Here is a 57,671-nt window from a genome sequence, read left to right as displayed (position 1 = left end):
CTTTGTTAAACAACCTAAAGAATTTCCACAATCTCTTATCCTTTTCTTAGCTTTTTTATAAAAAAAGCTAGATAATTTCATCTGTCGATGAAATTATCTAGCTAGAACATTCTTCTCTTAATGATGATGTTTTCGAAACGTTTGATAACCAATTAAGCAAAATAAAATCCCCAATAAAATCATTCCAGTTACTGAAAATAAGCCTGCTAACATCTTTCGCATCCTCTCTGTTGCTAAACTTCCTTATTTGTAGTCACTATTTCTTGTTGTAAAATTGGTTGAAATAGACGACGTTCTGCTAATTTTCTTGCTAAAATTGCTTCACTTTTTTTCGTAAAGATACCTAAGTTATGGCGCTTGCCTTTCAAAGAGATATAAGCCAGCCATTTCCCAGAAGCGGTCTGGCTCACTCCTTTGTGTCCACTGCTATTATTTTTGGGGCGTTTACTTTGTAACTTCCCTGGAATTACGCCAGCAACTCTTTGTCGGTAATCCTTCTTTTTACGATGACCGCAACTTTTGGTATGGCCATTCAACAAATTTTCACAGCGAACCCAGCAAGATTGTCCGCACGAACACAGACAATACGCTTTCATTGTCTGTTGAATACTTTCGATCCGTACCACGACTAATTCATGATAGTTTTTTTTCAACATTGTTTGATAGCGATGGTGCGCACATTTCGTTCGATACCCACGAATTAGTTGTCTTCTTGAAGCTTCTGCATAGCTCCCACAAGAACAGCGACAGGCCCAAACAATTAGCCCTTCTTTTCTTTTTGCCGTTGGTGCTACTACTGTCAACTCACCAAACTTTTGACCAGTTAAGTCTTTATAGTTACCTGCTTGTCTCAATTGACTATCCTTCGTATTCTTGTTCTCGCCACATTTCGATTGGGTCTCTCTCATAGTGCTCATTTTTCTGAGTCTCTCCCTTTCTTAGTTCTCTGACCACCTCAGCAAATACTTGCCAATCTTTTGTTTCCGGCAAATGACGCCATGTCAATTGACGACACCGTACTTTCGAACTATAAAAATCGGACAAATACAAATCGGTTTCTAAGGTTAATTTGTGATCAATCATGACATCCATATAATTGAAAGAAGCAATAATTTTTGCAATAAAGCGGTTATAATCCTCCCCACCAGAAAAATCAACAAATACATGAATCGTTTTTTCAATTGCGCAAAAAGACCGATCATTTAACAAACAAAACATAAAATCATAGTATAGATGCACGCGTTCATACATTAAAAATCGTTTTTGATACAGCGACTCTGTCTTTTGTATAAAACCATCTAATGCGCGATGAATTTGAGGAAACCGCTCTTCAAAGAAACTGCTCTGCTTGGCGGGAATAAATGCAGCCACTGAAAAGTATAGGCGGTCCCAGCGATAACAAATCAACTTTAATTTTTCTTTTGTTTCCACCGTAATTCGCTTTTCAAAGAAAGGAATAACACTATTCATATGATCAATAAATTCGTCTAACATGGTTAACTTATCTGGAAAAACAATCGGACTATCAATGTATTCATTTAAACTTAAAAAAAGAAAAATATATGAAGTCTCTTTGCCAAAATCCTCTTTAAAAAGAGGGGTTTCGCTTGTATAAATTTTTTCAAACGCATGCTGTAAACAGCTAGGCACATGAACTTCCGTAAAAGAGTCCACTACATGATCAGAAAATACACGAAAACGTTGGATCGTTAAAAGAATAAATAGTTGTGCGCTTTGATTAAGACTAAACGTTCTTTGATACATCAGTTGTAAATCGTTTATAAATCGTTTAATGCCAGGACTATTTTCCATCAAAATGTTAGGCAGCCTTTCTTGATTACTTCCATAAAAATAATACAAGCATTGAAAACAAAAACTTCGGATATTTTTCTCTTCTCCAACCAAGCCTGTTGACTTTAATTTAATACGCCAATTAGCTAAAATCAGATTTAGCTTATACGAGAAGGCATAAATTTTGCTTTTGCTCATAAAATGAATTTGAGAAAATTCTTGAATCGTGTGCTTTTGATAGAGGCCCACATCAAGAAGCAACTTGGCCATTAGTGATTGATCAAAATAATATTTTCTTAAGGCTTGATAATCAATTTGCGATAATTTTTGCGCACTAATCAGTCCTTTAGCTGGAAAAAGAATTTGACTCCTTGAAGAAATCTGTGTACATTCATAATTTATTTGACGGCACAACGATTCTAACTTTTGAGTGGATAAATCAAAATATCCATAAAATTCTTCTTTTAATAATGGACCTTCACTATTCATAAAAGTTTGATAAATAAGTAATTTATCTCGGAATTCTTGGTCTAATAATTCATCTAACAAAGTAGTCACATTTTCAACTCCAAACTATCACGCCTTAAGTATCTATTTTTTTAACAAGACGTGAGTGTCAATCTTGCTTATTTTTTCCACAAATTTAAAAATGATTCTTTCAATATTTAGGAATCTTCATAGAAAAGTATTATTTTAACCAAAAAAAGCCCCCTTGCGTCACCAAGGAGGCTTTTTTTGTTATTTTTTTACTTTAAATTTAAAGAAAAGCTGATTTGTTTGACTAATTTTCTGTTTCTTTTCTAGCCTATTCGTCAAAAATGATTGAAACTTTTGGTTCGTCTTCTATACTATCTTCCTATAAAATTCTTACTCTTTTAAGTATCAGCTTCTGTCAATAAAAGTCCTCATTTGGCATTGCTAATCTGAATACAGTATGACTACTTGTTGCCGCTATTTTTTGCTGTTATTTTACTCTTTAATTGAAGCGCTAGAAACGCTGTCAACTGTTGGCTTTTCGGTCGCTGACTCTTCTTCATGGACTGATGCACTTGATACACTATCTGCCGTTTCTGGCGCTTCTTTTTTGGAGGCACCACTAACTGCATCGACGTTTTTTCCACCGACTAATTCTTGCCCAGTTTGTTTTAAATACCAATCAACAATTGGTTTAAAGTCTAAAATATACTCATTAATTCCCGCGTAATTTCCATTATCATCATACATCGCTTGATAATTATGCACTACATAGGTATCTGGTCCGTGCATTGGAACATGAACGCGAATAGCATCTGTTTTTCCTGACCGTAATTGTTGAATCACCCATTCTACATTTTTCAATGCTTTTGGCGGATGGCAATTCGCTAATGGATTACCAACTTGTCCTGGTTGCCGTTTAGCAAACATTTCTTCAGCAGCCATTTTTTTATTGTAATATAAAAATTGATTGTTACTGTCTGCATAAGTCAATTCCATTGGCATTGATTTTAAGAAATAATTTAGCTGATCTACGGTTAAAATGCCTCGATCTAATTTTACGTATGTGTCGCCTTCCACAGCCTGAACCGCTTCTGCTGCTTGTTCTACCCAATCATCTGCTGCCATATCAACCCCTTCGATCGTTGTTTCAATGGTTCCTTTTGCATGTAAATCTTCAGGTAAGTCTTTTGGCTTAGCCCCTTCTAATTTTGAAATCACATCAATGAATTCGACGAATTTTTGTAATGTGCTTTCTAAAAATTGACGTGTTCCCTCCGCAATTAAGTTGCCGTTTTCATCAAATGCTTCTTTAGCTTTTCCTAATAAAAACTCGTTTCCAGGCATCACGATTGCATTGACACCAGGTGCATCAAGAATTTGACGGAGATGTAATTGCGCACGTGAGGTTCCTTGATCATAATAAGAGCAACCAACAATCATTACTGGTTTATTTTCCAGCGGATGAATTTTGAAAGATAACCATTCTAACACACTTTTCAAACCGGCAGGAATGGTATGGTTATGTTCGGGCGTCGCAATAATTACGCCGTCTGCTTGTAAAATTTTGCGATTCATATTCTGAATCAAGACACTGTTCGTTTGATCCTTACTTTGATTAAACATTGGAATATCTTTAATTTCTAAAATTTCCAAGTCGAACATTTTATAAAACTCTTTGCCAATATATTGCAGTAGTAACCGATTATAAGAAGAATCAGCGTTTGATCCGACGATCCCAATTAATTTCATTTTATTCACTCCATTTCGTTAAATCGTTTCCCATGAGAAATTTTCTGCTTCTTTTTTATTTTGCGCATGCGCATGTTTCAGCTGTTCTGTAATTTCAATAAATACACAAAAATCTGCAAACAAACCAGCTAGTTTATCTATTTGTTCTGAATCTTTTAACGCATTGTTTTCATCAAAAGCTTGTAAGGAATGCGCTAATAGAAATTCAGAGCTTGGCATAATTCGTGCTTTCAATTCAGGAGCATCTAAAATTTGACGTAGATGCGCTTGTGCTCTAGAGGAACCTAACGTGCCATAGGATGCACCAGTAATCATAACTGGTTTATCAACAAACGGAAAAATCCCGTAAGATAACCAACTTAGGGCATTCATCAAAGAAGCCGGCACCGCATGGTCATATTCAGGCGTACTGATAATGACGCCATCTGCTGCTTCAATTTTTTCAGCAACCGTTTTAACTATTTCTGGCAAAACTTTGTCTTCTGGCTTGTTAAACATAGGAAAGTCAACAATTTCAACTAGTTCAATGTCAGCCTCCTGCGCAAAATAGTGTTGCATAAATTGCAAAAGTTGACGATTGGTTGATTGCTCTGAGTTCGTTCCTACTAAGCCGATAATTTTTTTCATAATGAGCTGTCCTTTCTTTTTCGGTTCTATGAATGGATAATGTGAAGAGTATCTGCTAACCCGCTGCTATATAAAATTTGCTGGTCTTGTGTAATGATGACTCCTTCAATTCCATCTAGTTGATTGAGGATTTCAAGCGCTGCTGGAATTGGATAACCAAATAAACGCGTTGTCCAAATCTCACCATCCACTGAAGCATCCGAGATAATTGTGAGGCTGGCCATTTCAGTTTCCAATGGGTAACCGGTTGTCGGATCCAACAGATGGTGATAGACTCGCCCAGCTTCGGTTAAACTTCTTTCATAAATGCCCGACGTCACAACCGATTGATTAGCCACTTCGACAAGTAAGCTGATTGTTTCTCTGGATTCTTGCGGATTGCGAATACCAATTCGCCATTTTTTGTTTTGATGCGTAGAGGGCCCCAACGTCACAATATTGCCGCCCAGATTAATCAAAGCAGACGTCACATGGACTTCTTTCAAATAGGTAATTAGTAAATCAGCGATATAGCCTTTTGCTAAAGCCCCCAGATCTAATTTCATTCCTTCTTCTTCCAAAAAAACCGTTTGTTTTAAGGGATTTAAGTGAATCTTTTCTGGATTAATTTTTTTCAAACAGGCTTTAATTTCCTCTTCTGACGGGACACGGGCATCTTTAAAACCGATTCGCCATGTTTGAACTAACGGGCCAATGGTAACATTCAAATGACTAGCTGGATCACAACTATGTTTTTTCCCTAATGCAATTAATTGATACAACTCTGGATGAACGCTAACTGATTTTTGCCCAGCTTGTTGATTGACAGCCATCAGTTCCGAAGTTGAATCATTTGCACTAAAGCGTTGTTCATAAGTGATCAATCGTCGATGCACTTCTTCTAGAATTTTTTCAGGTTCTTCATGGTCTACAAATACATCTATTACTGTGCCCATCAAATAAATAGTTTGACTTTGTTGCACCTCAAGACTTCCTCTCCACGAAAGATTGTGTTTTATTTCACATTTATTCACAAATGAATCATACGCCTTTATTTGATGTCAGTCAAGTCGTTTATATATTTTTTTATATAAAATAACGACCTTAAAATTTTCATTTAAGGTCGTAACGTGTCTTGAACTCTTTTAAAAAACGCTTTTTTTATTATATTTTGAAAATAAATATATAATTTTCTATATAAACTAATTTCCCTTAGATAAAATTGTTTCTTTCAATGTTTGAATTGCTTCCAACAAGATGCGATTTTTATTGATTTTTGCATACGCGCGGGCATCTTGTAGTAGTTCTAAAATTTGCTCTTGCGGCTTTTCTTCAGCTAAGGCATTTTTCGCAAGCTGGAAAGCTGCTCTTGCCAAGTAATACGTGACGTGATTATCAGAACAGATGGAAATCGCATACTCTAACAAAGCATCACTTGTTTCTAAATCGCCTTTTTCTGCATAAAAAACACCACAGTGAAAGACAACATTTAATACTCGCCAAGTATCTTCCATTGATTGAATAGTATAAAGATAAATTTCCTTGAAGACCTTATTGAAATAAAATTCGGCTTTCTCAATTTCGCCTTCTTTGGCATAGGCCATGCCAATTCCAGTAAAAGCTAACAAACGGTAAATATCGCTCGTGTATTTTTGCTCTTCAAACAGAAGTTTTTCAAAGGTAAATAAGCAATCCATCAACGAAGCATTTTGAAAAATCATGACAAAGCCTTGTAAATAATAATATTCTAATAACAGTTGGGAATCTTTGATTTCATCAAAAGGAATATTTTTTAAAATTGTTTGCAATTGATCATGTTCGCTGGTAATCAAGAAGAATTCTGCTTCTTCCATTTTTTCAAGAATTTCAGGTTGTTTAATCCCTACGCGCGGGAAGAGTTCCCCCAAAGGTAGCTCTAAACGATTACATAGTTGGATCAATATTTTTAAAGTTGGGACTTGACCATTCTTTTCAAAGCGACTAACCGTAACTTGCGTACAAATCCCTTTAGCTAATTCACTTTGCGACAAACCACGTGCTTTGCGTTTTTCTATAAACCGTTGTATATTCATTGCTTTTCCTCTCATTCTCATCTTCTCAAACTTACTATAATACAACTTACCTTAAAAATATATATAGAAAAAGAAAAATGTTTATAACAAAAAAGAACACAGACAACTCTTTCATTAAAAGTTTGTCTGAGCTCTATTAGAACCTGAATCACTAAACGTCAATTCAGCGTTATTTAATCAATCCGATACGTCATACTTGCTTTGTTTAGAGAGCAGCTCTTTTTTTAGCTTCTTTCACAAACGTATTCATGGCCTGATATAATTTTTCCTTGATTTCTTTGAGATTAGCTTGTTGTAATTCTTTATTGGCAACTAACTGTTGACCGTTCACCCAAACGGCTTCAACATTGCTAGCATTTGCTGAATAAACCAACGCTGAATAGGCATCAAAAATCGGAAACATATTAACTGATTGCGTTTCAATTAATGTTATATCCGCTTTTTTGCCCACTTCCAATGAGCCGACTTGCTCCGCCAAACCTAATGTTTTAGCGCCCTCCATCGTTGCCAGATAAACAATTTCTTTCGCAGGAAACAAGGAGCGATCTTGGTGTGCTGTCTTATGAAAATTCGCAACCATGCGCATTTGGGTGAATAAATCTAACGTATTCCCACTACTAGGTCCATCCGTGCCTAAACCGACAATAATCCCTTGATCAAGCATTTGCTTAATCGGCGCTACGCCTTTGGCTGATTTAGTATTCGCACCGATACAATGAGCGACACGCGCTTTTCCATTAGTAGCAGCTAAACTCGCAAGATCTTCATCTGTTGCCAAAATACAATGCGCTAAAATAAACGGCTCGCTCAAATAACCCAGTTCTTCTAAGAAAGCAATTGGTGTTTTTTGATAGGCTTTTTCAAACTCAGCCATTTCATAAGTCATTTCAGCAACGTGCATGGTCATAGGAACTTGGTATCGCCGACTAAGTTCAATAATTTTTGCTAACACTTCTGGTGAGTTGGTATTCGGTGCATGCGGCGCAAGCATAGGCGTAATCAACGGATGACCTTGCCACTTGCGAATAAAGGTTTCCGCGTAAAAAAGACCGCCTGAAGGTTCTGGACTATCACAAGTGGGCATATCAATGATCGTCTCTCCGAGCAAAGCACGAACACTCATTTTTTCACAACTTTTAGCAATTTCATCTTCAAAATAATACATATCACAAAAGCTCGTAATACCACTCAGTAACATTTCAGCAATTGCATAATCACTACTGCATCCTACTAATTCTTTTGTCATGAATTGTTCTAATGGAAAAAGAAAACGCCGGAGTCGATCTGGCACATCGTCTCCTAACGAACGAAACGGAATCATGCCTACATGGGTATGGGTGTTAATCATCCCAGGCATTAAAATTCCATTTTGGCCATCGATTACTTGATTTGCAGCCATTCGCTTTTCATCAAGTGTGGTCATTGGTGCTAATTCCACAATTGTGTCTTCTTCAATCACTAAATAGCCGGCTTTGATTTCTGAAAATTGCTCATCCATTGTTAGTATATGCACATTTTTAATGAGTGTTTTCATGCAAAAGAACTCCATCCTCTGGAAAAACTAATGGATAGAAACGTTGTGACTTCGTATCCATCATCCCAAAATCTGTCACTTTAATGGCTGGCGAGACAGGCAATGATAGTGTGGAAAAGGACATGATTTCATTCATATTTTGATAGCCTAACGCTTGCATAGCTTGTCGAACTTTTTGTAAAGAAGCGCCTAATTGTTCAATCGGTGCTTGCGATAAAATCCCACCAATTGGTAAAGGACAAGTTGCCATCACTTGCTGATCCGAAGCAACCAAATAGCCGCCTTGCATCGCTAATAATTCATTCTGCGCTAACAGAATATCCTCAATCGTATTACCCATCACCATTAAATTATGATGATCATGGGCCCAGGTTGTCGCAATGGCTCCTTTCTCGGAAAGGGGTTGATCCATTAAAGAAAAAGAAATATTACCATTTTTTCCGTAACGTTCCATCACAATTAATAAGGCACAGTTGGCTTTTTGCCATTGCAACAATCCATTTTCAACAGGAATTTCTTTTGTAATTCGCTCTGTAAATGTGCCAATTTCTTGTTTTTGAATCACATTACAACGAACTGTTTCTTTTGTTGTAGCCACCTTTAAAAGTAAATCTTCTTCTGTTAACTTTTTACATTGGATGGTTTGTTGATAAGTGGCTGGAAACTCTTCGATTTTTTCTGGGTAATGGAAGGGCTCGCCTTTTTCAAAAACAACCTTTCCAGATTTATAAACCGTAGTAATATCAAAACTTTCTAAGTCATTTAATAACAAAAAGTCAGCTTTTTTACCAGGTGCAATTTCGCCACGATCATGGAGACCCATTCGTTTGGCCGGCGTATAAGTTGCCATATAAATGGCTTTTTCGATAGGCAATCCTGCATGAACGGCTTTTTTGACATTTTCATTTAGATGACCTTTTAGCAAATCATCAGCCATCACGTCATCCGTGATAATACTTGCATAATTGTAGAAGTCATTGTCTACTATCACCTGAATGTTTTCAGGAGTGATTGATTTATTTTGAAATTGAATAAAGACGCCCGCTTCAATTTTTTCTTTTAACGTTTTAGGAAATTGATGGGTATGATCTGAAGTGATACCACTATATAGAAAATCTGCTAACTCTTGATCTTCGATTTTAGGGCAGTGGCCTTCTAAAGGCATAGTTGGTCGTTGTTTTTGGCACAAATCGATAATTTGACGAATTAAAGAATCTGGCTCATAGGAAATCCCTTTAAAATTCATGGCTTCCCCTAAACAAATCACTTTTGGTTCTTTGAGTAATTCTGCTACTTCTGCTAAGCCGATAATCCCACCAGTTGTTTCTAATTCGGGAGTGGTCGAAGGAACTGAAGAAGGAATTGCGTGAAAGATATCTAGTTCTGTTTCAGCGGCCATAAAAGCTTTTAAGCCTTCTAAGCCAAATACGTTAGCCATTTCATGGGCATCGGCAATCACCGTTGTCACACCGTAACGCACTACTGCTTTGGAAAAAATAGTAGGTGTCGTCATGGAACTTTCAATATGCATGTGTGCATCAATTAAGCCGGGAATCATCCATTGATTCTCGGCATTAATTGTTTTTTTGGACTGCAAATTGACGTTCTCTTCTTCATAAATGTAATAAAATTTATCATTTTTAATCGCAACATTTCGTTGAACGAATGTTTGAGTGACTGTTTGATACAGCCACACATTTTTTAGTAATACATCGACGTTCATTTTGTCCCTCTTTTCTAAAACTATTGATTCATCGTCCGATTCCATTGATCAATCCAATCCGCTAGTTGACTATTAATAAAATTAAAATCGACTGTTTTGGCACGTTCGGCAATGGCACCATATGTTTTATTTTTCGCTTCTTTTTCGCTTAACGTTACTTGTTGATTTGTAGGTCCTTCATTTAATGAAATCGCTTTGGCCTTTTGTGATTCTTCACTAATCCGTGCGTTAACAAATTTAAAGGCGGTTTCTTTGTTTTGTGCTTTTTTAGGAATATTGACTGTATTATAGTTGGCATACGTGCCGCTTTCTGGGACGACATACGTCACGTTTTCTGCTGCGCCTTGAATAATATCAACCGCAAAATCAGCAACCACAGCTGCTTCAATTTCACCAGATTGGAACATATTAGCTAAGTCTGACGATTTTGAATACGTTTTAACAACGTTTGGTTTTAATTCTTTCATCGCTTCAAAAGCGGCCTTCCCGTTATCTTTTGTAATATCTTGACCGGCATGTTCACTGGCAACGTATAACATTAAAGGACCTGCCGTCGTGGCAACGTCTGGAACAGAAATTTTACCTTTCAAATCAGCTGACCATAAGTCATCCCAGTTCTTAATTTCTTTGCCTAATTTTTCTTTGTTGTAAACAATCCCGATACTGTTTACAGCGATTGGTACGCCAGCACCACTTTCAAAAACCTCTTTTGCTCCTGGTGTTAACTGACTTAAATTAGGTACTTCTTTTTCTGTAATTTTTTCAAATAACCCTTCTTTTCCACCTTGTGCTGCATTTGCTTGTGCTAATTCAATGACATCAATTCCCGCATTGGGATTATTTTTTAATTTCGTAAAGCGGTCTGCGCTATTGCCTACTTCTAAGGTAACTTTCGCTTCATTCTCTTTTTCAAACGGAGCGATAATGTCTTTTTTGACAATATCTTCACTTAATCCGAAAGTTGAAACGACTAAAGCATTACTTCCACCTTTGCTCTCGCTTTTCGTAGTTGCTTCGCTGTTTCCACAAGCAGTCATTAATAACGTTGCAGCGACTAATGTCCCTAAAATTACGCGTTTTTTCATTTTTAAATCTTCCTCCAAAATGGTTTTTATTTTTCTAAAATAACTAATTTCTCAGCTGGAAAAGCCAAGTGAATGGTTTCGTTTGTTTCATATAACTGTTCACTTGTTCCATTAACCAGCAATGTACCTAACGCTGTTTCCACTTCATATTGATAGCTTTTCCCTAAAAATGTTCGGACAGCGACAGTACCTGCGACAGTATTAGTAGCAGGTTCTGAAACAATCTCAATGTCCTCTGGACGAATCGTTGCCACTGTCGTTGTAACATTTGGTTCAGGATTAGTCGTTTTCACTATTTGATTTGTTTGTGTCCGATAATGACCAGCTTCCATTTTTTCAACAGAGAAAAAGTTTTCAAAACCGATAAATTCAGCGACAAACTTAGTACGAGGCAAACGATAAATCGTTTCTGGTGAATCATATTGTTCAATCACGCCATTATTCATAATGGCCACTTTATCTGAAATAGAAAAACATTCTTCTTGGTCATGTGTGACAAAAACTGTCGTAATGCCTAATTGTTGTTGAATCCGTTTGATTTCAATCCGCATTGCCACTCGCAATTTTGCATCTAAATTACTCAACGGTTCATCTAGTAGTAATAGTTTAGGTTCAATAATCAGAGCACGTGCTAGCGCAACCCGCTGTCTTTGACCACCAGATAATTGTTTTGGATAACGGTCGCCCAAGCTTTCTAAACCACATACTTTTAGCATTTCCGTGACTTTTTGGTCCATGGTTTGTTTGCTTTCTTTGCGTAATTTCAGCCCAAAAGCGACATTTTCTGCAATCGTTAAATGGGGAAATAACGCATAGCTTTGAAAAACCATCCCGAAGTTTCTTTTATGGACAGGAACCTTTGTTAGTTCTTCTTGGTCAACGAAAAACTGTCCGTCGTTTGGCTTAATTAATCCAGCAATCACTCTTAGCGTAGTCGTTTTACCACAACCACTCGGTCCTAATAAAGAAACTAACTCTCCTTTTTCCATTGAAATATTTAAATCTTTTAAAATATCTTGTTTTCCGTCATAGCTGACGCGAATATCTTTTAAATCCACAAAAGTCAAAATTTTCTCCTCTTTCTATCTCGTGCTTCTTCCATGTTTTAGGCAATGGAAGCTAGTCCCAACGTTTTTTCAATTAAAAACATTAAGCCCATTGTTAGTAGCATCAACAATACAGAAATTGCTGAAACAGTTGGATCATAATTGTATTCCATATAACTTAATAAAGAAGTAGGCAGCATCGTCACACCGGGACCTGATAAAAACATCGATACAGGAACATTGTTAAACGAATTGACAAATGCTAACATAAAGGCTGCAAAAATTCCCGAAGACACATTGGGTAAAACAATTTGAATAAAAGCTCGCAATCTTGTACAACCTAATGTCCAAGCTACTTCTTCCATTGAATAATCTAGTTGTTCCATACTTGACCCAACCACTCGAATAATATAAGGCAAACTAATTAAAAAATGCCCCATTAATAATCCTTGAAAGACAGGCAAACCTAATTTAATAACAATATATTGAAATAACGTATACCCGACCACAATTCCTGGAATCACAGTTGGGGATAAGAAAAAGCTTTTAATAAAGTTGCGCCCGCGAACGGAATAACGAGCCAGCGCATAGGAAGCCGGAATCCCTACTATTAATGCTAAAACAGTCGCTAATACCCCAATCAACAAGCTTAACTTAAAACTGTCCATAAACGTTTCCGATTGTAAGGCTTTGGCGTACCAATCTAAAGTAAATCCTTTAATCGGAAATTGAATCGCTGCGGCTGTTCCAAAAGAAGTCACCACAATCAAACATAATGGTAAAAATAAAAACAGAAAAACTAGAATTGCAATAACAGATAGTCCTTTTTGCTTACGCATGATTTGCTTCTCTCCGATCTACTTTCTTAGCGACCATGTCTAGGCCTTTCATCACAATTAATGTTGTTAAAATCATAATAAATGCAAGAACACTCGCCGATTGCCAATCACCTAAAGTATTAGCCTTTTGATATAAGAAGGTCGACATCATCATTTTTTGGTTACCACCTAACAGCTGTGGCGTCGTATAAGCCGTTAAAGTTCCTGTAAACACTAATATACTTCCTACGATGGTGCCTGGAATTGATAAAGGTAAAACAATTTTCCGAAAAGCCGTCATTGGATTGGCGCCTAGCGTCTCAGCCGCTTCTAGCATTTCTCCTTCAATGTTTTCCATAACCCCAACTAAGGTCATAATCATTGTTGGTAAAAATAAATACACTGAACCGATAATAATTGCAAATTCTGTATACAATAAATTCAGCGGTTGCTCAATTAAGCCTGTTTTTAATAACAACGTATTCACTACACCGTTTTTTCCTAAAATGTTAATCCAAGCAAAACTTCGAATAACTGAATTGGTTAATAATGGAAACAAGGTCATAGCCATTAAAAAGCCACGCCATTTTTTGGAAACTCCAGCAATAAAGTATGCCGTTGGAATGCCCAACACGATTGAAATACCCGTCACAATTAACGAAACTCTTATCGTTCGCCAGAAAATTGAAACATTATAGTCATCTTTAAAAAAAGTAACATACTGATTTAGTGTCAAGCCATGATCAGTAAAAATGGTTGGCAAAATGCTAGTAATTAATGGAATCATTAAGAAAAATAATAATAGTACTAGCCCCGGCGCCACAATTAAATAAGGAACTTTCTTGTTCATTCGTACACTCCTCGTTCGTTTTTTCACTTCATCAGTATACGCAAGGAAAACGTATATTTCAACACATTTTCATCTTTTTGTTCGTTTTTAAACCCGAACGTTCGTATATTTTTTCGAAAAAGGTTATTAAAAAATAAAACACGAACATTAAACAAAAAAACACAAACAAGACTGTTTGTGTTTTTTGTCAACTTTTTTATTTATCACTTAATTTTCTTGGAACGTTTGATCCTTTTCCATCATTTTCACTATAATACCATCTTGATACACCTGATAATATCCGAACAATTCATTCTCTTTTGAGACACTATTCTTTTCAGATATAATTTGAACAACATAACTTCCTTTATTTGACTGCTTAAACGTATAATGAAACGCCGAGTCATTCGTTGGTATCCCTAAACCATTTTGTAAAAATTCAATCGCTTCCTGTTTAGTATAAGATTCTGCTTCTAATTGCGTTCCTAAATGCGGATTTTTTTGATCAACAAATTGTCTTGCTTTGTCATTATTAGCAGACTTTTCTATAACGACTTCCTGTTGCGAATTCCTACTTCCTGAACAGCCAGATAATACAAATAAAATCATCAACAACCCGAAACACTTACTCAAAGTTTTCTCCTCCTCTCCATTTTGATTAGTGATACTTGATGATTTCTTTTATATTTTAGCATGCTTGATATAACGAATTGTGCTCAAAAAAGACAGAATCAACAAGTAAAAATTGTCGACTCATCTTTCTCTACTAATATTAAACACTATCTGTCTCAATATTTTCGAATTCCCTGTAAATTACTGATAAATAAAAACAGCTCCTTTTGCGTATACTTATATTATCAGCACCTAAAGGAGGAACTTTCTTGAAACAAAAAAATCTACTCACTTATCAATCACTTGCAGCCTTGTTGCTAGTATTCAGTCTCTTTAGTTTTGACCCATCGGATTCTTTTGCCACCCGTTCTGGAAAAACGCCCGTTTCAGTTGAACTAGAAATTGGAGGGCTGCCTGGTGATGAATCGGTTGACGATGCCATTGATCCTGATTTAGAAAATCCTAACACTAGTTTTGACTTGCTCTTTATTCCGAAAGAATTTACTTTTGAAACCCAAGCGATTTCTGGTGATTTAACGGCAGTTCCTATACGACCTTCTGAAGGCAATACTCATACAATGAGACACTTCGGGATGGGGGATGTTCGCGGAGCCTTAACTGGTTGGCATGTCACTGCTGAAATCCCACACATGCGAAACGAAGCTCATTCTTTACTAGGCATCATTACGTTTCAATTAACAGGCGGCTATGCTCGCTATGACAAAACGTTAAGGCGTTTCTTTATGACAAATACAATGTATGGACTGGATTTTTCAGAAGATCCTGCTGCACCTGACTTCCCGACCAACCCAATTATTATCGGTAACGGTGCGACTTTAATGAGTAACGCTGGTGATAGAAAAGGACAAGGCATGTGGAGCGGCCGCATGACCGATATTTCTCTTGAAATCCAAACCCCTGTTTCACAATTATTTCCTGGCGCATATACAGGTTCGATTATCTGGAATTTAATCTCTGGACCTGCATAAAATAAAGAAACGCTTAGAAAACTAGCGGAATCACTACTCTTCTAAGCGTTTTTTTATATCATAAGGACTATTTGCTCCTTCTATTTGTCTAAGCATGCTTTACCACTTTTCGTTTAACGAATCACTTGGCCCCAACGGTAATCAAACTGATACTCTTGATTACCATTATTCAGGTTAATTTTGTATAAATAACGCGGGACTTTAATGAATAACGCATCCTCTACTTGAAAAGCTTCAATAGGTACATTTTCTTTAGTTAAAAGCAACGGTGTTTGCCACTCGTATGTTTTTTTCTGCCAATTGTATAAGCCAACTATCGCTTGATTACTTTGTCTTTTCTTGTATGACAGAACATAATAATTTGCTTCATCTTTCTTGCCTAATAAAACTGGTGCTATTAGTTGCTCTTCTAGTTTTCCTTGCACTGTTGTACGCTCTTCCGATGACAGCTCTTGACCAATTTGACTCTCATTTGAATCTACCGTCCATTTAGGCGCTTCTTGTGTTTGAAAGACTTCTTTGAAAGTTGGGTCTTGTTTTAACTGCCAATTTTTCAAATCTAATTGATAATATCGATTGTTTAATCCATAAATATAGAGATAGCGATTATCCATAAAACGATAATCAACGAAATCAGAGCTTAAATAGTCTTTTAATTCAGGGAATTTCTTCACTAAATCCGCTTCAGAAAACTGTTTTTTCCCTGTTTTTGTATCTAGTAAGTAAATGGCCTCGTTATCAGCACTATTCAAAACCACATATTGATCTGTTTGACCAATTAAATAATCACGCCAGCCTAAACGTTTACTCCACATTCGTTCGCCCGTCTGACTATTAACAGAAATCACTTGGAACAATGAGTTACTGGTGCTAATGCCATTCGTTCGTCCATTTGGAATAATCATTCGCTCGATTGAAGTTAAGCCTTTCGTTTTTTCAGAATAAAACGTCGCACTTTTCTCTTCAATCGTTACTGAACGAAACATTCCGAAAAAGATTAAACCAGCAAAATGTACCACTGCAAGATAAACCAATAAAATTAACGCATAGGGAACCAGTCTCCTTGTACTCCGCCTTCTTATTAAGGAAATAACCAAAATACCACTAATTACTATAAAAATAATTGCTACAATGATGACAAAAATATCATGATAGAGCCAACCAGATAATTGCCAACTTCTATAAAGTGTGTCCATTACGCCATCCTTTCCAATTGTTATTTGCTTATTATAAAAAGGATACTATTTTTTTTTGAAAAATAACAACAAAAAGCGACGAACAGCAATAAGCCCATTCAAGTTGACTAACTAGGTCAACTTGAATGGGCGTGGAGAAATGTGCCTTGTTATTCAGTTATTCCGCTTCTTCAATTGCGGACAAAGCTTTTGCAATATCAATTTCTTTATTCCGATAATCAGCATCATGAACTGGAAAATGCTGTCGCAATTCTGCTGTTTCCATCCACGAAACAGTCCCTTGTTTAATGCCAAAATCAAGAATGTGCCCACCAAATTGGTGATCCTCACTGATAAAGTGCAAATGAAATCCTGCAGCAGAAGCACCATGAAATAATTTAGGTGTAAAGAACCCTACAACTGTTCCCTGAATATTCTCCGCTGTAAATTCAGGTTGATTGCGTGCTGCTTCTACAAATGGTGGATACGGTTTTTCTTGTTTAGGTGCCACACGGACATGCATATTCGCAAAAAGACCGCTAATTTTAATTGCCGCAAAAAAATTAGGACTAATTTTTTCTAAAATTTGTGCTTTAATATTTTCATCGGTTTCCGTTGATACAGGGAATGCGCCATCTTCTTGAAAACGAGTAACTGCGGCATATGGCGTTAATTCTTCGCCTTCTAAAATAGTAATTTCGCCAGTTTGATTCGCATGATACAATATACCGTCCAATAAAATAATTTCGCCATTTGATCCTTCTAATGTCCCAATTCCAAAATCACCTTGCGTGAGTAACGTACCAATTTCTGCCGTTCCTGCCATCAAACTTTCCATTAAACCGCCTAGCGTACCATGTTGATAAACATATTGTTCGCTCATTTTTCCATCTCCTAATAAAGTTGATCTGGTAACAATGTTTTACCTAATTCTTGATTATCTGAATAATCCACAGGAACATCAATAATCACTGGGCCTTCTGTTTGCATTCCTTCTTCTAAAGCTGCGGCAAATTCTGCTTGTGAATGCACTCGAACCCCTTTGGCTCCAAAAGCTTCAGCATATTTCACAAAATCAACTGGACCAAAATCTACGCCAGAGGATCGATTATATTTCATTTCTTCTTGGAATTTAACCATATCATAACTACCATCATTCCAAATAATATGCACGATATTTTGCTTTAAACGAACCGCTGTTTCTAATTCTTGCGCTGAAAATAGGAAACCGCCGTCCCCAGAAACAGAGATAATTTGTGTATTCGGACGAACCAGCGCAGCCGAGATTGCCCAAGGCAAAGCGACACCTAATGTTTGCATACCGTTACTAAATAATAAATGACGCGGTTCATAACTTCTAAAGTGGCGAGCCATCCAAATGTAATGGCTCCCTACATCAACAGTAACTGTCATTTCATTCGTGGTTTTTTCTTGAAGCGTCTGAACAATTTCTAATGGATGTAATCGATTTTCAATTGTACTTGTTTTTACTTCTTTAATCGTTAATTTTTCTTGAAGCGTTTCTAAATAATCTTGCGCATCTTCTGTTAATATTGGTTCACTAAATGCTTCTGATAATTTCAAAATATTTTTAGACATATCACCAATTAGCTCTTCTTCCGGTTGCATATATTGATCAATTTCCATTTGAACTTCATCAATAACAATAACGCGCGCATCTTTTTCTGCGTTCCAATTACGTGCTTCATATTCAATGGGGTCATAACCAATAGCAATCACTAAATCACTTCTTTTTAACAAACGATCCCCAGGTTGGTTTCGAAATAAACCAACACGCCCAAAGAAATGTTCTTCTAATTCTTTTGAAATAATTCCTGCTCCTTGGAACGTTTCCACGACTGGCAAACCAGTTATAGCAACCAATTCACGAATGGCTGCGGTAACTTTTCGTGCAGAGGCCCGCATTCCTAAAAGTAAAACAGGTAATTTCGCTTGCTTGATTCGTTCAGCTAAAGCTGCGATTGTTTCTGCTGATGCATGGCCCAGTTTCGGAGCCGACAAAGGCTTAATTGCTTCGCCTGTCACCGGACTATCTGTGACATCTTGTGGGATCGATAAGAATGTTGCGCCTTTTTTCGCTGTTTTGGCGATACGGTAAGCATTGGCAATATTTTCAGATAATGTTTCTGGATCTTGAATTTCTGTACTGAATTTTGTTATTGGACTAAATAATGCAGCATTATTCATGCTTTGGTGAGTTAATTTTGACAAATCGGACCGTTTCACCTGTCCAGCCAATGCTAAAACAGGGTCCCCTTCTGCAGTCGCAGTTACTAACCCAGTTGCTAAATTGCTGGCACCAGGTCCACTAGTTGCAATAACTAAGCCAGGCTCTCCCGTCAAACGACCAATCCCTTGTGCCATAAAGGCTGCATTTTGTTCATGTCGAGCTAAAATTAATTCTGGACCTTTGTCAACTAATGCATCAAAAACCCCATCAATTTTTGCACCGGGAATCCCAAAAATATAGGGCACTTCGTGATTGATTAAACTTTCTACTATGATATCTGATCCTTTTTTACTCACTGTTATACCTCCAATTAAAATCTGTACTAATTACAAATACAAAAATACCACTAAAATTCTAATTAATCAACAATGAAACACCTTGAAAACGTGTAATATACTAATTCGCATATTTTAATAGAATTGAGATATTTCAAAAGATTAAGCAAAAATAATGCAAAATACCTTAAAGTTTTATAGTCTTTCAACAATTATTATATACTTCTTCACTAAAAATTAGTAAGATTAACCTATAAGAAAAAAATCACAACCTGTGATAAATTATTGGAGGAAAAATATGTCAAAAGGGAAGAAAATTTTTGCCATTATCTTTGGAATTATCTTGGTTCTATTTCTTGCAGTTGTTGGAATGGGAGCAAAACTTTATTGGGATGTTTCTAAATCAATGGATAAAACCTATGAAACAGTAGAACGATCTAAAAAAAGTCAGGTCAATTTAAACAATAAGGAGCCTTTTTCTGTTTTATTATTAGGGATTGATACAGGCGATGATGGGCGTGTCGAGCAAGGTCGTTCGGATACAACAATTGTTGCAACAGTTAATCCTCGTGACAAGCAAACAACCTTAGTCAGTCTTGCTCGCGATACCTATGTTGATATTCCAGGTCAAGGAAAACAAGATAAATTGAATCACGCCTATGCTTTTGGTGGCGCATCTTTAGCAATGGACACAGTTGAAAACTATTTAAACATACCTATTAATCATTATGTTTCAATTAATATGGCTGGTTTAAAAGAATTAGTCAACGCGGTTGGCGGAATCGAAGTGAACAATAATCTGACTTTTTCTCAAGACGGATATGATTTTACGATTGGTAAAATTTCATTGGATGGTGAACAAGCACTCTCCTATTCAAGAATGCGTTACGAAGACCCTAATGGTGACTACGGCCGCCAAGAACGTCAAAGAAAAGTGATTGAAGGCATCGTCCAAAAAGTCTTAAGTCTTAACAGCGTAAGCAACTATCAAGAAATTTTAACAGCTGTTTCTGATAATATGAAGACAGATTTAAGTTTTGATGACATGAAAAAAATTGCCTTAGATTATCGCAGTGCCTTTGGTAAAGTGAAACAAGACCAACTTCAAGGTACTGGTTTTATGCAAGATGGTGTTTCCTATCAACGTGTGGATGAACAAGAATTAACTCGTGTCCAACAAGAGTTGAAAAATCAATTGAATACAAAATAAAAATAAAACCCACGAGTACTATAAATACTCATGGGTTTTATTTTCTCTTCTATTAACGTTCTTGTTTCACCGCTTCTAAAGCCGCTGTATTAATAATATTCCAAGGTTTGTCAAACGCTGGTTGGAAGAAGAAATCCGCATAGGCTAAGTCTTCAATCGTCATTTTGGCTTGAATCGCTAATGAAATAGCATTAATGTTTGCAGTTAAATCTGCTTTTGACATTAATTGAGCGCCTAAAATTTGTGTTGTTTCAGGATCATACACTAATTTAAACCAAGCTTTTTGTTTGTCTGGATTAAAGTCCATCAAGTAGTCTTCTACTACTGTCACCGCTTTTGTTTCTTTTCCTAATTTTTGAGCCATGACTTCGTTAATCCCTGTTGAAGCAAATTTATAATCAAAGACGGCCAAGCCAGAAGATCCTTGAACACCAGGGAAAGGTTTAACTGGTTCCTCTAGGTTTTTCACAGCAAAGCGACCTTGTTTACGAGCATTCGTTGCTAAGGCAATATTTACTTCTGTGTCTGCAGGATTGTATTTAATTAACGTAGCATCCCCTACTGCAAATACATCCGGCTCACTTGTCCGCATGTATTCATCCGTCTTGATTAGGCCATTCGGATGTAATTCCAAGGTACCTTTTAACCAAGCAGTGTTTGGACGGACACCAACCGCTACAACGACCAAATCAGCATCGTACGCATTTTTATCTGTAACGACTTTTTGCACACGACCGTCGCCTTCGTAACGTTCAACTGTTTCACCAGTTGCAATGGTAATGTTATTGGCTTCCATCTCTTCTGTTAAAATATCTGTAAATTCTTTATCTAGATACACCCCTAATGGACGATCTAAAATGTCAATAACGGTAACCTTTTTACCGGCTTTTGCAAATGCTTCGGCAGCTTCAATCCCAATATAACCACTACCAATCACAACCACATTATTGACTTCTGGATCTACTGTTTTTTGTTTTAATTTAATGGCCCATTGACGACCACGCATCAAGTAAATATTATCCAAATCTTTACCTGGAATATCTAATTCAAATGGGACAGCTCCGGGACTGATGATTAATTTATCATAATTTTCAACACGTTCTTCACCTGACACTAAATCTTTCACTGTCACTTGATGTTCTTTTGGTTGAATCGCTGTAATTTCAGTATTAGAAAAGACATTTACACCACGGCTCTCCATTTTTTCGCCAGTCATATAGCGAACAGAATTAACATCTTTCACTTTTCCTTCTAGGTACAACTGCATGCCACAAGACAAGAATGAGATAAAATCACCTTTCTCATACCATTGAATTTCTGCATCAGGATGAAGATTTAGTAATTCTTCTACCGCTTCATAACCTCCATGTGATGATCCTAAAACAATAACTTTCATCGCTCGTTCCTCCCATATAATATTATTTCTTACATAATAAAGAATATCATATATTCTCAAAAAATAACAAATAATATCCTCTTTTCCATTCTCAATTAAGTTCTTTAAATGAGAATAAAAAGGAGTATCCTCTGTATTTCGCCACTTTTCAATTACTTTTTTTATTTACTAAAAAATAAAAAATACTAAATTCTCCGATACGATTGATAGGGACGCCCCACTTTTAAATAGCTATTTTTACTTTCTAAAAGGTTATTTTTTTCTAGAAACAACACATATTTGCGAACAGAAACATGTGAAAGCTGACTCGCTTCTGATAATTCTTGAATCGTAAAATAGTCGGTAAATTCGTCTATTTTTTTTAACAATAATTGTAATGTTGCTTGTGTTAGTCCTTTTTCTAAGGACAGGTTTTGAAGATCTTGTTCATTTTTACGTGCGTTTGTCTGTGAAGAATGAAACAATTGGTCCACTTTTGTTTGCGAAAGCTCCTTCGTTTCCAGCGTGAATTGAGCAGCTTTTTTCTGATAGTTTTCGATGCTTTGTTGAAATCGCTCAAAAGAAAAGGGTTTAACTAAATAGTCTAAAACGCCTAAATGTAAGCTTCGTTTAACGTTTTCCAACTCATTGGCAGCCGTAATCAGGATAACTTCTGTATCAATTTTTTCATCTCTAATTGTTGCCAGATAGGTCAAGCCATTGCCATCTTTTAAATGAACATCTAATAAAACAAGTGCTGGTTGTTTTTCTTTCGTTAGTTGTAGACCTTCAGCAATTGTTGCAACCGTAAAAATAGTCGGTTGGTGAATTAATTTTTCAAGATATTTTTGATGTATATATGCAACCATAGGATCGTCTTCAATAATCAATAGGTTCATTTTCCTCTGCTCCTTCGTAATGAACATTTATGCGAATGACAAGCCAATTGTTTTGTTGGTTTTCCCAAGCCAATGTCGCTTCCGCATTCTCTAATAATCTTGCCAAATAAGAAGTGAAAAACTCTTGTTCAAAGCGTTCCAGTTGTTCTTTTGGATAAGCAAACGAATAAGTCGTCGTCAAACTTCCTGGCTGATAATCAATGGTTTCAATGATCTCTTCTGGCAACGTTTGCTCCATCAGGAAACGATGAATATAACGGTAGATAGCAATCAAATTTTGCGTATCTTCATCTCGTTTATTTGGTGGAATTTCTGGATAAATTTCAATAGCTAATTGTGTTTTAATTTCTGCAAACTTGATTCTTTCCCCACTTAAAAAACCTGCTAGAATAGGATTTCTGACCAAAATAGCTAAGCGCTGTGCAAATTCCTTTTCTGGTTTCAATAAATCGGCTAGATAATGTTTTAGCGCCTCATAATCTTCTAAATCGACTAAGCCATAAATGACATGCATCTTATTCATAAATTCGTGTGATTGACTTTGTAATGCCGAAGCATATGTTGTTGTGCTGACAAGCTGCTCTGCGACAATAAACGTTTCCGTCGCATTTTTCAGAAAGATAACATGCCCAATTGTTTTTTTACGGACATTAATCGGGGCGATTGAGACGAAATAATCCTGGCCATTTTGACGATAGAATTGCTCTGTTTTTGAATGTACGACTAATTTTTCAGGAGATAAAACCAATGCTGAAAGTTTCTTTCCTAGTAAATTTTCTTCACTATTTGTTATATTATGATACATTTTAGTTGCTTCAATATTTGCTAATAAAATATTTTGATCGGTATCAATCACAAGGATTGCGTCTTTCGTTTCCTCAAGCATGGCGTTTCGCTCTTCTAATAGACGAGCAATTTCTCTTGGCTCTAAATCGTGAAGTTGTTTTTTTAAATAATAAGAAACTACGATGGCTAATATAAAGCCAAAACCAACACTTAAAAGGACACTCACTGTGTAATCATTTTTTGTTCGTTCAATCAATTGTGAAAGCGAGGTCATTTTAATGCCCATTGCCACAACCCCAATTTGTTTTCCTTGATCATAGACTGGGACAAAACCTCGTAATGATTCTCCTAAACTCCCTTGACTAACAGATAAATGTTCCTCCCCTTTTAATGCTCGCACTTCATCGCCACCTTCAAAATGCTTACCTATTTTTTGGCGATCAGGATGTGTTAAACGAATCCCCTGCATATTCATAATCACGATAAAATCCAACTGATGGATTTCACCTAAACGAACCGTATACGCTTCCAATTCATCTGAATAGTGATCATTCTTTAAGGCTTCAATAACATTCGGTTCAATAGCCAACTGTTCCCCGACGGCTAAAAGTGCTTGCTCTTGGTTTTTACGAACTTCTTTAATTGTTTGGACCGTCGTTACTCCGTAAAAGAAAGTAATCATAATAATTAATGTTGCAATAAAAATCACTGATAAGAAGCACCATAATTTCCCGCCACGCTTCATTCCATCCCTCTTTTCTCTTCAAATAAAGTATAGCATAGGAAGATTTGGTTAAAAAACTTTTCTTTAGTTAAATTAATTAAATAATCTACTCTACAGAAAACGTTTACATTATGATGAATATAGATTAAAGTTATAGGAGGAAATAGCATGGAAAAGAAATTGCACGCAACAGCTGCTAATGAAACAGATTGGCGCAACAAATTAACCAAAACGAGGATTGGTTCGGTTACGTTACCTGTTTATCTTGTAACAGCTAGCATTATTCTTGTTACGGCTCTATTAGAACAACTACCAGTCAATATGTTAGGTGGTTTTGCCGTAATTTTAACAATGGGTTGGTTACTTGGAACAATTGGTGGAAATATTCCTATTTTGAAACATTTTGGCGGTCCTGCAATTTTATCTTTATTAGTACCATCAATTATGGTCTTTTTCAATTTACTCAACCAGAATGTCTTATACTCAACAGATATTTTAATGAAACAAGCAAACTTTCTCTATTTCTATATTGCTTGTTTAGTTTGTGGAAGTATCCTTGGAATGAACCGCAAAATTTTAGTCCAAGGTTTAATGCGCATGATTGTCCCGATGGCATTAGGAATGATTTTAGCAATGGGCGTTGGAACCCTTGTTGGAACACTGTTAGGTCTCGGTTGGAAACATAGCCTTTTCTATATCGTCACTCCTGTTTTAGCTGGTGGAATCGGTGAAGGCATTCTTCCTTTATCCCTTGGTTATAGTGCCATTACTGGATTGCCAAGTGAACAATTAGTGGGGCAATTAATTCCCGCAACCATTATTGGTAATTTTTTTGCTATTATGTGTTCTGGTTTACTTAGTCGTTTAGGAGAAAAACGCCCTGAACTTTCTGGACAAGGTCAGTTGATTAAAATTACCAATTCAGATGATTTAAGTGATGCTTTAGAAGAAGACAAAGCACCAATTGATGTAAAATTAATGGGCGCTGGTGTTTTAATTGCGTGTACCTTATTTATTACAGGCGGTTTATTGCAACACTTAACAGGCTTTCCTGGTCCTGTTTTGATGATTGTTGTCGCAGCCTTTTTAAAATACTTAAACGTAGTACCGAAAGAAACCCAACGCGGATCAAAACAGCTTTATAAATTTATCTCTGGCAATTTTACGTTCCCGTTAATGGTCGGCTTAGGTATGTTATATATTCCTTTAAAAGATGTCGTAGGAATGCTTAGCTGGCAATATTTTGTTGTGGTAATTAGTGTCGTTTTCACTGTCATTGCTACAGGATTTTTCGTTTCACGCTTCATGAATATGAATCCCGTTGAGGCTGCCATTGTCTCCGCTTGTCAGAGTGGTATGGGTGGGACTGGCGATGTGGCTATTTTAAGTACAGCCAATCGAATGAACTTAATGCCGTTTGCACAAGTTGCGACACGTTTAGGCGGTGCCATTACAGTAATAACAATGACTGCTATTTTTAGAATGCTTTTTTAACTATAAGTGAATTATTTAGGAGGAAAATGATATGTCAACAAAAGATGTAAAAGAATTAGCGATTGAGCAAGCAAAAAAATTTGGGGGAAAATTAGAAGTCTGCCCTAAAGTTCCGATTGAAACAAAAGCAGATTTAGGAATTGCCTACACACCAGGTGTTGCGGCTGTTTCTTCTGCCATACATGAAAAAAAAGAACGCGCTTACGAATTAACAACAAAGAAAAACACCGTCGCCGTTATCAGTGATGGTTCAGCAGTTTTAGGTTTAGGTAACATTGGTCCTGAAGCAGCGATGCCTGTCATGGAAGGAAAAGCTGCATTGTTTAAACGCTTTGCTGGTGTGGATTCGATTCCCCTTGTTTTAGATACACAAGATACCGAAGAAATTATTCAAACAGTGAAGTTTTTGGCTCCAACCTTTGGGGGAATTAACTTGGAAGATATCAGCGCTCCTCGTTGTTTTGAAATTGAACAGCGTTTAATCGATGAACTAGATATTCCCGTTTTCCATGATGATCAACACGGGACAGCGATTGTTGTTCTAGCGGCTTTGTACAACAGCTTAAAATTAATCAACAAGAAAATAGAGGACATTCATGTGGTAATCAACGGCGGTGGCTCCGCTGGTCTTTCGATCACAAGAAAATTTTTAGCTGCTGGTGTAAAACATATTATCATTGTTGACCGTGCAGGGATTCTGAGCGAAACAGATACAGCTCTGCCACCACACCACGCAGAAATTGCGAAGCTAACCAATCGGGAACACCGTACCGGTGATTTAGCTACTGCTCTTGAAGGCGCTGATGTCTTTATTGGTGTTTCGGCACCAGGTGTTTTAAAACCTGAGTGGATTCAACAGATGAATGAGCAGCCAGTTATTTTTGCAATGGCTAACCCAGTTCCTGAAATTTTTCCTGATGAAGCTTTAGCGGCAGGCGCTTATATTGTCGGAACTGGTCGTAGTGACTTTCCGAATCAAATTAATAATGTGTTAGCCTTCCCTGGTATCTTCCGTGGTGCCTTAGATGCTCGGGCGAAAAAGATTACGATTGAAATGCAAATTGCCGCTGCCAAAGGTATTGCAAAATTGATTCCCGATAATGAACTCACGCCGACTAATATTATTCCCGATCCATTCCAAGAAGGAGTCGCAAAAGTCGTCGCCGAAAGCGTCCGTAACGCTGTCAAAGAAACAAATTAAAAAGAGAAAAAAGGAACAACCTAACTCCTCTTGAGTTAGGTTGTTCCTTTTTAAAATCTGAAACAATAATTTATTATTTAAAACTGATATTAAACTCTTGCATATCTTTTTCAATATAAGTAAGTAATTTTTTATTTTCAAAGAAACGTGTAAAGTAGTACGCAATACGATAATCTTCAACAGCATCTAGTCCTAGCATTTGTTTATTAAACGCTTTTTCGTATAATAAGCAATCTAAAGAGTAAATAGAACTGTGCGTCCGATTAATTTCGATTCCTTTATCACTTAATTCAATACTCTTTGCATAGTCTTTAATTAATGAATAGAATTTTGCGGTATTATAATAAATACGGCATTGCTCTAATGGATAATCTAATTTGAATTCGCTTAGCAATTGTAAAGATTTATCGTAATAAACTTTTGCTTTTTCAATATCATCTTCTAATTCATATAAAATACCGATCGCATTCATACTCAAAATATTATAAATATTAATATCACGACTAATTTCAGAACCACGATGTAAATAGAACAATGCTTCGCTATTATTTTTCTTACCTAATAAACTCGTAATTCCTTTATAATAGAAAAATTTTGTTTCTAAAATTCTGTTTGAACTTTCGATATCATCTGGATAGTCTTTCAACAAATCATAGGCTTCATCGTGCTTAAAGTAAAAGCATAATTCTTCTACTTTATTTAATAAGCTTTCGAGTTTTTTCTCACTAGAACCTTCGATACATTCTTCCACTTGTAAGTCTAAACGTAGACATACAGATGAGAAAATGTCTAAACTGTCACACACATTTTTGTTTTCAATGTTACTAATTGTTGCTTGTGTACAAATTCCTTTTGCCAATTCAGCTTGCGATAATTTTTTCTTTTTACGTGCTGTTTTGATTTTTTCTCCCGCTACTCTCACAGTCAAAACTCCAATCTTTCTATTTTTTTTGTATTAAACATACCATCATTTTACAGATAATGTTATAATGAAGCTATCATAATAAAGGAGGTGAAATATATGTTTGATTTACTTGCTTTATTAACTGGAATTTCAGTTCGTGGCAATGCACCACACCAATAATTACGTGTTTGTTTAACTGAATTTCTGACGGCTCTACCTATGCCAGTAGGTGGAGCCATTTTTTTATTTAATATTATAAAATTAACAGTATTTCCAAAACCTCATACTTAGTATAACACAAATTATAAATTATGCTAGATAGTTACCAAATTAACGTCATTACAAGGATGTTACGTTTTTACAACATCTTGTAAAACTAGACATTACTGTTCTTCTTTATTCACCACACTCAATGATAGCGATAGTATCTTATGATAGAAACAACATGCACATTATAACAATTATTATTAAGAAAGCTACTTCTCAATAGGAGAAGTAGCGCTTCTCTCGTTACAGTTTTACTCTTCTTCTTCAGCCATGAATGTATTGAAAACTTCTTCAATCATATCCCATTCAGCGTCTGTTTCGATTTGCTGTAAATCGCCTTCTGTACCTTCTGCGTTTTCCACATATGAGTAAGCTTGCAATTCAACATCTTCATCCTCAGGAATTCCTGCTGGATATAATAAAACATAATTTTTACCGAATTCTTCTTGACCGTCAACAGTTAGTAAGATCTCGTATAATGTTTCATTTCCTTGTTCGTCTACTAAAGTAATGTGTTCATGTCCTTCGTGATCATGATCGTGGTTATGTTCTGTCATTCTTCTTCTCTCCCTTGATGTATTCAAAGCTCGATAATTATCGGCTATGTGCATCTAAATAATTTTGTAGAATCATTACTGCCGCTAGTTTATCAATGACTTTTTTTCTTTTGGCTCTTGAAGCATCTGCTTGCTCCACCAAGAAACGCTCTGCTTGGACAGTTGTTAATCGTTCATCTTGATAGTCAACAGGTAATTGAAATAATTCTTGAATCTTATCACCATATGCCATGGATGCTTCAGCTCTAGGACCGATGGAATTATTCATGTTTTTCGGTAAACCTACGACAAATTTCGTGACTTCGTATTCTTTCACCAATTCACCTAATCGCTCAAAACCGAAGTTCTCTTCCTCTTCATTGATGCGAATAATTTCGATGCCTTGTGCTGTCCAACCTAATAAATCACTAACAGCCACACCGACTGTCCGTGAACCTACATCTAGCCCCATGATCCTCATTTGATATCGATTCCGTGGTTCGCTAAGTAATATTTGGTTAATTCTTCCATGATTTCATCACGTTCATGACGACGAATTAAGTTTCGAGCATCTTGATAACGAGGAATGTAAGCCGGGTCCCCAGAAAGTAAATACCCTACTATTTGGTTAATAGGATTGTATCCCTTTTCTTCTAATGCCCGATATACGGTTTCTAACGTTTCACTGATTGCTTTTTTTCGATTATCATCAAAATCAAAGCGTACTGTTTCGTCTGTAAAACCCATTTTACTACACCTCACTTCTACTTTTATACAATTTCATTTTACTAGAAAAGAACCGAAACTACAAACAAAATTTCTTCTCCTTCTCTCTTTTTTGTTATTTCTTAGTCTTTTATTAATAAAGGCTTCGTAAAAAAATGACAGCCATCGATAATTTTAAAATTATAAAAACAAATACACAACTTTATAAAACAAGAATAAAACTCTGCTAAATCGCCAGAATATCACCTTTCCCTCCAATTCATTTTGCGAAAAAATCGACGTTTTTCTTTTAAAAACTTTTAAATATCTATGATTAAATAATATCAGCCTTTTAATGTTACAATTCGCTAACAATCTGTTTACGATGTAAATTTTCGATTGCAGCTGTTATTTATTTCCTCTTTTTGGTTCGTTTGTAGTACACTAGAAGAAAATACATAAAGTGAGGCTTGCTCAATGACTCCTGCTCATTTGGATTTACTTTTAGAAACCTGTTTGTTAGCTGGTAAAATTATGATAGAAAGCGATGCAGAAATGTACCGTGTTGAAGATACAATGAGCCGAATTGCGCTTGCTTCTGGCAACTATCGAATGGTTAGCTATGTGACACAAACCGGGTTATTTGTTGGCATAGATGGAACCTCCACGATTCGTATGGTTCAAGTAATGAAACGTGGCATTGATTTAGAAAAAATCTCTCGTGTGAATCAGCTGTCTCGTGCTTATGTGGCTGGTGATTTTTCTTTAGAGGAATTACTGAATAAACTAAAAGTGATAGATAGTGAACACCGACATTTTCCAATTAGCGCACGCATTGTTAGTGCGGCCGTTGTCAGCGCTACAATTATGATTCTTTTTGGTGGTGTCTGGTCCGATTTATTCTTGACTTTTCTGATTGGTGGTTGCGGCTATAGTCTTTATTATTTTAGTTTAAAGTTTCTCAAGATTAAATTTTTATCTGAATTTTTAGCTTCGCTGTTCATTGGTGCAGCCGCTATTCTTTCAGTCAAATTGGGACTCGGACAATCACAAGATTTAATCATCATTGGTTGTGTCATGCCTTTAGTGCCTGGTGTGCAAATTACCAATGCTCTTCGCGATTTGCTAGCTGGACACTACTTATCGGGTGTTTCTCGTGGGACTGAAGCATTAATGACTTCAGGAATGATTGGTTTTGGCATTGCTTTTGTCTTTCAACTTTTCTATTAAAAGGAGTGACTTACTTGCTAGGAATCGTTTTGGTACAATTTATCTTTAGTTTTTTAGCTTCTGCGGCGTTTGCAATTATTATTAATGTTCCTCGACGATCACTGGTAGCTTGTGGTCTAACTGGTAGTGTAAGCTGGATGCTTTATTGGGTAATCGTTGAAGTTTTTAGTGGAAATGCGGCATTAGGTTCCCTCATCGGTGCTGTCGGTGTTGCGGCGGTAAGCTACCTATTCTCAAAAATATTGAAAATGCCTGTCACGATTTTTAATATTCCTGGTATTGTTCCATTGGTACCTGGTGGCTTAGCTTATCAAGCTGTTCGGAATATCGTAATTGGCAATTATGAAAAAGGCGCCTATTTTACCGTGCAAGCTGTAATGATTGCTGGGGCAATTGCGTTAGGCTTAGTCGCTTCTGAGGTTTTCAATCAGAATATCCGCAGCTTTCGAGAAAAAAGAGAATCTTTGGGTTTTATTCGTCGTAAGCGCAACAAAATTAAAAAATAGATAGCAAAAAAGTTGGTTGCTTCCATTTGATAAGGAAGCAACCAACTTTTTTTAAAAGGAACGATAGACATATTGATTTTTTGGTGCTTGATCTGCTTTGACTTTCTCCACTTGCACAGTTGGTATTTGTCGTTTAAACGGTGGATAATAGGACAACTCAACCGTTCCGGTAATCGTTACCCAATCATTGTTTTGAAATTGAGTATGTTCAGGAAAATGAACCAACAAGCCAAAAACGCCAGAATCAGCGACACAATGAATAATCCCAAAACGGAAGACAAACTGGTCAACACTTTCTTCTCGTTTTGAATTATAGACAAAGCCTTTATAAGAAATCCTTTTCCCTGCAAATTGACTTGGATAATTATAGATTAGTTCCATAATTTCCAAATAGTTTTCATCCGTAATTGAAATCACAGATTGGCCATCATATTGTTTCATGGCTTTTGCCATCTGCTTGTCATAATCCGTCTTATTGAAATACATACTTGTATCAGGTTTCAAATATTGCGTTTGCATATCAGGATCCCCTACTGATTCTTTACTTACTGGAAAGTTAAATCCTTTTGCTTCAACAATTGTTGTGTCTAAACTAACTGTCGGAAATAATAAGCCAACAATCAACGGTAAAGAAAGTAGTAAATAGGCAAGCCCTCTTTGGCTGGGTTTTTCCAAATTATGCTGATGGCCATGATGTTCATGTCCCCCATGTTGGTGCATGTCTTCATGTTTTTTTTGCATTGATGGATCTGCTTGGTTCCACAAAATCAATTGGACAATCGCCATAATAAAAGCTAAAACCATTGATAAAACAGCTAAGTAATTATAATGAATATTGATATATTGGTTCAGTTCACCTGAAATTTGAAGATACATCATCAACCCCATATATCCAATTAAAATAATAAATCGTATCATCGATTGTAGGCCTCCTTTCTAAACTACTGCCGCATAAATAGTTACGACAAGCGCCACTATCAAAACAAATTGTACAATGAATGACATCTTAAAATAACGTTTCATCATCAATAAATTTTTAATATCTACCATTGGACCAAAAACTAAGAAGGCGACAATTGGTCCTGTGCCAAATAAACTCAAAAGAGAAGAACCAATAAATGCATCTGCTTCTGAACAAAGTGATAGAGTGGCAGCGATGACTAGCATGACTAGAATCGCTAAAATCTTTGAATGGCCCAATTGCATAAGCGCACCAGTTGGGATATAGGTTTGCATGATTGCTGCTAACAAAGAACCAAAAATTAAATAACGACCCGTATCAAAAAATTCATCAATACTATGGGTTAACGCTGACCAGCCGTTTTTCCAAAATGAACGAGCTTCATCAACGTGTTCATGCGTATGAGCAACCTGCTCTTCTTTAATCTGCGCCAACTCTTTTTCTGTTAAAATTGATTCTTTTCGAAAATAAGCTAACCAAATGCCGATAACCCACGCGACAATCATACTGCCTAAAACTCGCCAAATCACAAATTTTGTTGCGCCACTAAAGGCTACGTATGTTGAGAATAGCACAATTGGATTAATGATTGGTGCCGTTAACATAAAAGCAAAAGCGGTATGTGTTGGTACATCTTTTTTTACAAATTGATGCACAATGGGTACAATCCCGCATTCACAAGAAGGGAAGAAAAACCCTAGGAAACTCCCTACACAAATTGATAAAAATTTATTTTTAGGTAACACTTTTTTTACTCGTTCTGGTGTTAAAAAAACATGTAAAGCGCCTGAAATCAAGCAACCTAACATGACAAAAGGCAATGCTTCGATAATAATCGAAAGAAAAATAGTGCTCATCTGTAAAACAGAGTTTGGTAAAAATTGAAACATTATAGACCTCCCACTAGTAAAAATCTAGTTAACTATACTCCTAACACCAGACAAACACAAGTATTTGTCAAAAAATTAACTAAGAGTTTAAAAGTATTATCACCGATGTCTCTGTCAAACCAGCTGGATAAAAGAACAAAAAATGAGCATGGGACAAAAATCACTTTGGATTTTTGCTCCACGCTCAAAAACTGATAAACCACCATTATTCTAAATTTGAAATAACTCTGAGGCTGAATCGGGGTCTGTATCATATACCTTAAATGCTTCACCGACGCCTAAATCCTTTTGCTTCAAAGTAGACTCCATTGCCATTCGCGCATGAAGTTTCGTATTATTTTCTTTGCTAAGATGGCCTAAATAAATGCGTTTTGTTTTATCACCTAACACATCCGCCATCACAAGAGCACCATCATCGTTGGATAGATGGCCTTTATCTCCTAAAATCCGTTGTTTAAGACTCCATGGATAAGGTCCTGCTCGCAAAATTTCAATTTCATGATTGCTTTCGACTAAATAAGCATCTGCATTTTCAATCGTACCACGAATATGATCGCTACAATAACCTGTATCCGTTAGAACAACAAAGGAACGATTATTGCGATGAAAACGATAAAATTGAGGCGCAATCGCATCATGTGAGACACCAAAACTTTCAATGTCCATATCTCCCAAGGTCAAAACTTTGCCCATTTCAAAAATATGTTTTTGAGCGACATCGACTTTGCCAATCATGGGATCCATCGCTTGCCACGTTTTTTCATTGGCATAGACATCTAACTTATATTTTCGCGCTAACACGCCAACGCCGTGAATGTGATCCCGATGTTCATGTGTAACTAAAATCGCATCTAAATCTTCTGGTTTGCGATTGACTTCTGCTAACAGTGAAGTGATTTTTTTGCCACTTAAACCCGCATCTACTAATACTTTCTTTTGGTTGGTTTCAATAAAAAGGGAATTGCCTGTACTGCCACTGGCAAGAACACTGATATTAAAAGCAAACTCTGAATCCATTTAAAACTCTTCCCTTCTACATTACAACATTAACGTGTTTCATTATACAACGGACCTTAATGTTTTTCCACCTTTGGCACAGTATTATTTGTGATGATGGTATTACTTACGGCATTCACCTGTTCAATTTCAACTGAATCTTCACCAGTAGAAATTCCTACAAACCAGACTGGAACGTATACATTTTTCTCACGAATTTTATAAATTCTTGAATAGGCCAATTTAATGAATGTTATTTTGGAATTACTAGGAATCCGGTTATTCATATAGAGCGTGTCTATCGCATCACGATTGGAATATAAATCCGTTTTGTCTCGTAACTCTTCAATATTTTCAATGTGCGTTTGCGAATATTTACTAATTTTCCATAATTCACCTGACGTATCTGCTAAAATACTTAATTTTGCCGTGTCATCTCTAAAGGGAATTCCTTTATACAATTGTGCAGCCACAATTTCTGCCGTCGGCTCTTTTAAATGAGAAAATTCTGGTAAGTATTGATATTCGTCTCCGAATAATAAAGCATTTTTTTCATTTAAAAAGGTACTTAAATCTTTATCAATTTTCTTAGGATCAATAAAATAGTTTTTACTAGGCACACTCGTTAAAGTATTATCCGCAATTTGCAGCCCATTTCTCAAAAAGTTTTTATTCTTTTCACGTTGGATTTTTAAAGCAGCAGAAAAATTGGTTTGTTCGCCACTTAAATAATAGCCTTCCAATCGTTCTGAAGAAAGTGTCCCTTTATACGAGATGTTATCTTTTTCCAACCGACTTTCAATCGATTCTGTTTGGCTGGAAGAAGAGACGTTGCTCTCCTCTTGTTGACCTTCCCGATAAATTCCAAATAAAAAGATATTTAATCCTAAAAATGCTAAGAAGAAAATCCACTCAATTCGTTTAAAATCCATTAGCCCACCTCCAAGCTTGGTAATTGTTTTACCAAGTCCGTTGCAGTGTACCAATTGTTGTTATAAAGGACATACCATTCCGGACTTAAATCAACGACTTGTTTGACTTCTTCAATTGTCTGCCACGTATAACCGATAACAGCCGATTGGATTTTTTCCTTTTTAGCACCAGCCGTTTCTAAACGCTTAATCAATTTTTCCGTGCTTTCCAGCGTCACTTCTTCTTCTGAAGGAATCGGCACTTGGATCGTATTCACACTTGTGTTAATGGTTACGCTTGGCGCAGCACCATCGTTGTTCGTGATGCGAATATCCACTTGGCCTTTTAAATCATTACTGAACACTGGAAAACCTTCCACAAAAGTCCGATAATTGACACTATCTTTCGTTCGATCAAAGTAACGTAAATTCCCCATATTGGTTCCTAAACGTTTTACATAAGAAAAGCTTTGATTATAGATTGAATCCCGTTTATTCTCTTCTGGCAAGGTCCCTTTAAAATCAATTTTTCCCAGTTTTTCTTCTGCAAACAATCGTTCTTCTTTACTCGTATAGGTTAAGTCTTGACTGTCTTCATTGGTTTGGATATCTTCCGTTTCATTGAAAAAAGCATTCCTAAAACGAGTAACTGGTTGCGAAGCTAAAATATAACTGTACTTTTTCAACTTCATATCATTGGTTAAATAACATTGCCCTTGTTTGGTTAGCGTATTTTCGGAAACGTCTTGATATTGTAATCCCTCTTTATTGATAATTCCCATTAAGCGCGCCTTATTGACAGTCATGGGCGCTTCATAGACATTGGCTTGGTCATAATCTAAAAAGCGTATCTTATTTTCGTTAAAATCCAATTGAATTTTCGTAAAATACTGGTCCGTCAACTCATTAAAGTTAGTAAAATTAATGGATAGATTATAAATCGAAGCATAGTCCGAGATTAAAAAGGGACCTTGATAAAGAAGTTCAATGCCTTGTTCCATTTGGTTGTAGCGCTTAAGTTGCTCTGCATTTTTTGTCACAACTTGTGTCAATTTACCAAAAGTAGCCATTTTAATATCATTTTGAACATTACTAATTAATGTTTCACGATTACTTTGCATCGCTTTTCCATCAGTTATTCGAATCAATTGCAAAGGTAAATAGACATCGCCAATGGCTTTTTCATTGACAGCTGTTGTGACTTGGCTTCCCGACTTCATTTCTGGTATTTTTTTGGCAGAATTCAGCCAGATATTGACTGAAAAATATATACTTAAAATGACCATTAAAATCAAGCCAATTCTTGTAATCCATTCTGATAATTTCATCATTCCCACCAATCCTCTTCATAAGGTTCATATGGTAGTGAAATATAGAAAGTCGATCCTTCACCTTCTGTACTTTCCACCCAAATACTCCCGTTATGGGCCCGAATTACTTCTTTAGAAATTGCTAAACCTAAACCAGTCCCACCTTGTGCTCGCGCACGTGCTTTATCCACACGATAAAAACGCTCGAAGACTTTCCCGAGATCTTTTTTAGGGATGCCCAAACCTTGGTCCGAGATACTAAAGACGACATTATTATGTGTTTCAACTAGTCGGCAGGTAATGACGCCGCCATCTGGCGAATACTTAATCGCATTGTTCAAAATGTTGTCTAAAACCTGAATTACTTTGTCTGTATCTAACTCTACCCATAAATCGCGTTTAGTAAATTCACGGCGAATTTTGTAATTTTTTTGCTCATTTTCAATCATCATATCAAAGCGATCCAAGACAAAATTAATCAATTCGTTAAAATTCACATACTCTAATTGAAGATGTGTATTCCCAGAGTCCATCCGAGATAAATTCAACAAATCATTAATCATACGAATCATCCGGTCGGTTTCTTCTAACGTGACTTTTAAGAAGTTCGGCGCAATCTCAGGGTTTTCCCAAGCTCCTTCACTCAAAGCCTCTATATAACTACGCATACTTGTCAAAGGCGTTCGCAACTCATGAGAAACATTGGAAACAAATTCCCGTCTTTCCCGTTCGTTTTTTTCCTGTTCTGTGACGTCATGAAGTACGCAAACTAAGCCAGTAATAAATCCTGATTCCCGACGAATCATCGTAAAGTCTACCCGGATAATCATTTGGTCTTCTTCACGATCAGACGTTGAGCGATCAATCAGCAGTTCATCTGGCTCTTCTAACAGCTTCCGCAATGTGTAATCTTCTTCAATATCTAACAACTCTAATAACGAGGTCCCAATCACATTTTCATTTTTTACATTTAATAATGAAAGGGCCATTTCATTAATCGTAATCACCTTTCCGCGGCGATCCGTCGCAATGACACCATCTGTCATATGCGTTAAGACACTATCTAAACGATTTCTTTCTGCTTCCATTGTTTCTTGTGCTTCTTCAATCCGTTCTGATAATTGATTAAATGTTTCTGCTAATTGGCCTAATTCATCTTTTCCATGGACTTCTACTTTTCCAGCGTAATCACCACGAGCGATTCGAATGGCTTGCTCGCGCATTTCCCCAATCGGCTTCGTGATTGATCGTGCAATCAGTAAGGTCACAATAATCGAGATTGCTGCGGCAATAATAGAAGCAGTGAAAAAGATACTTGCTGTGTTGGTAATTTCTTGGTATTTATTTTCTAAATTACTTTTCACATAAAGGACACCAATCACTGTTTCTCCAGTAGGCGATTGAATCGGCTGGACATTCACATACACGCGTTTATCATTATCTAAAGCTTGATATTTTTTACTCGTAAAGTCATTTAAATCACGATAATCATTCTTTTTCCCAATAATATTTTGTTGATTTAAATCATTGGTTGCCCGAATAATCCCTTTATCATCGACAATTCTCGCTTCAGAAATATCTGCATTTGAAAAATCAGATAACGCTTTTTTTAAATTTGCATCAACGTCACTACGTTCGAGATCTTTGTTGCTCATCTGCGTACTTAACGTATTTGACAATTGGACAACCTGAGAATCCATATTTTTCTTAAAATCGGAAATTGTAGTGGCTTCCAGTTCACGAATGAAATAGCCACCAATGATTTGAATCGCAATCAGTAACAGCAGAATAAATGATAAAGCAATCTTAAAATTAACAGATTGAAAAAAGTGAACTTTTTTCTTCATACCTGATTACTCCTGTTCAGGATTTCTTAGATAATAACCAACCCCACGACGAGTAACTAAATACGTTGGATGACTTGGACTATCTTCAATTTTTTCTCTTAAACGACGTACGGTTACGTCCACTGTCCGCACATCACCAAAATAATCATAACCCCAAACGGTTTGTAATAAATGTTCACGAGTCATCACTTGTCCGATATGTTTTGCTAAGTAATAAAGTAACTCAAATTCACGGTGGGTTAATTCAATTTTTTCACCCCGTTTTGAGACCATGTATGCATCAGGATGAATGGTTAAATCACCAATCGTTAATTCAGATTGTGTTGTCACCTCAGCTTCTTTCGCATTGGTTGCACCTCGCCGTAAATTGGCTTTTACACGAGCAACTAATTCACGATTTGAAAATGGTTTCGTTACATAGTCATCGGCTCCTAATTCCAATCCTAAAACCTTATCAATTTCAGAATCTTTGGCAGTCACCATAATGATTGGCATATCATGTGTTTTGCGCACTTCTCGCGCGACTTCTAAGCCATCCATTTTAGGGAGCATTAAGTCTAAAATAATTAAGTCTGGTTCCACTTCTTCCACTTTTTCAAGTGCTTCTTCTCCATCATAAGCAGTAAATACTTCATATCCTTCTTTAACCAAATTATATTTAACGATCTCTGAAATTGGCTTCTCGTCATCAACTACTAAAATTTTCTTCACAAAGAGACACCTCTTTTTCCTTCTAATCTTATTTGATACTTTCCTATTATACCTTATTTTGATGATGTTTTCATCTTTAGCTAAAAATGCGCCTTCAGGTTCTCCTAGTATAACAAAAAAAGAATCTCTGACAACAATTGACGCTTGTTATCAAAGATTCTTCTTCTGCTAATCTATTCTTCCGTATCTAAGACGAATTTTGCTACAAGAGCGGCTAATAATCCACCAATTAATGGCGCAACGATAAAAATCCACAACTCAGATAACGCTGAACCACCCGCAAAAACGGCTGGCGCGATGCTACGAGCTGGGTTGACAGAAGTTCCTGTCAAAGGAATACCGACTAAGTGAATCATTGTTAATGTTAACCCAATTACGATTCCTGCTAATGAAGCATTGCCTTTCTTAGCACTTGTAACTGTCATGACAACTAAAACAAAAATAAATGTTAAAATAATTTCGACTGTCAATGCACCAGCAACACTTAATTCCCCTACGCCATTTTGACCTAAGTTCTCAATACTTTTACCAGCACCTTTTAGAATGCTTAATAATGCAAATGAGGCAATCAAGCCACCAACAATTTGTCCCACTACATAGTAGATTAGTTCCATTGTTGTTATTCGTTTATTAAGCCACATTCCTAAAGAAACAGCTGGATTTAGATGTGCACCTGAAATTGTGCCAATACTATAGGCAGCAGCAACGATTGTTAAGCCAAATGCTAAGGCAATCCCCGTTGTTCCAATCCCTTCCATACCATTTCCTAGAACGGCTGTTCCTGTCCCAAAAAAGACAAGAATAAATGTTCCTAAACATTCTGCTATTGCTTTTTTCACAAAAAATTCCCCCTTTGTAGACAAATTGTAACACATTCGTGAAATTTTCAATATAATTTTCGTTGTTTTTCCAGAAAAATGATATTTCTATGAAAAAGAGAAATCTTAAATGAAAAATCCCCTCAAAAAAATTTGAGGGGATTTTTCATTTAATTAATCATTTAATAACTGTATACCAACACCTAAAAGTCCTGGTCCTGTATGAACAACTAATGCCGGACTAATCGTTCCAAAGTAAATTTCTTCTGCTTGTGGAAAAGCTGCTTTCAAGCGTTCCATCATTGCTTTTGCTTCTTCCTCTGCCGCACCGTGAGCGACTGCCAAACGAAAACGGGGTGCCTCACCTATAAAGTTCGTCACCAACTCAAACGTTTTATCAAGACTTTTTTTACGACCGCGAGACTTAGCCACCGTATAGTAAATGCCTTCTTCATTACAAGAAATAATGGGGTTTAATTTTAGCGCATTGCCTAAAATAGAAGTGACTAAACCAATTCGTCCACCTTTTTGTAAATATTCTAAAGTGGCTACATTAAAAAATACTTTTGCATTGGCTACTTCTTCTGTTAATTTTTGTTGTAATTCTTGCCAGCCTAATCCTGTTTCAATTAATTCTGCTGCTCGTATCGCCTGAATGCCAGCCCCGATACCAATGTTCTTTGTATCTAAAACAAATACATCTAGTCCTTCGGTTTGTTCTCCAAGCAAGCGAACCACATTATAGGTTCCACTTAAACCACTAGAAATGGTCACCGCTAAGACTTTTTCGTAACCCGCTTCTTTAATTTTGTCAAAAATAGCTTGGATTGTTGCTCCATCTGGTAATGAAGTACTAGGGATTTCTTTCTCTAAACGTTGATACACTTCTTCTGGTGTAATATCTACCTTATCTGTATAGGTTTTTTCAGGATAAATAATCTGTAAAGGCAAGACATACATGCCGTATTGTTTGACTAATGCCTCTGGAACATCTGTCCCAGAATCAACCAGTAGTGCGATCTTTTCTTTATTCATGTGTCATCTCATCCATTTCTTTTAAGTATTCTTGTTCCAATTCAATCACTTTTTCACTAAACATTTTAGTAGCAAAAGACATTGTCGCTGCTTTTACAGCCAAATATTCAATCCCCATAGGTTCTTGTGATTTGGCCTGAACTTCTTTTTCTTGCGCTTGAGCAGCAATCACATAAATCGCTCGTTCCTGTTCTTGACAAAATAAATTGTACGCTTCACGAATACCAACCGTGGCTCCTTGGAATAAAATGCCTTGCTTAATTTCTGGCAATGTTAACACTTGTTTCAACAACGTAATCGCAATTAAAAACGCTAAATGCTTTTGATTGTAGCGCTTTTTCACTGGGGCCGGGATTAACCCGTGTTTGACATAATTATTAACCATTGAGGACGTTAACAAAGTATGTTTTTCCAGTGTAATCAATGGGGATAAGTATTTTTCTATCAGAGTAATCACTTGATCCATATATAATTCAATATCTGGTAACTCATGCCATCTTGGCAAATGAACATTTTCCAATTGTTGGCCCCAATCTTGTAGTGATTTTTCTATCTCGTCCATAAAATCCCTCCTAACCATTTCTAAAAAAGAATATCATACTTTTGACAATTATTCAATCTAGTTTTTAAAACTAGATTGAATAAAAAAGAAAAGCGAGCAATTTTGGAATTGTTCACTTTTCTCTCTTTATTTTTTTAAAGAACGTTTTCCGATTAAAACACCTATCAAAAACAGGCCTTCTAATAAAACAAAAAACAAGATAAAACAATGCATAAAGTAGGCTTCAGGTAAGGCATTGATAATCGGATCAGTCAGCGGATTAAATAACCAAGCATCGTTGTTAAAAAATAATCCATGAAACGCAATAAAAAATTGATCAAAGCCAATCAGCATGAAAAAGCCAAAAAGCACAGGCAAAAACATTCCCCACTGAAATGGCCGTATCAATGTCCATAAACGCTGATTTTTTACCAAATATTTTAAATAAAGGACACTAGGCATCAACGTAACTAGTAATACGCCATAGCACAATAAAAATAATTTTTTCACTTCATAAAAATGAAAAGCCGCGCTATCAGACATTGGAAAATCAGGAAATACTAATGTTTTTTCAAAAGGATTGTTTAAGTACATCATTAAATGATCGTAATTTTTAATCAAGGTCACACGATCAACCTCTACGTCTTTTAAAATATTTAAGTGTTGGATATCAAAAAGATACAATGGACGAAAATTAATCGTGATCGTGATACTTAAAGCCACAATCGTTAAAAACAAACAAATGAGTCCAAGTGTTTCCCTTAAACGCAATTTCGACCTCATCATACTCAAAAAGTCCATTCATCTAAGGAATCAACAACATAGGTTGGTGGCGTTGGCAAAGTTGGAACAGCTGACTTAGGGGTAAAACCTGATGTAACTAACAAGCTATCAATACCATTTTGAATCCCTGATTGAATATCGGTTTCATAATTATCTCCAACCATAATTACTTGCTCTTTTTCCACGCCTAAATGCGCAATCGCTCGTTCCATGATAATCGCTTTTGGTTTGCCAATATAAACTGGTTTTGTTTGAGTAGCTGTCTCCACAAACGTCACAACTGAACCTGCACCAGGTAATAAGCCTCTTTCTGTCGGAATGTTCTTATCTGGATTGGTCCCAATAAACAACGCCCCTTTTTGAATGGCTAAGGTAGCTAAAACCACTTTTTCATAAGATAATTCTGTATCAAGTCCCACGACAACATAATCAGGGTTTGTTTCATCCCATTCAAAACCTGCTTCTAAAATTAAGTCAATTAAACCAGCCTCGCCGATGACAAAGACTTTCTTGCCTCGATTGGTTTCTTTCATGTAATCAATCGTCGCTAAAGTCGCTGTATAAACAAGGGATGCTGGGACATGAATATCAAATTCATTTGCTAAACGTTGTGCCACTGTTTCAGGAGATTTAGTGGTATTATTCGTTACAAATAAAAAAGGCAAATCTTTTTCCTGTAACTGCTCGACAAAACGTTTTCCGGCTGGAATTGGTTCTTTTCCTAAATAAATCGTTCCATCTAAATCAATTAAATATCCTTGATAGTTTTTTTTCACTCTGTTTACTCCTCACGTTGACGAATCGTAAAGCCTTTGCCAGATTTTTTGGGACTAGGCTGTTTGGGTGTAGTCGTTTTTTTATTTTCTTCTTTTCGCGTACGAATCACTGGCTTGCTATTTTTATTAGCGGGCGCACTCTTTTCCTCGACAAACGCGTTAGAACGATTATTCTTTTTATGGCGACGACGACGATGCGTTGTTTTTTCTTTACGTTCCCCTGTTCGTTCAATTACAAAATAGGCACAGCCAAAATTACAATATTCATACAAATAGTCTTCTAGTGTATCAATGCGTTGATCCGGCGCTGCCCGACGATTAGAAGTATCAAAAAAGCCACGCAAGCGTAACTGTTCATAGCCCCAGTCTCCTACGATATAATCATAACGCGCTAATACTTCACTAAACCGTTCACCTAAGCGTTCAGGATCAAAGGCATCACGATGATTTTTAACAATTCGGTACTCTCTTTCACCAATTTGAATATCTGTTTCATTCACAATGGTGACAATTTCCCCTTTTTTCTTTTCTTTTACAGGTTCTTCTTTTATTTCTTCAAGAACTGCTGTTAGTTCTTCTGTAAAGGTTGCAGCAGTTTCTGTTTCTTTTTCTTTTTTTTCGGTTGTCTTTTTGTCTGTCATTTTTTCACCACCTAGTTTTTATTATACCTTGTTTTTATTTGATTGGATAGTGGGCATGCAGATAGTTCGCCACGACAGTTCTTAAAACGTCTGGAAATAAAAATTCGACTTCTCCAACTAACTCAATCGTTGGGAAAAACGGAACAAATTGAAAGTGATCCACTGTTGTCAGCGTATATTTCTGCTCTGGCTGAATAGGTTTCCCTTGCCAAAAAACGGTCTGGCTATTTCGCTCAAAACGAATCCCATCATAACATAATTCGCCAAAAATTTTCCCGCGGAAGCCCATCCCGCGAATCGGAAATTTCCGCAGAAATTGACGACTTTTTTCCATTTCACGAATCAAACGGCTCATGTCTGACCCTTTCAAGGTAACCTTGATTAAATGCATTGGATGAGGCAAGGCCTCATGTAATTGGTCTGCATTGATTATTCCTTCTGGTAAATCTGCTAAAAATAACCCGTTGTTCAACACAGCCGCTTCGGTCTGCCCCGCTTCTTTTAACGCCTTCAAGGCAACAGTTATAAAGGCATGCGGTTGCCGTAAGTCCGTTGACAAAGTTTCAGGGATTTGTGCAATTTGCTGCGCTTGCAATAGTCGATGACCTTCCGTTAAGTAACCCGCAATTTCCTTGGCATCAGTTGCTTGCTCTTCTAAACTTGCTGTTTCAATCGTTTTTGCATAACTTGTGACTTGCTTCGTGTCGGCATCCACAAACAGATGCACTTCACCAATATACTGTCCATATTTGCCAGCAGCTGCTAGTTGCACATGATTAATTTTTTCACCATCTTTAAATAAATGATGTGTATGGGAACCTAAAATCACTTGAATTTCAGGATAATTCGCCGCAATCATAAAATCAGTATCTATCCCCAAGTGACTAAGCAAAATGAGAACATCACATTGAGGCGCAACTTCTGTAATCAGTTGAGGAAGGACTGCTTCCACTTGTTTGATTGTCCAGCCATTGGGATTATACGTTAAAGGAAATGGTGCGGTTAAGCCAATAAACCCTAACTTCGTGCCTTCTTTAGTTGTCACAATTTTATATGCTTGACAAAAATCTGGTAACGTTTGGGTTTTTGGATCTTCTAAATTAGCTAAGACCACTTCAAATGTTGCCTGATCATATAAATGCTCTAATTGTTTCTTTGAATTGCCGATTCCTTCATTATTTCCAATTGTAACCAGATCATACGCTAATGTATTCATTATAGCTACATTTGCTCGACCATCTGTTGCTTCGGTCAAAGGATGACACCGATCTGAAAAGTCACCTAAATCAATGGTTACGACTGTTTTGCCCTCTTTTTGGTACAGCGAACGTTTGGCTTTAACCAGACGCCGTATTTTGGGCCAATTTTCAAAGTGAGAATGAAGATCATTGGTATGGAACAACACAATCTCTTCCACTAAAATCGCCTCCTTTATTCAGCGCTCTGATTAATAGTACCATATTTATAGAAGAAAGTTACAAAAAAGAACAGATGACTTTAGAAGAATTTCTCCTAAAATCACCTGCTTTTATCGGGACGAACTATGCGTTATTTTTGGGACGCTTGCGTTGCGTCGCTTCCATGATAACTGGTAAGATCACAGGACGACGTTTGGTTTGTTCAAATAAATAACGGCTTAAGTTTTCGCGGATTTCTTGTTTCAGTTTGCTCCATTCGAAATCGTCACTTTCTAAATGCTTTTCAACAATTTCTGTGACAATATTGCTACTTTCTTTCATTAGGTCTTTACTTGTTTTAACGTAAACAAAACCTCTAGAAGTAATTTTAGCTGGTGAAACAATTCGTTTTTCTCGGCGATTAATTGTCACAACAGCCACAAAAATACCATCTTCGGAAAGAATACGACGATCTCGTAAAACGATATTACCAATATCGCCGACACCAATCCCGTCAATCATAATATTTTCGGCCGTTGTGCTGCCAGCTACCGACATTCTACCTTTTGTATACTCTAAAATGTCCCCACGACCTGTAATAAAGATATCTTTATAAGGCATGCCAATTTCGTGTGCTAAGTCCGCATGCGCAGCTAACTGGCGGTATTCACCTTGGACAGGAATGAAATATTTTGGTTTCATTAAGTTCAGCATCAATTGCAAGTCATTTGGATTAGCGTGACCAGACACACGTAAATTGTCGGAAATTTGCTTCACCGTAGCACCGGCCCGATAGACAATATCCTCTGTTTTGGCAACCGTTGTTTCCATGGCCGTTGTCGGCGTTGTCGTAATATAAACTAAATCGCCTTCTTCAATTCGAACGACACCATGTGTATTATTAGCCATTTTTTGAAGTGACTTAATAGGTTCTCCCATCCGGCCTGTTTCTAAAATTAATAACTGTTCGGGTGCATATTTTTTCATTTCTTTTGGTTTCACTAATAGATCTTCACTTGGCAATTGTAATTTTTCCAATTTCATCGCCGTCCGAATAATCCGTTCAAAATCTTGGCCTGTCAAAACGACTTTACGACCAGAACGATCCGCTGCATTCAATACTTGTTGGACCCGTTGCAAATTACTTGCCACACATGCCACGATGATTCGTCCTTCCCAATAGCGAATCGTGTCGAACACTTCATCAGCGATTTGGGCTTCCGATGCAACTTGGGCTGGGTTTTCAGCATTTGATGAATCACTAAGTAGCGCCAAGACGCCTTCTTTCCCAATTTCAGCCAAGCGGCCATAATCGGTTTGATACATCTCAATCGCACTTTGATCAAATTTAAAATCACCAGTATAAACAATGTTGCCTTCTTTTGTTTTGATGCTAACGCCAATCGAATCTGGAATGGTGTGCGTTGTTTTAAAGAAGCTCACCGTTGCTTGACCAAAATCAATTTCTGTATGCGGGTCAATCACATGGAAATCTTTAAATTTCTTCGTTTCCGCATGACTGTTGACACTTAGTTTTGCTAGTTCAATCGTTAATTCTGTCCCAAAAACAGGCACTTGAATTTTTGAAAGCAAATACGGTAAGGCCCCAATTGCATCTGCATGGCCATGTGTTAAAAAGACCCCTGCAATTCGTTCACTATTTTCTTCTAAATACGTAAAATCCGGAATGACGACGTCAATTCCTAAAAGTTCGTTCTCTGGATATTGTAATCCACAATCCAGTACAAAAATTTCATCTTCCACTTCAGCAACGTACATATTTTTTCCATTTTCACGAACGCCGCCTAATGGAACGATTTTTATTGTACTCACTCTTTTCACCTCTCTATGATTACACGTTCTTTAAATCTCTAACGTGCGAATAATTCTTTGCTCTTCTTCTGGTGTACAAGCAACTAGAGGTAAACGTAAATTTCCAACAGGAATACCTAAATGATTTAAGGCCGCTTTCACGGGTGCCGGCGAAGGCACTGAAAACAATGCGTTCATTTTTGGTAATAACTGTCGTTGAATTTTAGCCGCTTCCGGCAAGTTCCCCTGCTCCAGCGCTTGATACATCTCATACATTGACGAACCGAAGACATGACTGGCTACCGAAATAACCCCTTGTCCGCCAAGTGCCTTGGTGGCAAAAGCCAACCCGTCTTCTCCAGTATACACTAGAAAGTCTTTTGGCGCTCTTTCAATCAACTCAGTAATTGCATCTAACCCTGCACATTCTTTAATTGCCACAATTTTTTCCAATTGTGCTAAGCGCAAAGTAGTTTCCACTTCTAGACATGCAGCCGTTCTACCAGGAACATTGTACAAAATAATTGGCAGTTCACTTGCTTCTGCGATGGTTTTAAAATGTTGATACATACCTTCTTGATTTGGTTTATTATAATAAGGAACAACCGCCAAAACAGCATCGATACCAGCGATTGTCGCTAACTCTTTCACAAAAGCGACTGAGTCACGTGTATCATTCGTACCTACACCACAAATAATCGGAATACGTCCATCGATCAGTTCAATCATTCGCTGGAATAATTGTAATTCTTCTTCATGAGTTAACGTGGGTGATTCACCAGTTGTTCCTGCTAAAATAACGCCTTCTGTATGATTGGCCAATAAATAGTCTACCAATTGCGGTAGTTTATCAAAATCTATTTCTCCCGATTCTTGAAACGGCGTAACCATTGCCGTAATAATTGTTGCATTCGTTAAATCCATCCTATTCCCTCCCGAGTATACAATACAAACCTTCTAGTCGTTTTCAGGTACACGAAGCAAATTCATTTCGTGTAGCGTTTCAGCAATTTGGACCGAGTTCCAAGCAGCTCCTTTTAATAGGTTGTCTGACACAATCCATAAATGGAAACCGTTCTTCACGTCAACGTCTTGACGAATACGGCCGACAAATGTTTCTTTCTGGTTGACGCTATTTAGCGCTTGTGGATATAGTTGTTCACTTGGCTCATCTTGCAAAATTACACCTGGAGCTTGCGCCATTAATTCTTGGATGGCTGAGACCGATGCATCTGCTTGTTTCACTTCTATATAAACAGATTCAGAATGTCCTGAAATTACCGGAATACGGACACAGGTGGCAACGACTTTTAGCTTGTTGTCTCCCATGATTTTTTTTGTTTCATTCATCATTTTCCATTCTTCGTAGGTATACCCTGCTTCTGAAAAAACATCAATTTGAGGCAACGCATTAAAAGCAATTGGATAATGTTTTTCGTCACTGCCAGCTGGTAAAATTTCAGCTGACCATTCGCTGACAGGTTTTCCCTCTAAAAAATCTTCGGCTTGTTCTTTTAGCTCATTAATTGCACGGATACCTGCGCCACTCACAGCTTGATACGTTGAAACGATGATTCGTTCTAAGCCAAACGCTTGCCGAATTGGTTCTAAGGCCACCATCATTTGAATCGTAGAACAATTGGGATTTGCGATGATTCCCTGATGATTTTTCAAGGCTTCCGGGTTCACTTCCGGAACAACTAAAGGAACATCTTTTGCCATTCTAAAATGGCTAGTGTTGTCAACAACGACAGCTCCGCGCTTAACTGCTTCTGGTGCAAACTTTTCGGAAATACTCCCACCAGCACTAAATAATGCTAAATCGATTCCTTCAAATGATTCCGGGACTAATTCTTCCACGATAAGAGGTTGCCCTTTAAACTGAATCTCTTGTCCAGCAGAACGCTTAGACGCCAATAACCTCACACTGGCAATTGGCAAACTTGTTTCTGCTAACAATTCAATCATTCTTGTCCCGACAGCACCTGTTGCTCCTACCACGGCAACATGATATTCTTTTCCCATATTTTCATACTCCCCTCTTACCTTCTTGTAAAAGCTACTTGTCCTATTTTACCATAGTATTGAAAAAACCTACATAGTCAAAAAAATGATTTTTTTATTTTCCCATGATATTTTAAAACTATTACCCATCAAAGGACTATCCATTGACTTTTGACTTAAATTTGTTATAGTTAAAACGAATTTAATTATAAAGGGAGCGAAATTTCATGGCACGCGTAGAAAGTTTTGAATTAGATCACAACACAGTAAAAGCACCATATGTTCGCCTTGCTGGCACAGAACAAAATGGTGATGCGTTAGTCGAAAAATATGACTTACGTTTCTTACAACCAAACAAAGATGCCCTACCAACAGGCGCATTACACACGTTGGAACATTTATTAGCAGTTAACATGCGTGATGAATTAAAAGGAATCATTGACATTTCGCCAATGGGTTGCCGCACTGGTTTTTATATGATTATGTGGGATCAACATTCACCACAAGAAATCCGTGATGCATTAGTCAACGTTTTAAACAAAGTAATCAATACAGAAGTTGTTCCAGCAGTCTCTGCAAAAGAGTGTGGAAACTACAAAGATCATTCTTTATTTGCAGCGAAAGAATACGCAAAAATCGTCTTAGACCAAGGAATTAGTTTAGATCCATTTGAACGTATTCTGTAATCTTTAGCAATTAACGACAGAGAAACCCACTATTAAGCTGTGGGTTTTTCTGTTCTCTTTCTTAATTTAAACGGAGGTTTTTTATGAATCAAACAATCGAACAATTACTAAGTCACCGTTCCGTTCGTCATTTTAAAAAGCAAGCGTTAACGGACAAGCAGAAACAACAGTTAATTACTGCAGCTCAAGCAGGATCAAGCTCCAATTTTTTACAAGCTTATACAATTATAGAAATCAAAGATCCTGAGCTACGCAGAGAATTGGGACGTTTAGCGAATTGTGAAGACTATGTCGTTAACACTGGTGTGTTCTATGTTTTTGTTGCTGATTTGTATCGTCATGCAACGATTTTGTCAAAAGAGGGGCAATCATTAGAACCCTTAAAGACACCAGAATCATTATTAGTAGCTGCCGTTGATACAACGATTGCTGCGCAAAACATGGCCATTGCGGCTGAATCTATGGATTTAGGGATTTGTTATATTGGCGGCATTCGAAATGACTTAGACACAGTAGCCAAACGCTTATCTTTGCCTGAATTAACTGTACCACTTTTCGGATTAACAATCGGTGTACCAGAAACGTTAAATGGTGTAAAACCACGGATGCCTTTTGAAAATATTTTAAGCGAAAATCACTACCAATCAGACAAATTGACAGATATGCACACATATGATGAATTATTAAAAGATTATTATGCCAGCCGCTCAAGTAACGCCCAAACAGCGGATTGGTCACAGAAGTCTTTGTCCTATTTTTCTTATAATCGTCGCCCAGAAGTAAAAATTTTCTTGCAAAAACAAGGATTTGATGTCTAAACAAAAGAGCGTGGGCTTACGTTATTTCAACGTAAGCCCACGCTCTTTTGTTAATTTTTATTTATCTTTACTAAATTTGTCTTTTAAGTCTTCAAAGCCTTCTTTAACTTTATCAGTTAATTTTTCAGCGCCTTCTTTAAGGTCGTCGCCGGCATCACGTGCTTTGTCTTTTACGTCAGCAAAGGTTGATTGAGCTTTTCCTTCAAGTTCTTTGCCTTTATCATCCGTAACTTTGCCTTGCGCTTCTTTTGCAGTACCTTCTACTTTATCTTTTGCATCGTCAAAACGTCCTTTTAAATTTGCCATGCTAATCCCTCCTAAATAATTAATTACATAATAAGAGTATCATTCTTAGCCATTTCCTTCAAATATAATGCATGAACTACGAATAAATGGTTATTTTTGAGCCATTAAAGCTTTTTTTGCCAAGGCAAAGCAACCAATTGTTCCTGGATTATCTTCTAAAAGAGGCGTCACCAAGTATTTTTCTAAAGGCGGTGTTTCCACGTATCCATTGACTAATTCAGCAAATTTTTCACGAACTTTCGGCATCAAATGACGTTGTTTCATGACACCGCCGCCTAAAATGATCACTTCTGGCGCTAATAATAAAGTAGTATTGTACGCTGCTTGCGCTAAATAATAAGCTTCTAGTTCCCAAGTTTTATGATCCTCTTCCAATAAATGACCTTTTTTACCAGAACGACCTTCAACTGCTGGTCCTGCTGCAATCCCTTCTAAACAATCTCCATGATAAGGACAATTTCCTGCATACGTATCTTCAGGATGACGACGGACTAACGCATGCCCCATTTCTGGGTGGCTAAAGCCTTCAATAAACTCACCGTTTTGAATCGCTCCAGCGCCAACACCAGTTCCAATTGTATAATATACACAACTAGATGTATGTTGCCCATTTCCAGCAACATACTCACCATATGCTGCAGCATTCACATCCGTTGTCCAAGCCATTGGCACATCAAAATGTTGTTTCATAGTCCCTAACAAGTCAAAGTTACGCCAAGCTAATTTTGGTGTAGAAGTGATATAACCATACGTAGGAGAATCAACATGAATATCAATCGGACCAAACGAACCAATCCCAATCGCTTTTAAAGGATATTGTTGGAAAAATTCTATTACTTTTTTCATTGTTTCTTCTGGGGTTGTTGTGGGAAAACTGACACGTTCTACGATGGTCAAATCATCTGTCCCAACGCCACATACAAATTTTGTGCCACCGGCTTCGATACTTCCTAAAAGTTTTTCTGTCATTGCAATATGCTCCTTCGTTTCCATTTTATAAGTAAGCGGATACATTACTTTTGATTAAATAACTAACATACACGTTTAGTTTACCACTTTTTTGTCGTTTCGACAGAACAATTTAACAATTTCAGTCAGGTTGCCCAATGAAATCTGGCAAGTTGCTAAAGAGCATTTTCCTAAAACAAAAAAACGAGCATTCACGGTTATCTAACAATGAATGCTCGTTTTTTGTTTATTGATTCTTTAGCGAAAAATATAACAATAGTCCGATTGTAATCCACCCACCACTAAGTAAAAGCATTAACCAACTTAAAAGCGTTTCTTTTAGAATACTTCTGGGTTCTTTTGCATGCTGAATAAAACTCATACTAGTCAGCAAAGAAAAGAGGAAAAACATAAAACAAATGACCGCTAAACCGCCAGACAACCAAAACCAACTAGCCATTATTCTCACTCTCCTTTTCGCTTGTTTTTTGATAATTATTGCGCCAAATGACACTATAAATTGCCCCAATTGTGATTACTAACAACGTGTAGAAAGTCGGTAACCACCATGTGGGTAGGACCCATTTGACCGTAGCTTCTTGATTCAATTTTTTTGCTTCACGAGTGTTAGTCGTAAATTCTTGTTGAAAAGGCCAAGACTGTTGTTCATCTTGTTGTAAAATAGCACGTCCTGTAAATATATAAGTCCCAGCATCTAGCGGTTGTTTACCCAAATCAAGATGAAAATTCATGGAACTATTTGGGGCAAAGCGAACATTTTTTAGTGTCCGTTGTGCAATTTTTTTAGAGGACCCTTTTTTTATCACTTGACCTTCTAAACGAACTTCTGGAAAAATAGCAGCATACGGATTTTGAATGACCGCCTTTAGTGATTTGGCCCCTAAAGCAATTGTAGGTGTTACTTTCGCTAATTTCAGTTGGTTCACCTCTGTTAAAGGAGCATTCTCAGCACTCCTCATAGCAATCGCAACATTAAACCCGTAGCGACTGGTTAATCCCATTGTTTGGTTCTCTTCCTCTGTTTTTTCATCTTTGAGATGCGCATAAACCCCGCCTAAAACAACTCCTTTGATAGGCTGATCAAGTCCCTTCACCTTCATCTTTGCTGATACTGTTTGATGAGGCGGCACACTCACTTCCTCATTTTCTAAAGTAACCAAGTCTGTCAGCGGAACCTTTAACGATGAATCAAGTGGTTTATCAAAATCATTGTACACAATCAACCCATTATCATTTGTTGATGCATTTGCTAGAGTCAATACAATGGACAATTTTTCGTCTGTCTTATTTTTTATGTCTAAGACAATAGTGGAAGATTGCTTTGGTGCCAGAATTAAATCATAATAACTAGATGTTCCTGACACTTGATTTTCTGGTAAAACAGGCGTTACTGTAAATTTAGTCTTCATTTCTTCTGTAGCTTCTACTTTTGGAACAATAATAAAAAATGTGAAAAACAGAAATAGACAGAAAACACCGACTTTTTTTCTACTCATTTCTTCAAGATCTCCTTTATAAAGCTGAATGTACCTACTAGTCTAACAAACCAGCGAAACAATGCTGATCAATCTTTGACTTTTGGGAAGGATAATCTTGAAAAAAGTCTCCTTGAAAAATACCAAGGAGACTTTTTATTATTCACTATAATATAATTCTTTTTTTATCTGTGTGGTTGATACTTCTGGCGTTCGTGGCAAATAAAGAACCTTTGCGGTTGTTTCAACTTCTAGAAAATCAAAAGCCCCTTGCCAATCATCGCCCATGACTAAAGTATCAATTTTAAATTCAGCAATATCGGAAACTTTTTGTTTCCAACTAGTTTCAGGAATAACTAAATCAACATAACGAATTGCCTCTAATAATTGTTTACGTTTTTCATATGAAAAATAACTTTGTTTCTTTTTTTCTAAATTAAAAGCATCTGTTGAAAGTCCAACAATCAGGTAGTCCCCTTGTTGTTTCGCTTTTTTCAACAAATTAATATGACCATAGTGTAGGAGGTCAAATGTGCCGTAAGTAAGTATTTTTTTCATAAAAACCTCCATTTGTACTTTGATATTTCTTCGTTAATTATCAATTTTTATGAATAGAAAAAAGGCTACTCTTGATTGACTTTGATGGTTTTTCGATCAAATTTTTTATTTTCTGTAGCAGTATAAATTAGTAATAACTTACTCAGAGATTTTATAGAGAAAGACGTTGTTGTAGCTTTTTTTAATTGCTTTAACTGCTTTTGCAATTTTAACGGATTTTTATCTTTTAATAATTTAATTTTCGTTAAACGAAAAATGTGTTCCTGATGCTCAAATGAACGTTCAGCATCTGAATGACTAAAACGAAGATATTCTGAAAGCACCTCTTGATTTACAGCAACTTTTCCTTTTGGTAAAAACCATTCTTTGCCATTTTGATCTATTAGATGCCGCTCACTTTGATTTGAAATAACAATTTCTTTATCGTCTTCAAAAAGATACGAAAAAAGCATTGCTTTTTTTATAATTATGTACTCAGTTACTTCATATGAAGACAATTTTCTTAATTCTTCTATCAAACTATTCCATTGATTATTTTGAACAAATTTACTTAGTTTGTGAATAGGTGGTACTCGTAAAATGAACTTCTCATCTTTCTCTATTTTCACGATATAAAAAGTTGTGTCTAAGTCATTTTCCCAAATAAACAAAATAATCATTTACTGCCCCCTAGACTTGTTGTTCCGATACTTAATAGTCAAATAAATATATTTAGGAATTTGCATTAACCGATCGTATCTCTTCATTGTCAAACAACGATATAACCATTCCAAATTGTGATTTATATAAAATTCTGGCGCTCTTTTTACTGATCCAGCTAATACGTCAAAAGTACCGCCTACGTCTAAAAATACATTAGCTGTCAGGTGATCAATTGTTTGTTCCAAAAAAATCTCTTGTTTCGGTGAACCTAATGCTACAAAGACAAACCTTGGTTCAGCTTTGTTAATTTGTTCCACAATTTCTTGCTGTTTTTTCTTTGTATAGCCATGTAAAATACCGCTAATAACAATCCCTGGATATTGTTGTTGAATATTTTTAGCTGCTGCTTCAACTACTTCTTGCTTTGCACCATACAAGAAGATTCGTTCCTTATGTTGATTTGCATACTCTAAAAAATTATCCATGACATCAATTCCTGTAACTCTTTCACGAATAGACCCACCCATTAGTTTCGATGCCTTGACCACACCTATCCCATCCGCAATCCGATGAGTTGCTCTTTTCAAATATAACTTAACTTCTGGATGTTCAAATGCTAACAATGAAATTTGCGGATTAACGCTAGTTACAATCATTTTCTCTTTAGCTTTGAGATAACTTTCTAAGTCATCCATAATTTCTTGATGTGTTAATACGTCAACTGGTAATCCCCCAATATATTCAGTGCGTACCTTACTTTTCACAAAATCCCCCCAAGATTCTCTCTACCAACTCTACTATTTTATTAATGGTCTCTTTTGACTGATATTGATTCCATTCTTCGTTAATTCTAGTAATATTATCTTTATAACTATTTATTGAAAAATTTGACAATGCCACAATCAACTGTTTTTCATTTTCAACTAACGGTCCTGGTAAATATTCAAAAAAATCAGGCTCAATTCCAGGATTTAATGCGTATTTTTCTAAATCTGGACAAAAAAATAAAATGTTCGGTTGCTCTTTAACATGCATGTATTCAAAGACCACACTCGAATAATCAGTAATCAAGTAGCCTATTTCACTAAAGCTTTCAAAAATATGCTTTTCCCAAATAGAAACATTTCTCGGTAGTTCAATGGCATCTAACTGGATTGATGGATGTAATTTCATATAAAAATGAAACTTTGGCATAGCAGAAAAAGCCTTTATTGCTTGATTTATCACAAGCATCATTTCGTTCGATCCCTCTCGATAAGTTGGTGCATATAAAATTTTGTTATTCTGATTTGTTTCTCCTACCTCTAATTTTTCAAGATAAGCAAGACGCGGCGAACCAAAATGAAAAAATTGAGCATTCTCGAGACGATAATTGTTTCTAAAAATTGCTTCCATTTTTAGTGAATTAACGATAAAATAATTCATTTTATCGTAAACTTTTTGAAACCTGATTTGATCCTTGCTACTTCTATGTTTCGTGTGATAAGCACCCCAGCCAAACTGTTTTAAAGCCCCATTAGCATGCCATAATTGGATAACTACTTGCTTTTTTTTTAAAATTGCCAATTCTGGAAAATAATTATCTACAAAAATTAACGGCGCTGACTTCAAGTATGAAATCGCCGTTGTAATCAACAAAGTTTTCTTATCAAAAAGTATCGTCTTTATGCCTTTTTGATTTAAGGATGCTGCGTATGATTGACAATTTTTTGTATAAAGTACTATTATCATTCCGTGATAGTGTTGTTCTAATTGTTCAATTAAATGTCCATCATTTCTTGGGAAACTCATTATGTACACAATTTTTACTTTTTTATGCTTGTACGGTCTCCATCTTAATACTGTTAAGTACAATTGTTTTAGCACTTTTATATCCTTTCACAAACAATAGTTTTCTTATAAAAAAGATATGATCAAAGTCTTTAAAAAGAAAAAGCTTACATATAAACTCATTAAAACAAATTATACCTTAAAGATTCTAAAAAGACAATTGCACTTTACAATATGTATACTATCCAAATAATTTAAATTATACGGTATACGGACTAGCTATACTTTCAGTTAAATAAAATAATATTTAAATAATTTCTCTGAATTTAAAACTGCCTATCCAACAAAAATAGAGGTTTCCCACCACAGTGGAAAACCTCTATAAACCTTGTCATAACAATGTTTTGAAAGACTATGCGTCTGGATTTGCGTTTTCGTCTTTGAGACCGTATTTTTTGTTGAAACGGTCCACACGTCCGTCGGCTTGTGTGAATTTTTGACGACCAGTGTAGAATGGGTGTGAGTCTGAAGTAACCTCAACACGTAATAATGGATAAGTGTTGCCATCTTCCCATTCAACAGTTTCTGAAGATCCTTTAGTTGAACCTGAAAGGAATTTGAAACCTGTTGTTGAATCCATGAATACTACTGGTTGGTAATTTGGATGGATATCTTGTTTCATACGTTTTTTCGCTCCTTTGCCCTGATCCATTTGCTGTATCAGAGTTATTTTGTCGGTATACAACAATGCTATCTTACCATGTTTTCAGTTGGTATGCAATTATCTTTTTGGATTTCTTTTAATTTGTTTGCCAAACGAAACATCATGGAAAACTTCAAATAATTGTTGATTATTTTGGGTCCGTTTCAACATTTTTATGAATTGATCCGTATATTCCAGCGAGTCTCCTGACATATTATTTCTCAATTTCCACGTTTCTTCTAGTTGTTCTGGTGTCATTAGCAACTCTTCTTTTCGCGTACTTGATTTTTTAATATCAATTGCTGGGAAAATACGGCGCTCTGCTAATTCACGAGATAAATGGAGCTCCATATTGCCTGTACCTTTGAATTCTTCATAGATGACATCATCCATTCGGCTACCTGTATCCACCAATGCCGTGGCTAAAATAGTCAGACTGCCCCCTTCTTCGATATTTCTGGCAGCACCAAAAAATCGTTTAGGTTTGAAAAACGCAGCTGGATCTATTCCGCCACTTAAGGTTCGACCACTAGGCGGGACCACTAAATTATAGGCCCTTGCTAAACGAGTGATGCTGTCCATTAAAATAACTACGTCCCGTTTGTCTTCAACTAAGCGCATTGCTCGATCCAGAACCAATTCAGCAACTCGCGTATGATTTTGTGGTTGTTGATCAAAAGTTGAAGAAACCACATCGCCTTTAACACTTCGCTCTAAATCAGTCACTTCTTCAGGACGCTCGTCAATTAACAACAGAATCAATTCCACATCAGGATGATTTTCTGTAATCCCATTAGCAATTTCCTTTAAAACACTTGTTTTTCCCGCTTTTGGCGGCGCTACAATTAAACCACGTTGCCCAAAACCAATTGGGGCAAATACATCAATCATTCGTGTTGATAATCTGCCAGCCGTTGTTTCTAACGTTAATTGTTTTTCAGGATACAACGGTGTTAGCGCTGGAAAATGTGGCCGCTCTTTCGCTTCTTCAGGATCTTTCCCATTGACACTTTCAACATGCATGAGTCCATAGTAACGTTCTGATTCCTTTGGCGGACGCGCCTTGCCAGCTACTTTGTCCCCATTTCTCAATCCGAAACGACGAATTTGAGAAGAAGAAATATAAATGTCTTCTGCACTTGGTCCATAATTAATTGGCCGCAAAAAGCCATAACCATCCTGAGAAACAATATCTAAAATTCCTTCCATGAAGAAAAACCCTTGCTTCTCAGCTTGTGCACGAATCACAGCTAAAGACAATTCTTTTTTGTTCATTTGGCTATAATAAGGAATTTTAAACTCTTTCGCGTACGCATAAATATCTTTTAACGTACTGTTTTCCAATTCAGCCATTGTTAAATAGTCGCTCATTGATCCACCTCAAACGGACCTTCTTGTTCTTCGGTTTCTAGCATTTGAATATCAGCACCCAAAGCAGTTAA

At 36.6% G+C, this 57,671-nt stretch carries 59 protein-coding genes (1 of these 59 cut by a window edge); 8 read left to right on the top strand and 51 right to left on the bottom strand.

What is annotated here, in order from left to right; genetic code table 11:
• Nucleotides 1–233 precede the first annotated feature (233 nt).
• The 13 genes from IGL37_RS04810 to IGL37_RS04750 form a co-directional block, all read right to left on the bottom strand.
• Entirely contained in the window at nt 234–908 is a 675-nt protein-coding gene (locus tag IGL37_RS04810; protein WP_016627168.1) for an AP endonuclease, read from the bottom strand.
• The gene (locus IGL37_RS04805) at nt 859–2,349 is read right to left on the bottom strand and encodes a helix-turn-helix domain-containing protein (protein WP_016627169.1); all 1,491 of its coding nucleotides are present in this window, start codon (nt 2,347–2,349) and stop codon (nt 859–861) included. Before IGL37_RS04805 ends, IGL37_RS04810 begins: the two co-directional genes overlap by 50 nt.
• A 411-nt stretch (nt 2,350–2,760) precedes the next feature.
• The gene (locus IGL37_RS04800; RefSeq protein ID WP_002360528.1) at nt 2,761–4,017 is read right to left on the bottom strand and encodes an NADPH-dependent oxidoreductase; all 1,257 of its coding nucleotides are present in this window, start codon (nt 4,015–4,017) and stop codon (nt 2,761–2,763) included.
• An 18-nt stretch (nt 4,018–4,035) separates the two neighbouring features.
• Nucleotides 4,036–4,644 (bottom strand): NADPH-dependent FMN reductase, encoded by a 609-nt coding sequence (locus IGL37_RS04795; RefSeq protein WP_002357907.1) that lies wholly within the window; start codon nt 4,642–4,644, stop codon nt 4,036–4,038.
• 26 nt (nt 4,645–4,670) lie between these two features.
• Complete coding sequence (locus tag IGL37_RS04790; RefSeq protein ID WP_080296916.1) at nt 4,671–5,606, bottom strand: FAD:protein FMN transferase; 936 nt, start codon at nt 5,604–5,606, stop codon at nt 4,671–4,673.
• Nucleotides 5,607–5,825: 219 nt separating this feature from the next.
• Nucleotides 5,826–6,716: a helix-turn-helix domain-containing protein gene (locus IGL37_RS04785; RefSeq protein WP_002399965.1), complete on the bottom strand. Its 891-nt coding sequence runs from the start codon at nt 6,714–6,716 to the stop codon at nt 5,826–5,828.
• Nucleotides 6,717–6,900: 184 nt separating this feature from the next.
• Nucleotides 6,901–8,229: an amidohydrolase gene (locus IGL37_RS04780; RefSeq protein ID WP_016627171.1), complete on the bottom strand. Its 1,329-nt coding sequence runs from the start codon at nt 8,227–8,229 to the stop codon at nt 6,901–6,903.
• Entirely contained in the window at nt 8,213–9,997 is a 1,785-nt protein-coding gene (locus IGL37_RS04775; RefSeq protein WP_016627172.1) for an adenine deaminase, read from the bottom strand. The genes IGL37_RS04780 and IGL37_RS04775 overlap by 17 nt, the downstream gene beginning before the upstream one ends.
• Nucleotides 9,973–11,037: an ABC transporter substrate-binding protein gene (locus IGL37_RS04770; RefSeq protein ID WP_002357914.1), complete on the bottom strand. Its 1,065-nt coding sequence runs from the start codon at nt 11,035–11,037 to the stop codon at nt 9,973–9,975. Before IGL37_RS04770 ends, IGL37_RS04775 begins: the two co-directional genes overlap by 25 nt.
• A 26-nt stretch (nt 11,038–11,063) precedes the next feature.
• Nucleotides 11,064–12,104: an ABC transporter ATP-binding protein gene (locus IGL37_RS04765; RefSeq protein ID WP_010820769.1), complete on the bottom strand. Its 1,041-nt coding sequence runs from the start codon at nt 12,102–12,104 to the stop codon at nt 11,064–11,066.
• Nucleotides 12,105–12,142: 38 nt separating this feature from the next.
• On the bottom strand, nt 12,143–12,922 hold the full coding sequence (locus IGL37_RS04760; protein WP_002357916.1) for an ABC transporter permease: 780 nt from the start codon (nt 12,920–12,922) through the stop codon (nt 12,143–12,145).
• Nucleotides 12,915–13,751 (bottom strand): ABC transporter permease, encoded by an 837-nt coding sequence (locus IGL37_RS04755; protein ID WP_002382189.1) that lies wholly within the window; start codon nt 13,749–13,751, stop codon nt 12,915–12,917. Before IGL37_RS04755 ends, IGL37_RS04760 begins: the two co-directional genes overlap by 8 nt.
• A gap of 207 nt (nt 13,752–13,958) precedes the next feature.
• Nucleotides 13,959–14,339 (bottom strand): hypothetical protein, encoded by a 381-nt coding sequence (locus IGL37_RS04750; RefSeq protein ID WP_002392180.1) that lies wholly within the window; start codon nt 14,337–14,339, stop codon nt 13,959–13,961.
• Nucleotides 14,340–14,569: 230 nt separating this feature from the next.
• Between IGL37_RS04750 and IGL37_RS04745 the strand changes: the two genes are divergently transcribed.
• Nucleotides 14,570–15,331, top strand: coding sequence for a WxL domain-containing protein (locus IGL37_RS04745; protein WP_016627174.1), 762 nt, complete (start codon nt 14,570–14,572; stop codon nt 15,329–15,331).
• 113 nt (nt 15,332–15,444) lie between these two features.
• On the opposite strand, the gene IGL37_RS04740 is transcribed toward IGL37_RS04745, so the two are convergent.
• The 3 genes from IGL37_RS04740 to alsS all read right to left on the bottom strand — a co-directional run bounded on the left by IGL37_RS04740 (nt 15,445) and on the right by alsS (nt 19,053).
• Entirely contained in the window at nt 15,445–16,527 is a 1,083-nt protein-coding gene (locus IGL37_RS04740; RefSeq protein ID WP_016627175.1) for a PA2928 family protein, read from the bottom strand.
• Between the two features lie 157 nt (nt 16,528–16,684).
• The gene (gene budA / locus IGL37_RS04735; protein WP_016627176.1) at nt 16,685–17,389 is read right to left on the bottom strand and encodes an acetolactate decarboxylase; all 705 of its coding nucleotides are present in this window, start codon (nt 17,387–17,389) and stop codon (nt 16,685–16,687) included.
• Nucleotides 17,390–17,400: 11 nt separating this feature from the next.
• Nucleotides 17,401–19,053, bottom strand: coding sequence for an acetolactate synthase AlsS (gene alsS, locus IGL37_RS04730; RefSeq protein WP_002357923.1), 1,653 nt, complete (start codon nt 19,051–19,053; stop codon nt 17,401–17,403).
• 277 nt (nt 19,054–19,330) lie between these two features.
• Between alsS and IGL37_RS04725 the strand changes: the two genes are divergently transcribed.
• Nucleotides 19,331–20,242, top strand: a complete 912-nt coding sequence (locus IGL37_RS04725; protein WP_002385983.1) for an LCP family protein — start codon at nt 19,331–19,333, stop codon at nt 20,240–20,242.
• A gap of 52 nt (nt 20,243–20,294) precedes the next feature.
• On the opposite strand, the gene IGL37_RS04720 is transcribed toward IGL37_RS04725, so the two are convergent.
• The 3 genes from IGL37_RS04720 to IGL37_RS04710 form a co-directional block, all read right to left on the bottom strand.
• Nucleotides 20,295–21,638, bottom strand: a complete 1,344-nt coding sequence (locus IGL37_RS04720; RefSeq protein WP_002378213.1) for an NADH peroxidase — start codon at nt 21,636–21,638, stop codon at nt 20,295–20,297.
• A 185-nt stretch (nt 21,639–21,823) separates the two neighbouring features.
• Nucleotides 21,824–22,516: a response regulator gene (locus IGL37_RS04715; RefSeq protein ID WP_002410754.1), complete on the bottom strand. Its 693-nt coding sequence runs from the start codon at nt 22,514–22,516 to the stop codon at nt 21,824–21,826.
• Nucleotides 22,497–24,047, bottom strand: a complete 1,551-nt coding sequence (locus tag IGL37_RS04710) for a Spo0B domain-containing protein (protein WP_016627177.1) — start codon at nt 24,045–24,047, stop codon at nt 22,497–22,499. The genes IGL37_RS04715 and IGL37_RS04710 overlap by 20 nt, the downstream gene beginning before the upstream one ends.
• Before the next feature lie 147 nt (nt 24,048–24,194).
• On the opposite strand from IGL37_RS04710, the gene IGL37_RS04705 reads away from it, so the two are divergent.
• Both IGL37_RS04705 and IGL37_RS04700 read left to right on the top strand, forming a co-directional pair.
• On the top strand, nt 24,195–25,520 hold the full coding sequence (locus tag IGL37_RS04705; protein ID WP_281517344.1) for a 2-hydroxycarboxylate transporter family protein: 1,326 nt from the start codon (nt 24,195–24,197) through the stop codon (nt 25,518–25,520).
• Between the two features lie 31 nt (nt 25,521–25,551).
• The gene (locus tag IGL37_RS04700) at nt 25,552–26,721 is read left to right on the top strand and encodes an NAD(P)-dependent malic enzyme (protein ID WP_033918050.1); all 1,170 of its coding nucleotides are present in this window, start codon (nt 25,552–25,554) and stop codon (nt 26,719–26,721) included.
• A gap of 73 nt (nt 26,722–26,794) precedes the next feature.
• Here the strand turns inward: IGL37_RS04700 and IGL37_RS04695 are convergent, their stop codons facing one another.
• From IGL37_RS04695 to ireB, 4 genes are all read right to left on the bottom strand, one after another.
• Nucleotides 26,795–27,643 carry a helix-turn-helix domain-containing protein gene (locus IGL37_RS04695; RefSeq protein ID WP_002385984.1) on the bottom strand — a complete coding sequence of 283 codons (849 nt, stop codon included), beginning with the start codon at nt 27,641–27,643 and terminating at the stop codon, nt 26,795–26,797.
• A gap of 500 nt (nt 27,644–28,143) precedes the next feature.
• On the bottom strand, nt 28,144–28,449 hold the full coding sequence (locus tag IGL37_RS04690) for a DUF1292 domain-containing protein (RefSeq protein ID WP_002357933.1): 306 nt from the start codon (nt 28,447–28,449) through the stop codon (nt 28,144–28,146).
• 37 nt (nt 28,450–28,486) lie between these two features.
• Nucleotides 28,487–28,909, bottom strand: coding sequence for a Holliday junction resolvase RuvX (gene ruvX, locus IGL37_RS04685; protein ID WP_002357936.1), 423 nt, complete (start codon nt 28,907–28,909; stop codon nt 28,487–28,489).
• Nucleotides 28,906–29,175 (bottom strand): regulatory phosphoprotein IreB, encoded by a 270-nt coding sequence (gene ireB, locus IGL37_RS04680; protein ID WP_002357937.1) that lies wholly within the window; start codon nt 29,173–29,175, stop codon nt 28,906–28,908. The genes ruvX and ireB overlap by 4 nt, the downstream gene beginning before the upstream one ends.
• A gap of 435 nt (nt 29,176–29,610) precedes the next feature.
• Here ireB and IGL37_RS04675 point away from each other — a divergent pair, with 435 nt between their 5' ends.
• Entirely contained in the window at nt 29,611–30,363 is a 753-nt protein-coding gene (locus IGL37_RS04675) for a threonine/serine exporter family protein (RefSeq protein ID WP_002357938.1), read from the top strand.
• Nucleotides 30,364–30,368: 5 nt separating this feature from the next.
• The gene (locus tag IGL37_RS04670; RefSeq protein ID WP_002382172.1) at nt 30,369–30,869 is read left to right on the top strand and encodes a threonine/serine exporter family protein; all 501 of its coding nucleotides are present in this window, start codon (nt 30,369–30,371) and stop codon (nt 30,867–30,869) included.
• A 51-nt stretch (nt 30,870–30,920) separates the two neighbouring features.
• Here the strand turns inward: IGL37_RS04670 and IGL37_RS04665 are convergent, their stop codons facing one another.
• The 17 genes from IGL37_RS04665 to IGL37_RS04585 all read right to left on the bottom strand — a co-directional run bounded on the left by IGL37_RS04665 (nt 30,921) and on the right by IGL37_RS04585 (nt 48,323).
• Nucleotides 30,921–31,787 carry a TIGR03943 family putative permease subunit gene (locus IGL37_RS04665; protein ID WP_002357940.1) on the bottom strand — a complete coding sequence of 289 codons (867 nt, stop codon included), beginning with the start codon at nt 31,785–31,787 and terminating at the stop codon, nt 30,921–30,923.
• A gap of 18 nt (nt 31,788–31,805) precedes the next feature.
• Nucleotides 31,806–32,720, bottom strand: a complete 915-nt coding sequence (locus IGL37_RS04660; protein WP_002357942.1) for a permease — start codon at nt 32,718–32,720, stop codon at nt 31,806–31,808.
• 210 nt (nt 32,721–32,930) lie between these two features.
• Entirely contained in the window at nt 32,931–33,737 is an 807-nt protein-coding gene (locus tag IGL37_RS04655) for an MBL fold metallo-hydrolase (RefSeq protein ID WP_002357943.1), read from the bottom strand.
• A gap of 56 nt (nt 33,738–33,793) precedes the next feature.
• On the bottom strand, nt 33,794–34,648 hold the full coding sequence (locus tag IGL37_RS04650; protein ID WP_010819928.1) for a two-component system regulatory protein YycI: 855 nt from the start codon (nt 34,646–34,648) through the stop codon (nt 33,794–33,796).
• A complete protein-coding gene (locus IGL37_RS04645; protein WP_002385989.1) occupies nt 34,648–35,958 on the bottom strand; it encodes a YycH family regulatory protein in 1,311 nt (436 codons plus the stop codon). Before IGL37_RS04645 ends, IGL37_RS04650 begins: the two co-directional genes overlap by 1 nt.
• The gene (walK, locus tag IGL37_RS04640) at nt 35,955–37,784 is read right to left on the bottom strand and encodes a cell wall metabolism sensor histidine kinase WalK (RefSeq protein ID WP_002357946.1); all 1,830 of its coding nucleotides are present in this window, start codon (nt 37,782–37,784) and stop codon (nt 35,955–35,957) included. The genes IGL37_RS04645 and walK overlap by 4 nt, the downstream gene beginning before the upstream one ends.
• Nucleotides 37,785–37,790: 6 nt before the next feature.
• Entirely contained in the window at nt 37,791–38,495 is a 705-nt protein-coding gene (gene yycF, locus IGL37_RS04635; RefSeq protein WP_002357947.1) for a response regulator YycF, read from the bottom strand.
• 173 nt (nt 38,496–38,668) lie between these two features.
• Entirely contained in the window at nt 38,669–39,370 is a 702-nt protein-coding gene (locus IGL37_RS04630; RefSeq protein WP_014524999.1) for an MIP/aquaporin family protein, read from the bottom strand.
• A gap of 117 nt (nt 39,371–39,487) precedes the next feature.
• The gene (locus tag IGL37_RS04625) at nt 39,488–40,348 is read right to left on the bottom strand and encodes a DegV family protein (protein WP_002357950.1); all 861 of its coding nucleotides are present in this window, start codon (nt 40,346–40,348) and stop codon (nt 39,488–39,490) included.
• A complete protein-coding gene (locus IGL37_RS04620) occupies nt 40,341–40,910 on the bottom strand; it encodes a DUF1836 domain-containing protein (protein WP_002361647.1) in 570 nt (189 codons plus the stop codon). The genes IGL37_RS04625 and IGL37_RS04620 overlap by 8 nt, the downstream gene beginning before the upstream one ends.
• A 126-nt stretch (nt 40,911–41,036) precedes the next feature.
• A complete protein-coding gene (locus IGL37_RS04615) occupies nt 41,037–41,690 on the bottom strand; it encodes a TIGR01906 family membrane protein (RefSeq protein WP_002381967.1) in 654 nt (217 codons plus the stop codon).
• Complete coding sequence (locus IGL37_RS04610; protein WP_010777555.1) at nt 41,678–42,448, bottom strand: TIGR01457 family HAD-type hydrolase; 771 nt, start codon at nt 42,446–42,448, stop codon at nt 41,678–41,680. Before IGL37_RS04610 ends, IGL37_RS04615 begins: the two co-directional genes overlap by 13 nt.
• Nucleotides 42,449–42,453: 5 nt before the next feature.
• Nucleotides 42,454–43,089, bottom strand: coding sequence for a YutD family protein (locus IGL37_RS04605; protein ID WP_002394356.1), 636 nt, complete (start codon nt 43,087–43,089; stop codon nt 42,454–42,456).
• Nucleotides 43,090–43,123: 34 nt separating this feature from the next.
• Nucleotides 43,124–44,506 carry a bifunctional metallophosphatase/5'-nucleotidase gene (locus tag IGL37_RS04600; RefSeq protein WP_033918049.1) on the bottom strand — a complete coding sequence of 461 codons (1,383 nt, stop codon included), beginning with the start codon at nt 44,504–44,506 and terminating at the stop codon, nt 43,124–43,126.
• A 124-nt stretch (nt 44,507–44,630) separates the two neighbouring features.
• Entirely contained in the window at nt 44,631–46,319 is a 1,689-nt protein-coding gene (locus tag IGL37_RS04595) for a ribonuclease J (RefSeq protein WP_002357956.1), read from the bottom strand.
• 30 nt (nt 46,320–46,349) lie between these two features.
• The gene (dapA, locus tag IGL37_RS04590; protein WP_002357957.1) at nt 46,350–47,222 is read right to left on the bottom strand and encodes a 4-hydroxy-tetrahydrodipicolinate synthase; all 873 of its coding nucleotides are present in this window, start codon (nt 47,220–47,222) and stop codon (nt 46,350–46,352) included.
• Between the two features lie 33 nt (nt 47,223–47,255).
• On the bottom strand, nt 47,256–48,323 hold the full coding sequence (locus tag IGL37_RS04585; protein WP_002381968.1) for an aspartate-semialdehyde dehydrogenase: 1,068 nt from the start codon (nt 48,321–48,323) through the stop codon (nt 47,256–47,258).
• Nucleotides 48,324–48,529: 206 nt separating this feature from the next.
• Here IGL37_RS04585 and IGL37_RS04580 point away from each other — a divergent pair, with 206 nt between their 5' ends.
• On the top strand, nt 48,530–48,988 hold the full coding sequence (locus tag IGL37_RS04580) for an S-ribosylhomocysteine lyase (RefSeq protein ID WP_002357960.1): 459 nt from the start codon (nt 48,530–48,532) through the stop codon (nt 48,986–48,988).
• A gap of 83 nt (nt 48,989–49,071) precedes the next feature.
• Nucleotides 49,072–49,806, top strand: coding sequence for an oxygen-insensitive NADPH nitroreductase (gene nfsA / locus IGL37_RS04575; RefSeq protein ID WP_002360554.1), 735 nt, complete (start codon nt 49,072–49,074; stop codon nt 49,804–49,806).
• A gap of 57 nt (nt 49,807–49,863) precedes the next feature.
• On the opposite strand, the gene IGL37_RS04570 is transcribed toward nfsA, so the two are convergent.
• The 11 genes from IGL37_RS04570 to IGL37_RS04520 form a co-directional block, all read right to left on the bottom strand.
• Nucleotides 49,864–50,112 (bottom strand): YtxH domain-containing protein, encoded by a 249-nt coding sequence (locus IGL37_RS04570; protein WP_033918048.1) that lies wholly within the window; start codon nt 50,110–50,112, stop codon nt 49,864–49,866.
• Between the two features lie 90 nt (nt 50,113–50,202).
• Nucleotides 50,203–51,081 (bottom strand): fructokinase ScrK, encoded by an 879-nt coding sequence (gene scrK, locus IGL37_RS04565; RefSeq protein WP_002361643.1) that lies wholly within the window; start codon nt 51,079–51,081, stop codon nt 50,203–50,205.
• 226 nt (nt 51,082–51,307) lie between these two features.
• Complete coding sequence (locus IGL37_RS04560; RefSeq protein WP_002357965.1) at nt 51,308–51,520, bottom strand: hypothetical protein; 213 nt, start codon at nt 51,518–51,520, stop codon at nt 51,308–51,310.
• On the bottom strand, nt 51,513–52,577 hold the full coding sequence (locus IGL37_RS04555; protein WP_016627389.1) for a DUF916 and DUF3324 domain-containing protein: 1,065 nt from the start codon (nt 52,575–52,577) through the stop codon (nt 51,513–51,515). Before IGL37_RS04555 ends, IGL37_RS04560 begins: the two co-directional genes overlap by 8 nt.
• Nucleotides 52,578–52,715: 138 nt before the next feature.
• Nucleotides 52,716–53,126, bottom strand: coding sequence for a glycerol-3-phosphate cytidylyltransferase (tagD, locus tag IGL37_RS04550; RefSeq protein ID WP_002384695.1), 411 nt, complete (start codon nt 53,124–53,126; stop codon nt 52,716–52,718).
• A gap of 53 nt (nt 53,127–53,179) precedes the next feature.
• A complete protein-coding gene (locus IGL37_RS04545; RefSeq protein ID WP_002363732.1) occupies nt 53,180–53,773 on the bottom strand; it encodes a hypothetical protein in 594 nt (197 codons plus the stop codon).
• Nucleotides 53,774–54,520: a WecB/TagA/CpsF family glycosyltransferase gene (locus IGL37_RS04540; RefSeq protein WP_002371313.1), complete on the bottom strand. Its 747-nt coding sequence runs from the start codon at nt 54,518–54,520 to the stop codon at nt 53,774–53,776.
• Nucleotides 54,510–55,622 carry a teichoic acid biosynthesis protein TagB gene (tagB, locus tag IGL37_RS04535; protein WP_002360560.1) on the bottom strand — a complete coding sequence of 371 codons (1,113 nt, stop codon included), beginning with the start codon at nt 55,620–55,622 and terminating at the stop codon, nt 54,510–54,512. Before tagB ends, IGL37_RS04540 begins: the two co-directional genes overlap by 11 nt.
• Before the next feature lie 316 nt (nt 55,623–55,938).
• A complete protein-coding gene (locus tag IGL37_RS04530) occupies nt 55,939–56,208 on the bottom strand; it encodes a type B 50S ribosomal protein L31 (RefSeq protein WP_002357967.1) in 270 nt (89 codons plus the stop codon).
• 99 nt (nt 56,209–56,307) lie between these two features.
• On the bottom strand, nt 56,308–57,600 hold the full coding sequence (gene rho, locus IGL37_RS04525) for a transcription termination factor Rho (protein ID WP_002357968.1): 1,293 nt from the start codon (nt 57,598–57,600) through the stop codon (nt 56,308–56,310).
• Nucleotides 57,597–57,671, bottom strand: partial view of a UDP-N-acetylglucosamine 1-carboxyvinyltransferase gene (locus IGL37_RS04520; RefSeq protein WP_002357969.1) — the final stretch only. Its footprint extends 1,218 nt past the window's final position; 75 of the gene's 1,293 nt are visible here — the last part of the coding sequence; the start codon falls outside the window, past its right edge; it ends in the stop codon at nt 57,597–57,599. Before IGL37_RS04520 ends, rho begins: the two co-directional genes overlap by 4 nt.

Origin of the sequence: Enterococcus sp. AZ119, from assembly GCF_050546175.1 — a bacterium.
Classification (GTDB): Bacteria; Bacillota; Bacilli; order Lactobacillales; family Enterococcaceae; genus Enterococcus; species Enterococcus faecalis.
Note: the sequence above shows the minus strand (reverse complement) of the source record. Positions and strands in the feature narration are given on the sequence as shown.

Coding starts and splice junctions, on each gene's coding strand:
- IGL37_RS04700 (WP_033918050.1), top strand. CDS start 25,552: ATGTCAACAAAAGATGTAAAAGAATTAGCGATTGAGCAAGCAAAAAAA.
- IGL37_RS04810 (WP_016627168.1), bottom strand. CDS start 908: ATGAGAGAGACCCAATCGAAATGTGGCGAGAACAAGAATACGAAGGAT.
- IGL37_RS04555 (WP_016627389.1), bottom strand. CDS start 52,577: ATGAGTAGAAAAAAAGTCGGTGTTTTCTGTCTATTTCTGTTTTTCACA.
- IGL37_RS04655 (WP_002357943.1), bottom strand. CDS start 33,737: ATGGATTCAGAGTTTGCTTTTAATATCAGTGTTCTTGCCAGTGGCAGT.
- IGL37_RS04760 (WP_002357916.1), bottom strand. CDS start 12,922: ATGCGTAAGCAAAAAGGACTATCTGTTATTGCAATTCTAGTTTTTCTG.
- IGL37_RS04795 (WP_002357907.1), bottom strand. CDS start 4,644: ATGAAAAAAATTATCGGCTTAGTAGGAACGAACTCAGAGCAATCAACC.
- IGL37_RS04645 (WP_002385989.1), bottom strand. CDS start 35,958: ATGATGAAATTATCAGAATGGATTACAAGAATTGGCTTGATTTTAATG.
- IGL37_RS04725 (WP_002385983.1), top strand. CDS start 19,331: ATGTCAAAAGGGAAGAAAATTTTTGCCATTATCTTTGGAATTATCTTG.
- nfsA (WP_002360554.1), top strand. CDS start 49,072: ATGAATCAAACAATCGAACAATTACTAAGTCACCGTTCCGTTCGTCAT.
- IGL37_RS04710 (WP_016627177.1), bottom strand. CDS start 24,047: ATGAAGCGTGGCGGGAAATTATGGTGCTTCTTATCAGTGATTTTTATT.
- IGL37_RS04585 (WP_002381968.1), bottom strand. CDS start 48,323: ATGGGAAAAGAATATCATGTTGCCGTGGTAGGAGCAACAGGTGCTGTC.
- tagD (WP_002384695.1), bottom strand. CDS start 53,126: ATGGAGGTTTTTATGAAAAAAATACTTACTTACGGCACATTTGACCTC.
- rho (WP_002357968.1), bottom strand. CDS start 57,600: ATGAGCGACTATTTAACAATGGCTGAATTGGAAAACAGTACGTTAAAA.
- IGL37_RS04775 (WP_016627172.1), bottom strand. CDS start 9,997: ATGGAATCGGACGATGAATCAATAGTTTTAGAAAAGAGGGACAAAATG.
- IGL37_RS04580 (WP_002357960.1), top strand. CDS start 48,530: ATGGCACGCGTAGAAAGTTTTGAATTAGATCACAACACAGTAAAAGCA.
- IGL37_RS04755 (WP_002382189.1), bottom strand. CDS start 13,751: ATGAACAAGAAAGTTCCTTATTTAATTGTGGCGCCGGGGCTAGTACTA.
- ruvX (WP_002357936.1), bottom strand. CDS start 28,909: ATGAGGATCATGGGGCTAGATGTAGGTTCACGGACAGTCGGTGTGGCT.
- IGL37_RS04650 (WP_010819928.1), bottom strand. CDS start 34,648: ATGGATTTTAAACGAATTGAGTGGATTTTCTTCTTAGCATTTTTAGGA.
- IGL37_RS04560 (WP_002357965.1), bottom strand. CDS start 51,520: ATGGCTAGTTGGTTTTGGTTGTCTGGCGGTTTAGCGGTCATTTGTTTT.
- budA (WP_016627176.1), bottom strand. CDS start 17,389: ATGAGCGAACAATATGTTTATCAACATGGTACGCTAGGCGGTTTAATG.
- IGL37_RS04800 (WP_002360528.1), bottom strand. CDS start 4,017: ATGAAATTAATTGGGATCGTCGGATCAAACGCTGATTCTTCTTATAAT.
- IGL37_RS04740 (WP_016627175.1), bottom strand. CDS start 16,527: ATGGACACACTTTATAGAAGTTGGCAATTATCTGGTTGGCTCTATCAT.
- IGL37_RS04780 (WP_016627171.1), bottom strand. CDS start 8,229: ATGAAAACACTCATTAAAAATGTGCATATACTAACAATGGATGAGCAA.
- ireB (WP_002357937.1), bottom strand. CDS start 29,175: ATGGGTTTTACAGACGAAACAGTACGCTTTGATTTTGATGATAATCGA.
- IGL37_RS04705 (WP_281517344.1), top strand. CDS start 24,195: ATGGAAAAGAAATTGCACGCAACAGCTGCTAATGAAACAGATTGGCGC.
- IGL37_RS04770 (WP_002357914.1), bottom strand. CDS start 11,037: ATGAAAAAACGCGTAATTTTAGGGACATTAGTCGCTGCAACGTTATTA.
- walK (WP_002357946.1), bottom strand. CDS start 37,784: ATGAAGAAAAAAGTTCACTTTTTTCAATCTGTTAATTTTAAGATTGCT.
- IGL37_RS04530 (WP_002357967.1), bottom strand. CDS start 56,208: ATGAAACAAGATATCCATCCAAATTACCAACCAGTAGTATTCATGGAT.
- IGL37_RS04675 (WP_002357938.1), top strand. CDS start 29,611: ATGACTCCTGCTCATTTGGATTTACTTTTAGAAACCTGTTTGTTAGCT.
- IGL37_RS04720 (WP_002378213.1), bottom strand. CDS start 21,638: ATGAAAGTTATTGTTTTAGGATCATCACATGGAGGTTATGAAGCGGTA.
- IGL37_RS04785 (WP_002399965.1), bottom strand. CDS start 6,716: ATGAGAATGAGAGGAAAAGCAATGAATATACAACGGTTTATAGAAAAA.
- IGL37_RS04605 (WP_002394356.1), bottom strand. CDS start 43,089: ATGACAGACAAAAAGACAACCGAAAAAAAAGAAAAAGAAACAGAAACT.
- IGL37_RS04750 (WP_002392180.1), bottom strand. CDS start 14,339: ATGATTTTATTTGTATTATCTGGCTGTTCAGGAAGTAGGAATTCGCAA.
- dapA (WP_002357957.1), bottom strand. CDS start 47,222: ATGGATTTAACGAATGCAACAATTATTACGGCAATGGTTACGCCGTTT.
- IGL37_RS04625 (WP_002357950.1), bottom strand. CDS start 40,348: ATGAATAAAGAAAAGATCGCACTACTGGTTGATTCTGGGACAGATGTT.
- IGL37_RS04545 (WP_002363732.1), bottom strand. CDS start 53,773: ATGATTATTTTGTTTATTTGGGAAAATGACTTAGACACAACTTTTTAT.
- IGL37_RS04615 (WP_002381967.1), bottom strand. CDS start 41,690: ATGGACTTTTTGAGTATGATGAGGTCGAAATTGCGTTTAAGGGAAACA.
- IGL37_RS04630 (WP_014524999.1), bottom strand. CDS start 39,370: ATGTGTTACAATTTGTCTACAAAGGGGGAATTTTTTGTGAAAAAAGCA.
- IGL37_RS04715 (WP_002410754.1), bottom strand. CDS start 22,516: ATGAACCTATTGATTATTGAAGACGATCCTATGGTTGCATATATACAT.
- IGL37_RS04570 (WP_033918048.1), bottom strand. CDS start 50,112: ATGGCAAATTTAAAAGGACGTTTTGACGATGCAAAAGATAAAGTAGAA.
- IGL37_RS04660 (WP_002357942.1), bottom strand. CDS start 32,720: ATGTTTCAATTTTTACCAAACTCTGTTTTACAGATGAGCACTATTTTT.
- IGL37_RS04665 (WP_002357940.1), bottom strand. CDS start 31,787: ATGATACGATTTATTATTTTAATTGGATATATGGGGTTGATGATGTAT.
- scrK (WP_002361643.1), bottom strand. CDS start 51,081: ATGACAGAAAAACTTTTAGGAAGTATCGAAGCCGGTGGCACAAAATTT.
- IGL37_RS04620 (WP_002361647.1), bottom strand. CDS start 40,910: ATGGACGAGATAGAAAAATCACTACAAGATTGGGGCCAACAATTGGAA.
- IGL37_RS04690 (WP_002357933.1), bottom strand. CDS start 28,449: ATGACAGAACATAACCACGATCATGATCACGAAGGACATGAACACATT.